Source organism: Streptomyces sp. NBC_01515 (assembly GCF_045040345.1).
GTDB lineage: Bacteria > Actinomycetota > Actinomycetes > Streptomycetales > Streptomycetaceae > Streptomyces.
On the sequence record NZ_CP109416.1, the window covers coordinates 2,162,465 to 2,219,034 of the forward strand.

A 56,570-nucleotide genomic window follows, 5' to 3' on the forward strand; every position below is an offset into this window, starting at 1 on the left:
ATTTGAGCCCGTGCCCAGCGGCCGAGGGAGTGCGGGCTGAGCGAGAGGACGGGGATGGGGAGCCACGGTGACGGGCCGTCCTGTGAATTCTCCAGGAGCAGCGGTACGTCGAACCTCAATGTGGTGCTGCCGCTGCCCGGCACTGCTTGAGTGGCTGTAGCGCCCGGAAGGTCAAGTGCACTGCGCCGCCACAGTTTCGGGGGCATTGGATCAAGTAGGGCTACTGGTGTCGACTGCGCCCATGCGCGTAGTTGCTTCCAGATTTTTTGCCGGTACCAGCCGGGGGCCGAGCAGTCGGAGATGATCAGGACCAGGCGTCTGCCCTGTGGGGAGAGTACGTGATCTGGACCGGCCACCGCCCCCTGGTGATCATGGAGGAGGGGTTGTGAGTTCTCGAAGGTCAGTCCCCAGGTACGCAGAAGCCGGAAGGCTCCCAGATGGTCCAGGATGCGTTCGAATTCTGCGATGGTTTCTTTCCACACCTGCATGGAGAGCGACTGGTCGACGATCAGCAGAAGGTCGAACCATCGTTCCGGAGCGGCTCGCAGTGCGGGGATGAGTTCACCGCTGCGTGCGTATCCGTCGATGGTGTGTTCGATGTCCAGCTCTGTGTGCAGGCCGGCTGCCCATGGTCGTTTGTAGGCTCGGAGCGCGCGTGAAAGCTCAAGAGCTTTGGGAAGGGCCCGGCCTCTGGTGACGGCAACCAAGTCGCCCGGCATGCTGCCGGGGCTGTCGGATAGCTGCTCGTGCATCGCGACGCCGTGCTCGGGTGAGTCAGCTGCTGCCCGGTCGCTGTGCGGCCGGTCGTTTTGTGTGTGATCAGCCCTCGACGGTGTCGGCCCGTACTTGCTGGTGCCTGACTGCCGAAGACCCGCTTCGCCACGGACCGTGGCGGCCAGCCAGACGGCTTCGGCCAGGGCCGTTGCGTCCAGGTCTGTCCCTGCGACACGGAGGCTGTGCAGCACGCGTGCCAAGTGGTCAGGCACGGGAGAGCTCTCGCATGAGTAGTTCGGCGACCTCCTGTCGGCCGCGCCCTTCTGGAGCGGAGTTTCCGGACATCACGTAGACGGCGTTGAGGAGTTGGTCGATGGCCAGGCTGTCGCCGCTTTCCAGTCTGGCAACGAATTCCTCGACGAGGTCTTTCAGCGGTCCTCCGACGTCGATGTCGATCTGCAGGTGAGCCAAGATCATTTGGCGGAGCAGGGGAACTGTCGGTGGCGCCATGGTGTAGCGGATGCACCGGCGCAGGAATGCGGCGGGGAAGTCCCGCTCGCCGTTGCTGGTCATCACGATGAACGGGAACTGCGTGCACCGCACGCGGCCTCGTTCGATGTCGTGATGCTCATCGCTGCCCCACTGCCGGATGGAGACGAGGTCCTCTTGGTACCGGGCGAGTTCGGGGATCTCGTATTCGCCGCGTTCCAGGACGTCGAGGAGGTCGCTGGGGAGGTCGAGGTCGCTCTTGTCCACCTCGTCAATCAGCAGTGCGCGTGGATGGTCCGACGGCAGCAGAGCCGTGCCCAGTGGTCCCAGCTGCATGAACGGTGCGATGTCATCGACCCCGCCGGCTTGGCCGATCCGCTGTGCGTGGATTCGGCCAAGGGCGTCGTACCGGTACAGCGCCTCGGTCAAGGTGCTGCGGGAGGTGATGTGCCAGCGCAGCACCGCACCGAGTTTCAGCTCGCTGGCCACCTGCTCGATGACGGTGGACTTCCCCGACCCGGCAGGACCGGTCACCAGCAGCGGCCGCCGCAGATGGAGCGCCGCGTTCACCGACTCCACCAGACCCGCTGGCGGCTTGAACTCCTTCGCCATCGCGCGACGGGGGAACGTCCGCCACGGCGGTGGGGGCGCGAGTGCCACGTCGCGGGGGATACCGTCTCCTGTGTAGTACGGATTCCAGGTCATGAAGCGCTCCCGTGTGCGGCGTCTTGGCTGTCGAACCAGCTGCAGAAATCGAGCCATTCGAGGTCGTGCCAGACCGATCTCAGGTCGGCAAGCCGGTCGGACGGGGCGGCCGAACCGCCCCGCCAGCGGCTTCGGTACGCCTCTGCCTGCTCTGTGGGCAGGCGGTCCCAGAACATGTCCAGGAGTGCCTGTTCCGTTGGTGAGAAGTTGTTGTTCGTGTCGGGCCACAGCACGACCGGCACATAGGCCAGGAGCAACTCCATCAGCTGCTTCAGGTGGGCTGGCCGGTGCGCGAACGCCACCGCGCGCGTGTATCTGCCGGACTTCAGCCGCTCTGCAAGTTCCTGTGACTGGTTCGCATCGTGCTCCGCCAGCCAGTCGACAGGGGCCTTGGCTGCGCAGACGCTCATCTGTTCCAGGCCCGCCCGGGCGTGATCATTGATCCACCACAGGTGGGCGGGTGGATTCAAACGCATGCTCCAACGCACCACCACGTCGTGATGGACGCCCAGCCGGACGCCGAAGTCGGTCTCTTCAGGCTTCCAGCGAAGCAGTAGCGAGGTGGGAACGGCAACGTCCACGTGTTTTAGCGGTGCCTGGCGCATCCGCGCGTGCTTGCGCCCCCAGGCCACGGCTTCTCCGACTTTGGCCTCGACGGCAGCCTGTGTCGGGGAGCAGGTGATCTCCGCCCGCTCGCACAATCTGCCACCGTCCAGCAGCCACAGGTCCAGTGATTCGGGCCAGTCGTCCGCCACCGTGGCATGCAAGCTGACCACCAGCCGTAACCGTCGTGCGGCCTGACCACGAACCAGGTCTTCTTGGGCATCGTTGAGTTCTATGCGGGCCCCGCAGGTATCCGCCCAGTCAGTGATCTCGGGGGCCGAGAGGTCCAGTTCGGCGTCGGCGCCGAGTGCCGCAACGAATCGGGTGAGCAAAGCTGTGCGGCTGTCTCCGACCCGCGGTGCGCGCAGGACGAGGAGCTCAAGGAGGTCTGTGAGCAGGGCGGTGCCCGTGGTAGCCGGTATCAGCGCGTAGACGTCGTTGGGTAGCGGGGGCAGTGCCTTACGCAGACCATGGGTGGTGAGTTTGGAGCCCATCCAGGAAACAAGGAAGGATTGAGTGAGAAGGCAGGTGCGCAAAGCGTCCACTACGTGGACGGCCCGGTGGACAAGGGCAATCGGGCCGATTCCCGTCCCAGTTTCCTTGATCGTCTGGATCTCGTGCCGGATTCGTTCCAGCTCATGCCGAGACCACGGCTCTGGCCAGGCCACGGCAGGACCGACGGCTTCGAGCGCCGTTCTGAGGTCCTCGGCGCCGAGCGTTCCCGGACCGGGGCGATCCGTATCTGCACAGCGCGGATTGTGCGACAGCCACAGCCCGTGGACCGCGAAGTGATCACCGTCGTGTTCCAGACTGACGATGTCCTGGCCGACGATGGTGTGGCGCAGCAACTCCCGCAGCGCGGACACTCCTGTGTGTTTTCCCGCACCCGGGACGCCCTGTCGCAGCAGTTCAGCAACGCGTTGGCTGAACACGAGACCATACGCTTCCTGATCGGCCCCGGAGGCCATGAGCAGGGACACTCGAGTACGGCCTCCGCGCACGCCTGCTACAAGGGCCTTGATATCGGGCACAGCTCCTGCGGCATGGCAGGTGTCGACCAAGGCGATCACGCCGTTGACGCCCGGATGCTCGGCCGCCTGGACGATGAGGTGGCCGACGTTCACTGCAGTGCTGAGTACGTCCGGCTGCGCGTCGGCGCCCATCAGGTACAGCTCCGAATGCCCGCTCGGAGCCGTTCCGTGGCCGAGGAAGGCCAGGACCAATGTGGCGCCCGCCTCTCCGGCCTGCCGGGCGGCCACACGCACCGCGGTCTCGATCTGTACCTGAGTCACGTCCGTGCCATACAGCAGAGCAATGCCGCCAGCCAGTGCGGGTGAACACTGGCCCAGGTCGTCCTGTTGAAGCGCCTTGCCCAGGGCGCGTGCGGCTTTCTCCAGTTCATCGAGGTGGCCCATGGCGGTGTTCTGAGGCGCCAGGATGAGCAGCAGCCGCGAAGCGGTCATGCCGAGAACCTCTCCTCGGCGCGGCTGATGGCCTCCACGATCGGGCCGGCCACGCTGGCCTGCGCCAAGTATTTGGTGGCCGTGTGAACCCACATACCGTCGGAATCCACCCGGTCGCTCACCGGCAGGCAACCATCGGCGTTTGGCAGTACGTCCCGCTCCAACCATGGACGCGGGGCGATGATGTCGTCCCGGTCCCAATAGTTCAGCCAGCCCTCCACACAATCCGGTGTGGTCGGCGGCTGGGGATGCAGCCGCGGGAGTACAACGGTGCGCATGCCAATCGGAGAGCCCACGGTCACCAGCAGCGGTACGGGTCCCCGGTGATGGTGCAGGGATTCCAGAGCGACGACGCTTCCCAGGGAATGGGCAACGACGACCGTGGGCCTGCTGTCGTCGAGAAAGCCGAGGATCCGGTCACGGATGCGCCCGTCAAGCGTAAGGCCGTCGCCGTCCGGCTCGCCCCGTGCCAGATAGCGGGTGACCTGGGCGAGGTGACCAGCCATAATCCGTCCGCTCGCCCACTGCCCCCCACGCCGGATTCCGGGCAGGGCTAACAGAGTCGTGCAGACATTCACCAGCCGCCGTACAAGATCTCCGCTGCCTTGAGCCTGCTGCGTCGCCGTCAGCTCCACGCGTGCATGCTGCAGCACACGCCGTTCGCCCTCCTCGGGGCGGGTGTCCAGCTGGGCGTCGATCATGTTTCCGAGCAGTTGTCGAAGGGCCCCGCTCTCGTCCATCCCCATACGCGGCGCCAGCCCGCCTTGGGCATCCAGGTCCACGAACAGATCCCCGTAATAGGCGAAGGCTGTGTCGGCGAACCCATTTTGGGCCAGTGCCGTTCCCTCCCGCGAATGGCCTGCCTTGCGTGCCCCCGTGGCCAGGGCCGCGAGCCAGGCGTTGCGCTCCGCCTCGGGATCCCGTGCAGCACCGATGCCATGAACAAATACCAAGGCCGCTCTCACGCCCTGGCCCCCTCCCCCGTCTGGCTCCATCCGTGCGCACGAGAGACCAACGGCGCGTCGTACAAAGGCAGTCGACGTGGTCCGCGTGCTTGGAGAAGAGTTGAGGGTAGCAAGCGAAGCTTCCCACGCGGGCCGTACGGCGCGAGGTGTGTCGGCGGCGGCTGAATCCTGGTTCTGGATCACTTTCAGTGCCGGAGCCACGGAGGGTCACCGAACCCGCGATCATGAACGGCTGTGGGTGACGTCTTCCTTGAGGACCTGTGGTTTCACCGGGTCGATGGTGTTCGGATCGAAAACGTAGTGGTGGACGGCGAGTTGGTGGTCGTCCGGGCCCGGGCAACAGTGGCGTGGGCCGGGTGTTCCTGCTGCGGGGTGAGGTCTGCGCGGGTGCACAGCCGGTATGTACGCCGCCTTGCGGACAGTGCGGTCGGGCACCGCCCGGTGGTGATCGAGTTACAGGTCCGTCGGTTCCGCTGCGGTGAGGGTGCGTGTCCGCAGACGACCTTCGCTGAGCAGGTCAGCGGGCTGACCTTCCGTTATGGCCGGCGCAGTGCCGGTCTGCAGGTGGTGTTGCAGAAGCTGGCGCTGATGCTGGCCGGCCGGGCGGGGGCCCGGCTGGTGGACACGCTCGCGGTTCCGGCGAGCCGTTCCACGCTGCTGCGCCTGATACGGGCCCTGCCCGAACCGGCACTGTCCACGCCGAGGGTGCTCGGGGTGGACGAGTTCGCTCTGCGCAAGGGGCATGTCTATGCCACCGTCCTGGTGGATATCGAGACCAGGCGTCCGGTGGATCTGCTGCCCGACCGGAGCGTGTCGACGGTGGCCAAGTGGCTGGCCGACCATCCCGGTGTCGAAGTGATCTGCCGCGACCGTTCCCTCGCCTTCGCCGAGGCCGGACGGCTCGGCGCCCCGAACGCCATCCACGTCGCGGACAGGTGGCAGTGCGCCATGAGGCGCCTTGTCGTATCCCCGGCTTCAGCCGGGAGGAATTTGGAGGGATATTCCTGGGTCTGATGGCTTACCCAATCCGGAAACGGTGATGGGGAAAACAGCATGCCAGAAAAGCGACGGCCGGGTTCAGATGTCAGAGACGGTGCGTCGCGGGACCCGCGTGATATGGCGAAAGCTGGATTGCCTGAACTCCAATCCCCAGAAGATTGAAGGTCGAATCCACCGGAAAGACATCCGAAACCGGTGCCGTGTCCTGTCTTGGGTTAGTGCCAGACCCGGGACAACCTCCGGGACGCAGAGCGATGCCCAGTGAGGGCATTCAAGGGGATGAGTGGAGCGCCTACGTCACGCTAGTACGTACGACAAGGACGAACATGGGATCGCCTAAGGGAGGAGATCTTCCTATGGCGACGGAGGCCCCGTAGTAGTCGCCGGAGTCACGACCGGCCAAGGAGGACGGGAAAGCCGTCCGCATCGGGCGAAGGGGGCCAGGTGATCGGACACCACAGAATCGGGAGGTATGCGAAATGCAGAGCGCCGAAACGGTGCTGGGTGTCCTCCGTGAACGCGGCAGGCGTGGCCTGCCGTGCAACGAACTGTATCGACAATTATTCAATCCGCAGTTGTATCTGCTGGCCTACGGGCGTCTGTACTCCAACAAGGGAGCGATGACACCTGGGGTCACCGGGGAGACCGTGGACGGCATGTCGCTGGGCAAGATCGAGCACGTCATCGACGCGCTGCGCCACGAGCGGTATCGATGGAGCCCAGCTCGGAGGGTCTACATCCCGAAGGGGCGAGGCAGCACGAAGCTGCGTCCACTCGGCCTGCCTCCATGGAGTGACAAGCTCGTCGGCGAGGTGATCCGCCTGCTGCTTGAGGCGTACTACGAGCCGACGTTCTCCGACTCCTCTCACGGTTTCCGTCCCCGCCGGGGCTGTCACACCGCACTGCGCGAGGTGGCTCACACCTGGACGGGGTCGATCTGGTTCATCGAGGGTGATATTGCCGGGTGCTTCGACCGGCTGGATCATTCGGTCATGCTCGGAACTCTGGGTGAGAAAATCCACGACAACCGATTCCTGCGGCTGGTGCGGAACATGCTCAAGGCCGGATACATGGAGGACTGGATCTGGAACGCCACGCACAGCGGGAGTCCGCAAGGCGGAGTTGTTTCGCCGATCTTGTCCAACATTTATCTGCATAAGATGGATGAGTACGTCGAGAAGGTTCTGATCCCTGAATACACCCGGGGAAGAGTCAGGAAGTCGAACCGCGCCTTTCATCGGGTGTGGGCGGCCATGGGCAGAGCCCGGAAGCGCGGTGATCGCGCCAAGGTGCGGGAGCTGCGCAAGCAACTCCACGGCATGCCCAGCATGGATACCCAGGACCCTGGGTACCGGCGGCTGAAGTATGTGCGTTACGCCGACGACACCCTGCTCGGGTTCGCCGGACCAAAGGCAGAGGCCGAGGAAATCAAGAGACGTCTGGCGCAATTCCTGCGGGATGAACTCAAGCTGGAACTGTCTCCGGAGAAGACCCTCATCACACACGCCCGTACCGGGGCGGCGAGGTTCCTCGGCTACGACATCACCGTGCACCACAACGACCGCAAGATCTCCGGCAGGCGTCGGTCTGTCAATGGGACGATCGGTCTGCGTGTCCCTCGTTCGGTGGTAGTCGCCAAGCAGGCCCAGTACATGAAGCGCGGCAAACCCGCGCGTCGGCCCGAACTGCTGAACCAGGACGACCACGTCATCATCAGCACTTACGGGTCCGAGTACCGCGGCATCGTCCAGTACTACCTGCTGGCCGGCGACGTCTTTCGACTCGCCCGGCTCCAATGGGCCATGTCGGCCTCGATGCTGATGACGTTGGCCAACAAGCACCGCTCGTCGTTCTCGAAGGTGGCGCGCAAGTACGCGGCCACTGTCGAGACGCCATACGGGCCACGCAAGTGCTTCGAGGCTCGCGTCGAACGCACCGGCAGGAAGCCACTGGTCGGACGGTTCGGCGGGATCCCGCTGCGACAGGACAAGAAGACGGTCGTCACCGACCGTCAGCTGGCCCCGGTCAACATCAAACGCAAGGAGCTGGTCACCCGGTGAGGGGCCCCGAAGTTCCCGGACAGGCACCCAATAGGGTTGTCCTGAACGAGGAAACGAGGAAGAAGTGGCGCCACCCAGTAAGTACTCGCCGGAGTTCCGCGAGGAAGCCGTCCAGATCGCGTTGAGGTCAAGCAAGACGATCTCCGAAGTCGCCCGGGAGCTTGAGCTGAACTCGGAGACGCTACGCGGCTGGGTGAAGAAGTACCAGAAGCAGCAGGAACCGGCTCCCGATGCGGAACTGACGGTGAACGAGCGGGCACGCCTGAAGGAACTCGAACGACGCAACCGCGAGCTGGAGATGGAAAATTCCTTCCTGAAAAAAAAGGTGTGCCACGAACGCGGGAGGCTGCTTGCGGTAGTTGAGTAGCTGAACGCGGTGCTGCACGAGAGATGAAGGACTTTCGGCCCTTCGGAGTCGCCCTGCGGGGGGAGGCTTCAAACCGCCACATGCTGCGGAAGCGGTGACGCGACCGTGGTGAGCGACTGTGGAAAAGGCGTCCGTGAGGCGTCAGGTGGGGATCAGAGAGACGGAGCGCAGTCCCCTTACAGGGGATCGCTGTTGACGCGTCGTTATTGATGAAATGGCATCAGAACCGGGTGTTACTTTTTGGCCCGGGATGAGTCTGGCGGAAACCCGTTTACTGGCCAGGTGGTGCTCGGCGTGGAGGCGACGTGAATCTGGTCTGCTGCTTTCGTGCGGAACGTGGGAAGACACACTTCGATGCCTCAACTCTGCGTTTTCCCGCAGTGTTGTGAAAGGGAGCCTTCCAAGCGGACAACCCGCGAGGAACTGAGTACCGATGCGAGGTGTGTTGGCGGACCGGTTCGTAGTAGCGGTGAACCTCCTGCTGGGCGCGGTGGGAGCGGAGCGAAGGGGCCGGATTGTCCGTGGTTCGTTTGTTCGGTCAACCAGGAGTTCCCTGGGAGGAGCTGCGTGGGCGAGCTGAAGTCACAGATCAAGTCGTTCGAGATATCCAAGACGGAGGTCTGGGAGGCATACCTGAAGGTCAAGGCCAATCAGGGTGCTCCGGGGGTGGACGGCTGCACGATCGAGGAGTTCGAGAAGGATCTGAAGGGGAATCTCTACAAGATCTGGAATCGGATGTCCTCGGGAAGCTACTTTCCTCCTCCGGTGAAAGGTGTGGAAATCCCGAAGTCGCATGGCGACGGGGTTCGTTTGCTCGGTGTGCCCACGGTCGCTGACAGAATCGCCCAGACGGTGGTGGCCGCTCATCTGGAGAAGCAGGTGGAACCGGTGTTCCACCCGGACTCCTACGGCTACCGGCCGGGCAGGTCGGCTCTGAACGCGATTGAGGCATGCCGGCGGCGGTGCTGGAAGAAGAAGTGGGCCGTCGATCTCGATGTCTCCAAATTCTTCGACAGCGTCCGTTGGGACCTCGTCATCAAGGCAGTGGAAACCCATACCGATGCCGCGTGGGTCGTGTTGTATGTGAAGCGGTGGCTTGCCGCTCCACTGCAACTTCCCGACGGCACCTTGCGGCAGAGGGATCGCGGAACCCCACAAGGTTCAGCGGTTTCTCCCGTGCTGGCGAACCTGTTTCTGCACTATGCGTTCGACCTGTGGCTCTCCCGGAACTTTCCGGACGTTCAGTTCGAACGCTATGCGGATGACGCAGTCGTGCACTGCGATTCCGTGCGCCGGGCCCGTGCGGTCCTGAAGGCGATCGGGGACAGGATGGAAGAGGTTGGCCTGCAACTGCACCCGGCCAAGACCCGGATCGTGTACTGCGGAAGAGACGGGCGCCACGACGGAGTCGCGGCAACGTCGTTTACCTTCCTCGGTTTCACGTTCCAGCGTCGTCCAGCACGAGGCCGGAACGGAAAGATCTTCACTTCGTTCCTTCCGGCGCCCAGCAAGGATGCCCTCAAGAAGATGAGCATGGAAGTCCGCTCCTGGCGGCTCCACATGCACATCGGCTATACCCTCGGCGAGTTCGCGCGATGGCTCAACCCCATCATCCGCGGCTGGATGCAGTACTACGGTGCGTTCTATCGCACCGAGTTGTATCCCCTCCTCAAGCGCATCAACTACTACCTGATGCGCTGGGTCCGCAAGAAATATCGGCGGCTGAAGACCTTCAAGAATTTCCACCGGCGATGGAAGCAGGTCACCAGCGCGTACCCGCTTTTCTTCGCCCACTGGAAATGGGTCCACTCGATCTGGTGATCAGGGCAATAGGAGCCCGGTGACGGGAGACTGTCACGCCGGGATCTGTGGGAGCCCGGGGGTGAAATTCCCCCGGGCCACCCGACCCGCAGCGTACTTCGCGAAGGATTCCCGGTAGCAAGCAAGTACGAGTTCATCGATGAGATGAGGCTCGACACCGAGGAGTACGCATACAGCGTCGAGTTCATGTGCGGTCGGCTCGGTGTATCCAGATCCGGCTACTACGACTGGCGCTCCCGCCCGGAATCCGCAACAGCTCAGCGGCGCGAAGAACTGAAATTGCTCATCGAGAAAGCCTTTGACGTGTCCGACAGCACCTACGGGCACCGACGCGTCCAGGCCCAGCTGGACCGCTGGGGCGTGTCCGCAGGCGTGGAGCTTGTCCGCCGCCTCATGCGCGAACAGGGCCTGCTGCCCTGCCAGCCACGCCCGAAGAGGTTCAACCTCACTCAGGCTGCGGCCGGCCAGGTGCCAGACCTCGTGGGCCGGGACTTCACCGCGGATGCGCCCGGTGAAAAGCTCGTCGGCGACATTACTTACATCGCGACCGGGGAAGGCTGGCTGTACCTCGCGACGGTCATCGACTGTTGCACGAAAGAGGTGATCGGCTACGCGATGGACGACCACTACCAGACTCCGCTGATATCCAGGGCGATCCGCAACGCGGCACGGAACAGGAACCTCTCGGCCGGCGCGATATTTCACTCCGACCGCGGAAGTAACTACATGTCAGCCGAGTTCGGGAAGACGCTCGATCGATTCGGGCTCCGCAGATCTTCCGGTCGCACTGGGATTTGTTTCGACAACGCAATGGCCGAATCATTCTTCGGCGCCCTGAAGAACGAGCGCGTATCCAGGGTGACTTACCTGACCCGCGAGGCAGCCCGGCAAGACATCACTCGCTACATCGAATTCTGGTACAATCGCAAACGCCTCCACTCGGCGGTGGGTTACCGCCCTCCGCGCGAAGTCCACGCCGAGTACGTGAAGTTGCGAATCGTCGCGTGAAATGAACGGCCAGAAGCCTGTCCGGAAAACGCGAGGCCCCTCACGGCTTCTCGCGGGACGATGCGAGGCATGCGGACGCCTTGACGAGGTGGAAGTCCACCACGTCGCCAAGCTCGCAGACCTCGGCAGACCGGCAGATCGGCCGCCGTGGGCAGATCTCATGGCCGTGCGACATCGCAAGACCCTTGTGGTCTGCGGCAGTTGTCATGCGGACATCCACGGCAGAAAACCTGTCCCAGCATTCACGGAGTAGTCACTGGAGAGCGACGTGCGGTGACAAGTCGCATGCGTCGTTCGGGCTGGGGGTCGTGGGAAAAGGGCCTGCTCAGCAGGCACCTCGCCGACGGCCCACCAGTACCATCTGGAAGAACCTCGCCAAGGCCGTGGAGAAGTCCGTCATCCGCCACCGTGCCCTGCTGCGCGAACCACAGGAGGACGGCTCTCAGACCGTCGCGGTCCCGGACATGGCAGAGCCGGCAGCGGACGCTCCGGCCGGGCCGCGTCGGTCCGGCCGTCTCTCGGACCGGGTCCGCAATCAGCACGCATCCGTCCACGACCTGCTCGGCCAGGGCATCCCACTGCGCGTTGTCGCCCGGCAGTTGGGCCTGGCCCGCAACACCGTCCGCCGCCTCGCCCACGCGGCGACCGCGGACGAACTCCTCATCGGACGGTGGACGGGCCGCACAAGCATCCTCGATCCCTACAAGCCCTACCTGCACCAACGGTGGAGCGAGGGCCTGATCTCGGCCCGCCGCCTGTTCGAGGAGCTTCGCGAGCGCGGATACGAAGGCGGCGAGAGCGTCGTCAAGGAGTACGTGCGAAAGCTCCGCGAAGCCTGCCCCCACGACGATCCGCCCCGCAGGAATCCCTCGGTGCGCGACGTGACCAGCTGGATCACCCGGCACCCCGACCGTCTCACCGACGACCAGGCCCAGCAGCTCAAAGCCGTCCTGGCCCGCTGCCCGGAGCTGGAGCAGACCGCCCAACACATCCGGGCATTCGCCGAGTTGATGAACAACCGGCAAGGCCAACACCTCGGCCAGTGGATCGACCGCGTCCAGGCCGATGACCTGCCCGCCCTGCACAGCTTCGTCAACGGTCTCGGCCAGGACTTCGACTCCGTCGTCGCCGGCCTCAGCCTGCGCTACAGCTCTGGCGCCGTCGAAGGCCACAACAACAAGATCAAGATGCTGAAGCGTCAGATGTTCGGGCGCGCCAACTTCGACCTCCTGCGCAAGCGGGTCCTCCTCGCGGCATGAGGCCGTTCATGATCGCGGGTTCGGTGACCCTCCGTGGCTCCGGCACTGAAAGTGATCCAGAACCTCTTGGGCTTCTTGCGTTCGTCGGGCAGGCCGAGTTTGACGCGCAGGCGTTCCTTGCCGCGGCGCAGGTGGTGGCCGACGGTGCGTTCGTCGATGCCGACGTACCAGGCGACCTTGGTCGTGGGGTAGCCGAGGATGTAGCGCAGCACGATCACCTCGAACTGACGGCCCGGCAGTTCGGCGATGGCCTCGTACAGGCCGCTGCTGGACTCCATCTTCTGGAGCTTGTCCCGGGCCGTGGCCAGCGCCTTGTCCATCGCCTGGACGATGGGCCCGTTGATGACGAACGCCGGCGCCCGGCCTTCGTGTTCGAGGCGGTCGTGCACGGCCCGCCGCATGATCGCCCAGGCGCCCTGTTCGAGGTTGCCCGCGCTCAGCAGTTCGGGCCAGCCCGCGTGGATCTGCAGGAACACCTCGTGGATGACCTCTTCGGCGGTCTCGCGGGTGCCGAAGTGGACTTCCGCGTAGGAGTGGAACGCCTCCTGGTGCCCGAGGTAGAAGGCCTCGAACTCCAGCGGCAGGTCCAGCGGCAGGTACAAGGACTGCGACAGTCCCCCACGCGGGGCAGGGACCTGGGCGCCCTCCAGGGCGTCGTCATAACTCACGCGGGCCTCCCGGCGGCACGGCACATGGCAGGCATTTCCTCTTCCTCGAAGGTCGGCTGGGACCGGCGCCAACTCGTGCACACCGAAGGCCCGTTGGGGCCTGAGACCCACCTAAGTGATTCCTGAGGCCGATCACTCACAGGCCCGCAAAAAAATCACTGAGCGTCCCCGCCGGACCGCACTATGCAATCTTCAACAAGCACCGCTAGTCACCCTCAGTAGCGCCCTGACCAGGCCTGACCCGAACAGGGGAACACTCGAACGCGCCTGCGCACCCTGACCGCCCCGCAGCCATGGTCGGCTGCGCTGGTGCTACAGCCAGCCGCGGCCGCGCAGCCGCCGTACGACCGTCTCGTGGACTGCTCGCAGCTTGTCCTCGTACTCCCCGCTCAGACCCCAGCTGTGCCGGTCGACGAACGCGACGGGCCCGCGGAGCTTGATGACCCGGTCGTCCGGGTCATAGTCGTCGTCCTGCTCTTCTTCGTACTCGTCGTCAGGATCGGGCGGGACAGGACCGCTCAGCTCCCAGAACATGCCGTTGGCGACCTTGTTCATCCGCCGGCCGTCCTCGCCGAAGGGCACGTAGAAGTACATGGCGACGGGATGCAGACCGCGCAGGAACTCGTTGCCGGTCTCGCCTGTGATGCTGGCGCCGATCTGGGTCCGAATGCCGTGGTGCGGCTTGGCATCGAAGCCGAGTTCGCCGTCCGGAGTGACAAGGGCGTACCTCATCGGCTGGGTGTTCCGGTCGTCAGTGTGGTGGTGCATCAGGCTCTTCCCCCTGGGACTGTGACGCTGGCCGGCGCGTCACTGTACGTGTTGCCACACGGGCACGCCGTGTTCGCGGGCGAGAGCGGCGAGCGACAGCGTCTCGTCTTCCTGAACCGCGAAAACGACGCACAGATCGAACTGCTCGCCCACCAGCCCCTCGTTGCGTCGGCGAGCGCCTTCCCTATCGTCCGCGGCCACCGCGGCGCGAGACACGAAGGCGTCGATCCGGGGCGGCCGCGTCGGATCGACGTCGGCGACGGCCGTTACCCATGCCTCCACCATCCGGTCGGCCGCTGTCTCGCTGGCATGAACGAAGCGCAGCTCGTGTTCCGGGCCGAACGCCTGCGTCACGTCGTGCCACACCTCCATGAGCGCGTTCTCCAGGACCTGTTGATCGGAGAACCCGGGCGCGGAAGCAACCAGTACCCACACCGCGCGAAGGCGGCTTTGCCCCAGACGGACGATGGACGTCTCGGGCAGAACAGCTCTCAGACGGGCGAGGACAGCGGGTGCACGATGGGCCAGCAGGTCGCGTGCCTGAGCGGATTCCGCCTCGGTGACGAGTTCCTGGCCCCAGTCCGTCAGGCTGTGCGGGCGGATCTGGTCGGCAAGATCCGCGCCGGCCAGGTCGGCCCACTGTTCGACCAGTTCGTCGGGAAGCTGCGGAGGTTCCAATACGGCGATCGCCGATGCCGGCGGCACGCCTGGAGGACGTCGCGCGTTCAGGAGGCCGACAATGCGCGGCGCCAGAAAGCGCAGGTTGGTGGACCAGGGCACGTTGGATCACAGCACGTAGAGCGTGCCGCCGGAGGAAACACCGACCGGCTGGGCATGGCGGGCTACGTCGTCTCCCGCGGCAGCGCGCCACCACTCCCCCGCCTGCTCGAACCAGCCTGGGCGTTCCATGTCCATCGTCGTGCCCCTTCAGCTCTGACGTACGGGCCGTCAGCCGTGCGGCCTCGGCCGGAGAGACACATCGTTCGAGGGGGTTCTCCCTCATGCTCAACGACGGCGGTCCTCCACCCGCAGCGCCCGACGGACTGCCTCTCCGCAACCCGATGCCCGGATACCAGTCCGTGCTTTCAGGCTCAGGGGCTGGGGGTTTCCCCCGTTCCCGAGGTCGCGGGCCCCGTCACGCTGGCGGCGGGGAGCTGACTCGGGTGTCCTTTGTCCCGATCGGCGGAAATGCCGAAAAGGAAGCTGAGCGCGGTGAGGGCCGCAAGGCCTGCACCGATGGCAACGCCGAGGTCGCCGGTCTTTGGAACGGTGATGGACGTCTGGCGAGTGTGACGGTGCACGGCATATGCCACGGCGCATGACACGAGGACGATCATCGCGGCCGGCACGTCAATGGGTACGGTCATTCTGGGCCTTCTGGCTCGCGGGCCCGCCTGTCGTGACTGGACATCCTGCGGGCGGGCCCCCACTACGACCCGCCCGCGGGTGCGGAGGGTCCCTCTGCCCCTTCGGCGGGGAGCTGGACCCTCGGACAGCAAAAAGGGGCCCAACTCTCCTGAAAGAGCAGGCCCAGCTCGCGGGGCGACTTAGACACCGTTTCTAATGGCGTGATCGCTCGTTGAGCCGTGCATGACGGATCTGGTGGAGCGGTTGGTGCCGGACGAGTTGTGGACGCTGTTTCGGCGGGTAGTCCGGCCGACGGAGGTCATGCGCCCGCAGGGCGGCGGCCGACGGCGGGCCGGAGACCGTGAATGCCTAGCGGCAATCATCTTCGTGGCCACCTCGGGGTGCACCTGGCGGCAGTTGCCGCCGGTGTTCGGTCCGGCCTGGCCGACGGTCTACCGGCGCTTCGCCCAGTGGAGCCGGGACCGGGTGTGGGCCAGGCTCCACCGAGTCATCCTCGACGAACTCGGCGCCCGGGGTGAGCTGGACTGGTCGCGGTGCGCGATCGACTCCGTCAGCGTTCGGGCCGCAAAAGGGGGCTGCTGACCGGACCGAATCCGACCGACCGCGGCAAGAGCGGATCGAAAATCCACCTGATCACCGACCGTAATGGACTTCCCTTCTCGCTGGGCATCTCCGGCGCCAACATGCACGACAGCCTCGGCCTGGAACCGCTCGTGCGAGGGATCCCGCCCATCCGCTCTCGTCGCGGACCGCGCCGCCGGCGCCCGGCCAAGCTCCACGCCGATAAGGGCTACGACTACAACCACCTGCGCCTATGGCTCCGCAAGCAAGGCATCCGGCACCGCATCGCCCGCAAGGGCATCGAGTCCTCCACCCGGCTGGGCCGCCACCGCTGGGTCGTGGAGAGAACGGTGTGCGCCACGAGGCGCTCTGTTTATATCCCCGGCTCAGCCGGGAGGAACTCGGGAGGAGGTTTCTGGGCCGAATGACTTACCTGGATCCGAAAGGTGAAGGGGACAAGAGCATGTCAGGAAACCAGTGACCGGGCCCAGTTGCCAGGGACGGTGTGCTGGGCGGCCCGCGCGATATGGCGAAGACTGGATTGTTTGAAGCCCAATCTCCAGAAGATGCAAGTTCCCATCCGCCGGAAAGACTACTGAAACCGGCGCCGCACTCTGCACGGGGTTTCATTGTTGCCCGGTGCACCTCCGGGGTGCGGAGCGATGTCCAGCGAGGACATTCAAGGAGATGAGTGGGACGCCTAAGTCGCGCTAGAACGTACAGACAGAGACGAACGTGGGATCGCCTACGGGACGCGAGTCCTATGGCGACGGAGGCCCCGTAGTAGTCGCCGGAGTCACGACCGGCCAGGGAGGACGGGAAAGCCGTCCACATCGGGCGAAGGGGGCCAGGTGATTCGGACACTCGAACCCGGGAGGTATGCGTAATGCAGAGCGCCAAAACGGTGCTGGGTGTCCTGCGTGAACGCGGCAGGCGTGGCCTGCCGTGCGAGGAACTGTACCGGCAAGTATTCAACCCGCAGTTGTATCTGCTGGCCTACGGTCGCATCTACGCCAACCATGGTGCGATGACGCCCGGGGTCACGTTGGAAACTGTGGACGGCATGTCACAGCGGAAGATCGACCGGATCATCGAGGCGATACGTCACGAGCGTTACCGCTTCAAACCGGTCCGGCGCATCCATATCCCGAAGAAGAACGGGAAGATGCGTCCGCTGGGGCTGCCGACCTGGTCGGACAAGCTCGTCGGCGAAGTGATCCGCCTACTGTTAGAGGCGTATTACGAACCGACGTTCTCCGACCACTCGCATGGCTTCCGTCCCCGTCGGGGCTGCCACACCGCATTGCGGGAGGTTGACCACACCTGGACTGGGGCATCCTGGTTCATCGAAGGGGACATCTCCGATTGCTTCGGCAGCCTGGACCATCAGGTCCTGCTCTCGATTCTCGGCGAGAAGATCCATGACCAGCGGTTTCTACGGCTGGTGCGCAACATGCTCACAGCCGGATACCTGGAGGACTGGAAGTGGGGTGCCACGCTCTCCGGAGCGCCGCAAGGCGGAGTGGCCACGCCCCCAACGCAATGGGCAACTTCTGCTTCGAGGTGACGCTCGGCTACCGGCGCTTGGAACTCCTTCCTCGCGCGGAAGGTAAGGAGCGTCACAATGGGTAGTAGGTTTGTGACATGGTGCGTGGTGATCGTGTCGATAGCGTCGAGTACGCCCGGCGGGTCAACGCCGCCGCGGATCTGGCCGGGGCGGGGTTGCCCGCGGCCGCAGCCGCCCGCACGTTGGCGAGCAGGTACGGGGTGTCGGTGCGTCAGGCACGCCGGTATCTGGAGCAGGCCATGGCTGCTGGACGGGTCGAAGTCCCCGAGTCGAGCGTGGTGTTCACCGTCAAGCTGCCCGGCTCGCTGGCCGGGCAGATCCGTGCTTGTGCTCACGAGAGCGACCGGGCGATCTCCGCGGTGGTGGCCCAGGCCCTGGCAGAGTTCCTTGAGCGGGGTGCCCCGGAGGGCCGGCCTCGTAGGTGAGCGGCCGGCTGGTGGAGACGGAGGCGGTCTTCGACCGTCATGCGGCGGCGGACTTGTCCGCGGCCTACGCGGTGTTGGTGCCGCAGCGGCGGGCCCGGGTGCGGGCCGGCCCCGATCAGGCAGGAGCAGCCGGTGACCAGTGCGGCGATTTACGCCCGGGTGTCCTCGGCCCGGCAGAAGAAGGACCAGACGATCGGCTCGCAGACGGCGGCCCTGCGCGCGCACGCCGGCGAACAGCGTCTTGAGCTGCCCGAGGAGTGGGTGTTCGAGGACGAGGGCCATTCCGGGGCGACGTTGGTGCGGCCCGCGTTGGAGCGGCTGCGGGACCTGGTCGCCCAGGTCGGCGTGGATGTGGTGCTGTGTTACGCGCCGGACCGCCTCGCCCGCAAGTTCGCCTATCAGGCCCTGCTGATCGAGGAGTTCGCCCGGGCGGGCACCCGGGTGGAGTTCGTACGGGGCCCGCGCGGCGACAGCCCCGAGGACCAGCTGATGGTCCAGTTCCAGGGCATGTTCGCCGAGTACGAGAAGGCCCAGCTGATGGAGCGCTACCGGCGGGGGAAGACCTACCGGGCACGCTCGGGGTCCATCAACGTGCTGGGCGGTGCCCCGTTCGGTTACCGCTACCTGCGCAAGACCCCTGAATGCGGGGCCACTTACGAAATCGTCGAGTCCGAGGCGGCGCTGGTGGTGGAGCTGTTCCGCCGCTACACCGACGACGGAGCCTCCATCGCGGACCTGACCCGCTGGCTCACCAGCAGCAACATCCCCACCCGCACCGGCAAGACCCGCTGGGACCGAAGCGTGGTCTGGGGCATGCTCCGCAACCCCGCCTACGCAGGCCAGGCCGCCTTCGGCAAGACCCAGACCCTCCACGAGTCCCCGGGCCTCAACCGCCGGGCCCGTCTGGAGGGCCGCAGCACCCCCCGCGCAGTCAAGGCCGCCGACCGACCCCACGAGGAGTGGATCACCATTCCCGTTCCCGCGCTCATCACCCCGGCGACCTTCGAACGCGCCGCCCAGCGGCTCGCCGACAACAAACGCTTCGCCTCGCGCAACAGCAAGATCCCTTCCCTCCTTCAGGGCCTGTCGGCCTGTGTGAGCTGCGGATATGGCTACTACCGGACCTCGACCACCACATCGTCCGGCAAGAAGATCTACTACTACCGGTGCCTGGGCTCGGACGACTACCGCTACGAGGGTGGCCGGGTCTGCACCAACAAGCCCGTCCGCGCCGACTACCTCGACACCGTCGTCTGGGACCACATCATCGGCATGATCGCCGACCCGCACCTGATCCGGACCGAGATCGACAAACGGCTGGAGAGGGCCCGCACCTCCGATCCCGCCACGCGGCAGCGCGGCCGGCTCGAACTGGCTCTGGCCAAGGCCACCACAGCGATCACCCGCATGATCGAAGCGTTCCAGGAACAGCTGGTCACCCTCGACGAGCTCCGCTCCCGGATGCCCGATCTGCGCGCCCGTGAGAGCAACCTGCGCGGCCAGCTCGCCGCTCTGGACGCATCGATCGCCGACCGGGACGCCTACCTCAAGCTCGCCGACGACCTCGAGGGCTTCCTCGCCCAGCTCCGCGACAACGCCGAAAGCGCCGAGGTTCCCGAACGTCAGCGCGTCCTGCGACTTCTCGTCAAGGACGTGCTCATCGGCCCCGAGAAGATCACCATCCGGCACCGCATCCCCGTCCGCGAACACGCCACCGACGACGGCCAACATCAAGATCAAGACACTACGGAGGGTGACTCACGTCTGAGTTACCCATTGCGTTGGGGGCGTGGTCTCCCCGATCCTGTCCAACATCTACCTGCACAAGCTGGACGAATTCGTCGAGACAGTTCTGATTCCGGAGTACACCCGAGGGAAGCGCCGGGCGCGAAACCCGGCCTATCTGGAGTTGCAGAATCTGCTGGCGAAATCCCGTCGACACGGCGACCGGGTTCAGGCCCGTGCGTTGCGTCAGCGGATGGTCAGTCTGCCAAGCGCGGATCCAAACGATCCGGCATACCGCAGGCTGCGCTACATACGCTATGCGGACGATCATCTCCTTGGTTTCACCGGACCAAAAGCTGAGGCCGATCAGATCAAACAACGCCTGGCCCAGTTCCTACGTGACAAACTCAAGCTGGAATTGTCCCAGGAAAAGACGCTGATCACTCATGCCCGCACCGGGGCAGCGAGGTTCCTCGGTTACGAGATCACGACTCAGCACAACGACACGAAGAAGACAGGCCGTTACCGTCGAGTCAACGGCCAGATCGCTCTCCGTGTCCCGCGGGATGTGATAAAAGCCAAGTGCGCCCCCTATCTCGCCCGCGGAAACCCCGCGAAGAGAACAGCCCTGATCAACAGCAGCGATCATGCGATCGTGGCGACGTTCGGGACCGTTTACCGGGGCGTTGTTCAGTACTACCTGCTCGCCGGAGATGTCTTCCGACTGCACCGGCTGCAATGGGTCATGGAGACATCCATGCTCAAGACCCTTGCCGCCAAGCACCGTTCGTCAGTTTCGAAGGTGGCCGCTAAGCACAAGGTCAGAATCGATACCCCCAATGGGCCCCGAGTCTGCTTCGAGGCCCGAATCGAGCGGAAGAGCAGGAAGCCACTGGTGGCACGGTTCGGCGGGATTCCCCTCCAACGGCAACGAGCGGCGGAACTCGCTGATCGTGAGCCAGTCCGGGTGGACTATCCGCAGAAGGAACTCATCGCGAGACTCCTGGCGGATACTTGCGAGATCTGCGGAAGCAAGGGCAACGTGCAAGTGCACCACGTCCGCGCTCTCGCCGACCTCGCACATGCCGGATGGCAGCCTTCCGACTGGGCGCGCGTCATGCTCCACCGGCGCCGCAAAACAGTCGTGGCCTGCGACACCTGCCACGACCGAATCCATTCGGAAAGGCCGGCCAGACCACTCACGCAGTAGTCATTGGAGAGCCGGATGACAGGGAAACCGTCACGTCCGGTTCGGCGGGAGGCCGCGCGGAGCAGGACCTGTCACAGCAGGCACCTCGCCGCGCGGCCGACCCAACGTCCTGGCTCGCCGGCTGCCGCCGCCTGCACCGTCGCTACGAACGCAAAGCCGAGCACTTCCTGGCCTTCGTAGGCATAGCCGCGGCATTGATCAGCCACCGCAGGCTGGCACGTTCGTCGGCTGGCTAGGCGAGGGCTCTGGCCAGGCGGCGATAGCCCAACTCCTGCGCGCCCAGAACCTGACGAAGCGCGGCAAGACCGCCAGTCTCCATCCCTCGCTGAGCGTCGATCTGGCAGGCTCGCTCATATGCCAGAAGACTGCCGGTAGGGTCAATTTCAAGGTCGATCGAACCCGGCCACAGGGCCGCCGTGTCTCCGGCCAGAGAGTGGATCTCCTGCAATCCGAAATGCTCATCGGATTGCTCCAGCGCCTGGAGGATTCGCCCGATCAGCGCGAAGCCGGCCTGGGTGAATGCGGCGGCACGATCTATCGAGTAGCTGCTCTGGGCAGCACGCAGACCGGACTGGGCATGCTGCAGGACGTCCTGATTGAGCGTCCGACCGGCTGTGGCCCGCAGACCGGCTCGTAGACCCGCATCGGCGAGGTAGTACGACTCGGCGAGTCCGGCCCGCTCGGCGAGGATGTACAGGGCCCCTCCGATCCGTAGTCCGGTCGAGCACGCCAGCGCAAGCGCTGACGTGCTGTCCAAATCTCCGTGCATGATCGGGCCAACCTCGCAGGCGCAGTGGATCAGGGAGGTCCCACCGTACTGCCGCCCCGGCCCCGCTCCCTGGCAATGGCTCCTGCCAAAAGAAACGACGTCTTAAAAAGGTAGCCCCATAAGTACCCCTAGCCGCACAGGTGTTATCTGCCCGTGACCAACCGACCGCGGCACGCCGGTCATCGCGGTCTCATGGACGCCGTGAAGCCCGGACACCGTGCGGCGCCCGGGCTTCACGGTTGATCGGTTACCGGATGAGGTGTACCGGGACCGTGAACCGGTCCTCCATGTCCTTCCAGAGGGTGTCACCGGTGACCAGCGGGCGGTCCAGCCGCTCGGCGAGGGCGATGCACAGGGCATCGCCCAGGGCCAACGTCCGGCCGTCGTACTGCTGCCGGTCCCGGTGGGACCCGTGGATGAGCTGCCCAGCCCGTACCGCCTCATCGGCAGTGGTGGGCTCGACCGCGAGGCCCAGGGCCGCGAGGTCCTGGTGCAGTTCCTGCGGCGGGCGGGTGTACCCGCGGCGCAGGCAGACGTAGGTGACCTCGGCGAGGTTGGCGGCCGTCGTGGCGGCCGAGGACAGCAGCTCGTCGACGGCGTCGGCTCCCTTCTCCTTGAAGACCCAGGCCAGGACGGCGCTGGTGTCGAGAACGACGGGGGGTTCGGACTTCACTTGTGGTACTCCTCAACGGCTGATCTCAGGGAGGTGGATCAACCCCGGAAACGGGTTGATCTCGGTCTGTGAGGTGCGGGGGGGTGTTGAGGTGATCGGGTCGGCCGTCTTCGGTGTCGCGCAGTGCGCGAACCTCTGCGGCGGCGTCGAGCGATCCGGGGTCCACGGTGCCAGGGATACCGGCACGGATGCGGTCCTTGATCGCCTGCGGCGTCTCCACGATGACGACGCCGGGGCCTACGGCCCTGATGATCACTTCGTCCCCCTCTGCGAGGCCGACGGCCCGCTGCAGGGCGACGGGAACCGTCACCCGACCGCGGGGGCCGACCTTGGAGCGAGTGGGCTGAAGCATGTGAGGTGAGTTCCTTCGCTCGACGAGAGAGGGCGGGCTCACAAGACGACTCCAAGAGTCGCGATCCGGGAGCCACGCCGGGCAGCTAAGGGCGTACGGCCAGAACGGCCAGGAGCCTGCCGCGTGATGGGAGTTCCCCCGACGTCCCGGAAACGGGCCACTGATTTCGGACCGGGACGTGGACACGCGGGGGACTGTTCCCTTCTTTGCTCTGCTCTTTTGGTGGGTCCGGGCAGGGTAATACCCCATACGGCCCCCGGATGGTGAGCCCGGGGGACAAGGCCCCCACTGGGAGGCCTGTGCGCCCCACGGTACACCAGGCCTGCGTTTGTGACACGAATCTGACTATCGCCCACAACTTCTAGAAAGTGGGCAAGTGGCCTGTTTGCCCATACCGCGCACAAGTCGGCAAACACGAAGGGTAGTGTCCAAGCACGTTCTGTGACGGCTTGAGAGGGGAGTGTCGGATGATCGTACTTATCGACACCGCAGCCCACGACGCGTGGAGTCTCCGCTGGGAAGCAGCCGTTGCCATCGGCACCATCCTGCTCACCTTCGTGACTGGAGGGCTCGCCTGGAGCACCCGGCAACTCGCCCAGGAGACCGCGGCGGACCTTCAGGCCCAGTGGCGGCCGCTGCTGCTGCCCGTCGGCGAGTGGGAAGAGCGGAGCGGGAGAATGATCACGTACCCCCTCGGAATCCGGTACAGCGGCAACACCCTCCGTGTCCGGATCCGGAACAGCGGCCGCGGGCCTGCACTTCGAGTGCAGGCGAAGCTGGAATATGAGGGGCGGCGGGCCTTCGGCCCGGCTGACTGGTCCAGCGGAGCGCTGGAAGACGGGAACATCAAATGGCTTCGGTTCGAGAACGCCTTGTTCGAAGATGAGGCAACTCTCCGGATCACCTACGACGACCTGGCAGGCCGTCCTCATTCCACGGAGAGCATCATCAAACGGCGTGCCGCCGCTGTGCTGCTGTGTGACGTGCAGGTCATCGACGGCTTGCCCAGCAGAACCACGAAGATCGGCATCCGGATCATCGAAAAAAAGTTCGTGCGGCGCGGGCAGTTCGAGAAACTGGCCCGTACGACGGATGCGCTGACCAAGACGGTCAACGGCCTCAACGAGCGCGAGACGGACGGGACGGATACGTGAACGAAGAGGAGATGGCTCGGGCGGTGGCCCGTGGCCTGGCCCGAAACGAGGCCCGGCACGCGAACGCGCAGGCCCGGCAGCTGCTCGGCTGCCTGCTGGTGTTCGCCGTCTTCGGCGTCGGCTTCATCCTGCTCGTCACGTACGGAAGCTGACGGAGCGGATTGTCGCGCAGGCCGGCGACACCAGCCCGGTGGCGGCCTGGCGGGCCTGGCGGGAGGTGCTAGCTAAACGCAGAAGCTTCCCACAACAACCCCAACCGCTCTCAATACAACCCACACAATCCCAGGTCACAACCACCTCACCACACCAGGGTCGGCCGGACCGGCGGGAGCCGCGGCTGCGGTGACCTCCAGCAGCCACCGCGCAGTGTGGGAGTGAGTGAGACCTTTCAGCGGGGCTGCTCCAGGGTGAGGGCGTCTGCGGGAGTTGACGACACTCGATTCGTGCTGCACATGCTCTTCGGACGATGCGCCGGGACCTCGGACGGGCTGCGCCTGCCCCGCTCTACCGGAGCTCGCGTTGCGGAGAGCTCGCGGTTGACCATGCGCCCGGCCTGTGATCTTGACAGTGTCTCAGTTAACGACCGCTGTGCCGTGAACTTCCGGCAGGGAGCCGCGAGGAGCGTCATTGATGGCCATTGGAAGAGCGGCCAGGTGCCGTTTGGCGGCGTTCTGGGCATGACTGACGTCGGGGCGGCGCTAGCGCGTTGGGGGACGGCGCGGCTGCTGCGGCAGAGGACCGGGGGGCGGTCGATGACGGTCGAGGAGCTCGTGGCGGCAGTGGTCGCCTTGGCGATCGTGTCTGCGAAGAGGCTGGGTGCCGGTCTGGCGAATCGCGCGATGGAGGGTGTGGAGCAGTCGGTGGCCGACCGGCTTGGGCGGCTGTACCGGTGGGTCGCCGGACGGCTGCCAGGTGAGGAGGGAGCGGCTCTGATCGATGAGGCGGGTCGTTCTCCGGCTGCACAGGCTCTGCTGCGACGGCGGCTGGTACTGGCTCTGGGCGGGGATCCAGCAGGCGTTGAGGAGCTGCGGGTGCTGCTGTCGCCGCACGCGCCGGTCCTCGCCCATGTCGATTCCCTTCTTCCGGAATCGTCCGGCATCCCGCGTCAGCTGCCGCTGGCAGTGGCGGATTTCACCGGTCGCGGCCGGGAGTTGGCGCGGCTGGTGGAGGCTGCTGAGCGTGCGGGCGGGGGCAAGGTGTGCCTGGTGCACGGTCCGGGCGGGATCGGCAAGACGGCTGTCGTGGTGCAGGCTGCTCGTCGGCTGATGCCGTCTTTCCCCGACGGCCAGCTCTTCGTCGACCTGAACGGGGCGGAGGAACATCCTGCCGCCGTGGGCGAGGTCCTGGCTGACTTCCTGGTGGCTCTGGGAGTACCCCGCGGACGAATCCCCGATGAAGAGGCCGGACGGACACGGCAGTTCCGTACGGAGTCGGCCGACCGCCGTGTCCTGATCGTCCTGGACAACGCGGCCAGTGAACAGCAGGTGAGTGCGCTGATGCCGGGTGGGTCTTCGTGCAGTGTCCTGATCACCAGCCGCCAGGGCCTTGCCACGCTGGCCGTGGATGAGCGCGTCGCACTGCCGGGGCTGGATGAGGGCAGCGCCTGGGATCTGTTGAGACGGATCGGCGGCGGGGACCGGGTGGACGAGGACCCCGAAGCAGGTCGTGACGTGGTCCGTCTGTGCGGCGGGCTGCCGCTGGCCCTGCGTATCGCGGGAGCGCGGCTGGCCACGTTTCCCGCCCGTACGGTGGGCTCCTTCGCCCGCGATCTCGCTGACGACTATCGGCGGCTGGATGTGCTGAGCCTGGGCGAGCGCAGCGTGCGCGCGGTCTTCCGCGCCGGATATCAGGCGCTCCCGTCGTTGCAGCAGCGTGCGTTCAGACTGTTGTCGGCCCTGGACACTCCCGACCTGCCGGCCTGGGCGCTGTCGCCTTTGCTGGACGTGGACGCCGATGCGGCAGACGCGTGCCTGGAGGGACTGCTGCTGGCGCATCTCGTGCAGGCCCGCCGCGGCGGGGCAGACAGCCAGCGCATCGTGCTGCACGATCTCGCGCGCGGGTTCTCCAAGGAGCGAGCGGCCGAGCAGCCGGCGGACAAGTCCGACAGCGCCGTGAGGCGTCTGCTGGGTGCCCTCCTCAGTGCCGCCGACGCAGCCGACGCGCAGTTACGGCCGGCCGGTGTCCGGCACAGCGGCCGTGGCGGAGCGGTCCGCCGTCCGCCGCCGTACGACGCTGTGGCGGGTGATGTGTGGCAGGCCGTCGAGTGGTTCGAAGCCGAGCGTGTGGTGCTGGTGGCAGCTGTCGCCCATGCTCACGCTCGCGGTTGGTGGGAGCTGTGCTGGGAGATCACCGACGCGATGAGTATCGCTCTTGAGCATCAGTGGCGCTGGAACATCAGCAGCCAGGTCCATGAGCTTGCTCTGGACGCAGCCGACCGCCTGGGGGATGGCGGGGCCCGCGCCGCGCTGCTGCGCAACCTCGGCGAAGCCCTGCGCGACGGCAGTGACGTGGGCAGGGCCGCAGAGTGCTTCAGCGAAGCGATCGCGCTCTTCCACAGCTCGGGCGACGCACACGGCGAAAGCGACGCCCTGGGCAACCTGGGAATCCTGCAACGCCAGCAGGGCGAGCTGCAGGAAGCGGAGCGAACGCTCACCGCGGCCGAGAGCCTCTTCAGAGCCCTGCCGCTGGAACGCGGACTCGCCTGGACCCTGCGGGAAAGGGCGGTAATCAGCCGGCACCATGCTCACTACACCGAAGCCCTCGCTCAACTCGACGAAGCACAGGACCTGTTCGCCGCCAACGAGGAAACCCGCGGTGTCGGCTGGATCCTGCGCACCCGCGCCGACACCGAGAAGGAGAGCACGGTGGGCGGCTGCCCGCTCCCTCGCCGCTGGTACACAGGTCCCTGGCCCGGGTGCGACGTCACAAGCCGTCCCGCACAGGATCCGCGGTGGGCGGCGGCCCGCACCCACTACGAGCACGCTGCCCAGACCCTGCACGCTGTCCGGGACCACCGCGGGCACGCCTGGGCCACCCTAGGGCTGGCCGACATGGCGCTCTACGAGGGCGACCCCACCGCCGCCGAACTGATCAGCCGCGCGCTTCAGGAGACCGACGCCTGCGGCGACCATCGAGGCCACAGCAGAGCACTGACCGTGCAAGCCATGCTGCACGCCCAGGCAAACCACCTCAGCGAGGCCATCACACTGGCAGAACAAGCCCTCGCCGGCCCCCGCGACCACGTCGGCGCCGCGCAGGCCAACTTCCGCCTTGCCCGCCTCTACGGCGCCGCCGGCCGGCATCACGACGTCCTCCACACCCTCCGGCAGTCCCGAACCCATCACCACGCCGCCGGCATGCCCTTCCCCGACCTTGCCGACACCGAGCTCTGCAGGACACTCAACCGCCCCGTGCCCCGCGCCCATCGCTTCCGCCGCCATCAGTGATTCCTGCGGCTTGACAGATCGCATTAGGAATCACTGCGCCCAGTCCCAGGAGGTGACGCGAGGCTGAGCGCCGATCTCGGACATGAACGAGTCGGTGCCGTCCGGCGGAACTGGGTTTTGCTTGGAGGCCAGCTCGGGCGCGCACACCTGCCAGTACAGGGTCCGGGTCCCGTATGGGGCGATGCCCGCGTCCTGAGCGAGCATCTTGACCGGACCGTTCACTTCGTCGGGGTACTCGCCGTCGGCGTGCTTGGGCGTGTACAAGGTCTGGAACTTCTGGGTGATGGAGATTACTGCGGTGTCGGAGCGGTTCTCGTAGACGGTCATGACGTTCACGCACTTGTTCGTCGCGTCGCCGTCGTGCCATTCGGTCAGGGCGACCGATCCCTGCGGAGTGCGGGTCGGGGCTGGCGCGGGCGCCGAGGAGACGGCCGGTGTGGGGGTGGCCGAAGTACGGTTGGCTACAGGCGTCGGTGTCGGTGCGGGTGTGGGCGCAATGGTCTGAGTGACCGTGACCGTGGGGGCTGCCGCAACGGGCTGCGGGTCTCGGCCACTACAGCCGACGGCGAGGAGTGCAGCCGCGCAGGCGGCTATGGCAGGAAGGAACCGGCGGGGCATGGCTGCCTTTCACATTCAGCAAGATGACTGCGCCAGGCGCTGCTCGGCCGGTTCCTGTGGGGGACGAAAGCGGGGGTCGCCACCTGACTTTCGGTACGACGCGGATCATAGCGACGGGAGCGGTTGCTCGACCGCCGCCGTTTGATCAGCCCTCGGGTACGGCTCTGGGCTGGGGGATCGGCTCAGGGGGCCGGTGCGGTCGGTATGGGCGAAGCATGACAGGGACAGTGAGGGCTGGTTGCCGTTGTGGCGGCACATGGAGGACAGCGCCGCGGTGGCGGGGCTGTTGTGGGACCGGTGGCTGCCCGCGAACGTACGGGCTCTGATATCCGGGGCGTTACCGGGTGGTGAGCGGGATGGCCAGCGGCTGGCGGTGTGGCTGGCGGGTGTACACGACGTGGGCAAGGCGACGCCGGCGTTCGCGTGTCAGGTCGACCAGCTCGCCGATGTGATGCGTGCGCAGGGTCTGGAAATACGGACGCCACGGCAGTTCGGGCTGCCCAGTACCGCTGTTTGTATCTGCCGCCGGTCCGCGCCCGATACCCCTCCACCGCGCAACGCCGCACCCCGCCCGGATCGCTTCATCTCACCGTGCCAGCGGCCCCACTCCCCCTCCAGCCCACCGGAGCGAGCGGCCCCGACTACTTGTAGCGATAGAGCTGTTGGAGGTGCAGGGCGTCGGTCTGCCACTGCGAGATGGCCGCCTCCGTGTCATCGGGCACCGTCCTGCCGAGCTGGTTCGCCACCCGCTGAAAGACGGCCGCCGAGTGGATGTCGGTGGCCGCCACGAGTGCGGTGAGGAGGGGTTCGTCAGCCGGCGTGTGGGCGTCGACCCGGACGAGAACGGCGACCTGGTCGTCGGGGTGAAGGTGGTGGGGCAGGGCTGAGCCGAGCTGGCGGCGCAGCCGCGACCAGGACGTGGTGGAACGTTCCCGAGCGGCCTTCTTCAGCGCGCCGCGTACCGCGGCCGCCACCTCGGTGACCTTCTCCTCGGTCAGCCGCTCCCGCTCCCGTTCCTCGTGCCGGGTTCTGCCGCTTCTTTGTCCGTCGGCCCCGGCTTCGCGTCTGCGGCCGGGAACCTGCTGCCCAGGTGTGCCGGATGCGCGCCGCTGGGGCGACTGCTCGTCCAGCCGCGCGATCCACGCATGGGCTGCCCGGCGCTGTGCCGGCGTCGCTTCATCCCCAACGTCCGCGAGATCTTGCCGCAACGCTTTGATGAGCCACCGGGTTTCGCGGGTGAGTGGCTGGCCGGCATGCGGAAGACGGCGCAGATCCCGAAGCCGCGCCTGAACGCGCCGCTGGGCGGCCTGGGCCTGGCTGGGGTGCGCGTCCCGTTCCGATGCTGCGCGGTACTGCTCGTGGGAGCCCGTGACCCAGGAGTCGACCTCCTCGCGCTGCAGTGCGGTGACGCGGTCATCGGCCTCGGCTGCGCTCTTCTCCAACTGCCGGATCATCCGCCTGACCTCACGCTCGGGCAGGCGTCCGGCCAGGCGCCGCAGATCGCTGAGCAGGTCCCGCATCCGACGGTGCGCGGCCGCGGCCGGATCCGGCGGTGCGGAGGATGTTGCCGCAACGCGCAGACGGGCCGGGGAGTGGATGCGGGAGAACTTCGGACCGCGGACAGGGGGCGCCTGGTCCCGGCGGGCCCAGCCCGCGTTGCGTTTCTGGTACTCCAGGAAGGTGCCGGCCGTGCGGATGGCTTCGTCCTCGTCCTTCGACCGGTCATGGCCCACCACGGTCTCGACCCGGACCAGCAGCGAGCGCACCTTCACCGAGCTGCGCTCGGCAACGGCCTGCCGCAGCTGCTGAACCAGGTCCCCGCGGAGCGTGCGCTGCCGGTCAAGAAAGACGCGTGCGTCGGACAGTGCAGCGGCCAACTCCCCTTCTTCCTTGTCTGGTTCGGCGCCGAACTGCTGGCACAGAGCGGTGACAGCGGGCACCGAGCCCGCGCGCAGCGCGTCGCGCAGGCGCCGGACCCGGTCGTCCTGCCCCACCACCACACCCGGGTCGGCGACCGGGGTGTGGGTGAAAGCGATCTGGCGGGGCGGGGGTGTGCGTCGTGAGCGGACGATCCTCTCCACGGCCGGGGTCCGCAGACCGTCGTCGGTCATCTCGCAGTCGTCCAGCCCGAACCATTCCGTGGGCCGGGCGAAGGCCTCCGTGCCGATGTGGACCCGGCGGCTGGTGCCCTGGCTCTCGAACCGCAGCCGGTGCACATACCAGCGCCGGATCAAGGTGTCCTCGTCGACGGGCACCGACAACCCCAGCACCGGCTCGACCCTTTCGTCGCTCCATACCGGTGTGACCCCCGGATCCAGATGCACCCGCAGTCCGCGGCCGCCTCGTTCGAAGGCGATGTCCAGCAGCGACCCGACAGGCAGGCCGTCCGGCTGTGTAAAGGTGAAACGGGCGTGCTCGCCGCGGCCGGCCAGCCATTCCCGCGCCGCCGCCTTGAGATAGAGGTGATCCGCGCTGGAGACATCGCGCGCGCGGCGCCCGCACACGTGCGGCAGACCGTCCGGGTCGGGGTGGTGCGCAAAGTGACAGACCCTGTCGGTGTACAGCTTCGTCGTCAGCTGCCCACCGCAGCCGCCCAGCAGCAGCCCGCACCAGAAGGTGTCCCCCGCGTGCTCCCGCCGGAAGGCGTCCACCTCGATCGCCTCCAGCGGCAGCAGCAGCGGCACCTCCGAGGCCGCATCCCCGAGCACCGCCGTCTGAATCCGCCGCCTGTCCTCCAACAGAGCCCCCGCCCGCTACGCCTCAACCCATCGTGCCACCAGCCCAGTTGACGCTCCAGAGCCCCGGCACATGCATCCCGCCGAACCCTGTCCGTACCCGGAGGTCGGGTCTGCGGCACATCGCCTGCCGCGCGAGCTCGAAGCGCCCTTCGAGGGAAGGAGCGGCATGGGCCGCACAAGTGACCGTCACTGTTTCGGCACCAGACAGCGACGGCGGAGCCGACGGCCCTGTTGCGGGACGGCCACTGGGTGGGAGGGCCGGCGGTCACGTGTGAGGGCGGAACCCGCTGCAACTGCTCCGCCAAGCCGCGCTTGAAGTGACAGAGCTGCGATGTCAGTGCGTCCCCATATCTTGTCCCGATGATTCGGAACGTGGTCGACGAGCGGGTCTTCGAGGCGGCAGTAGTTGACTCCCAGCGGGCGGTGGCGGAGTTCGACGGGGCTCGCCAGTGGCTGGCCTCTGCCAGGCAGGGGCCGATGGAGCCGCTTGCGGCCGAGGTCTGGGTATTCGACGAGGATCTGGCCCGGGTGGTGTTGGTGAAGCACCGTTGGCGGGGCTGGGTTCCGCCGGGCGGGAAGGTCGAGGCCGGAGAGACACCGCGAGAGGGTGCGAGTCGGGAACTTTTCGAAGAGGCGGGGCTTCAGCCGAAGTTGCTGTCTGAGCCGGCGTCAGTCGCAGTTCGTTCGTTTCACCCGGACTGGCCGGTCACGTTGGGGCTGTCGTATGCCTCGGTCGTTGATGTGGCGACGCCGTTCGTCGCGGAGGCCGGGCAGCCGGTGGCCTGGATGCGCTTGGACGAGGGCTGGGAGAGCTGCTTTCCCGATGACGTGGCCCGAATCCGTAAGCACGCGGCTTGGATAGCTGGTCAAATGGGCCGTCACTGACGTCCTCGGCGTCGCCCGGCTGCGCAACCTGGCCCTCGTCGGGTAGCCCCACTTTGCCGGCAGCACTCCAGTCTTCTCCAACATCCGCTTACAGGACGTCATTTAGTGTCCCGGACTTGGCGTCGTCGGCAGCGGAGATCAGGGGGCCGAGGACCGCGAGGCCGATGACGCTGAGGCAGTCCGAGGCGGGTCTGTGACCGTCGGGTCCCGCCGCAGCGCCCCACGTGTCTGGACCGGTTGGGACTTGGTCTGTGTCAGGAACAGCTCATCGCGGGGGCGAAGGTGCGTCACAGTCCAGACCTGAGAGACAGGCATTCTGATAGGAGGAGTCGTAAATGCGTTCACCGGCGGTCTTCGCGCTGGTCAGGGCCGCGCAAATGACGAGGACCATGAAAAGTTGGGTGACGGCAACCACAGGTACCCGGCGGACTCCGGCTACGACAGCTGCAACCAGGGCGGCTGCGGCCACGAACAGAGCCTTCTGCAGGTAGGGACCCGGCGGTGCGCCGTAGGCCTGGTCGCCAAAGGACGACCAGTAGGACGCAATCCAGAAGAACCAGATCAGGCCTAGGGCTAACAGCTCGAGAACAGCCAGGCCCACGGATATGGCCACGGCCCGACCAGTACTTTCAGGATCTGCACTCACCCGGTCAGAATCCATCCGGCAGGTACGCGGTGTCATGAGTATCCGTACTCTCTTTCCGCGGTCCTGACCTCGATTCCGGGTGTCGCGGTCAGGACCGCCGCAGTGGTGCTGGTCACCGTCGGCGACGGCACCAGCTTCCCCACCGCCGCCCACCTCGCCTCCTACGCCGGCCTCGCCCCCACGACGAAGTCGTCGGGCACCTCGATCCACGGCGAACACGCGCCACGAGGCGGCAACCGGCAGCTCAAACGCGCGATGTTCCTCTCCGCGTTCGCCGCCCTGCACGATCACGCCTCCCGCACCTACTACGACAAATGCCGGGCCCGAGGGAAAACCCACACACAGGCACTTCTCCGCCTGGCCCGACAACGGATCAACATGCTGGTCGCGATGCTCCGAGACGGCACCTTTTACGAACCCCGAACCCCCGAAGCAAACCCCGCATGACCAGCTTGGGCTTGACGAAGGACATAGAGGCACCCCCCGTGGCTCAACGCCCCCGAATCCGAAAGGTTCTGGTCACGCCGGGATGTCCACCGTGCCGTCCTCGACTCCCGCCACCACACCCTCGATCACCTGCGCCAGCTGCCCGCAGATGAGATCCTCACGCGCAACGAACCCCATCTCGCCATACCTCACCTGCTCGCCCTCTGCGCAACCCGGCCGGAACGATGGAGGGCCCTGCTCAAGGCCCTCGACTACGGCTCCACGGACGAAAAGATCCCTTTTGGGGAACTGCTCGAAGGCATCCAAGATCCCGCCCCCGCCAGGGGAGCCTCTTCACTGCACGCGGGAACAACTCAGGATGGTTGACCGTTCACTCATATGTGGTTGTGGAGGGGACAGTGTCCCCGGGCCTCACCTATAGCCCATGGGGACGATCGTTCGGCTGAAGCCCCATGGAGCCCTCCGCCGAGAGGCGACCGTCCTCCGCACGCCACCGCTCACGGCCCCGGCTGGTCTCCCCCGTCCAGCCGGGGCTTTCGGCTGTACACGACCGCCGTGGGCCTGTAGTCGGGTGTCCGGGTTCGCAGCAACTCCCTCAGCCGAGGCCGAGCCGGCTCAGTGCGGTGGTCCAGTCGGTGACGATCGCCTTCTGCGCGGCCGCGAGGGCGACCCGGCCCTTGCAGACCGCAGTGTGCAGCTTCGTCTCCACCGGATCCTTCTTGTTGTTGACCCCGGCGCCCTTCTTGTGGCCGGGGTCGGCGGGCTCCACCCACAGGTTGCGGTAGTCGTTGGGGTCCCCGCCCAGCTGCAGGCTGATCAGGTGGTCGTACTCGGCATCGCCCATGCGGCCGGTGAAGCCGTAGGAGGCGGCGTTCAGCTTCTTCTCCTTGCCGGTGACGGACGTGGAGGGGCGGATGTCGGAGGTGTAGCCGCCCTTGCGGCAGATCGTCGACTTCAGATTCGCCTGCGTCACCGCCGGGGAGACCGCGCCCGGCGTGCACTGCGGGTCCTCGATCGGCTCGCCCTTGAGATACCGGTAGTGGCAGGTGCCCGCGGCCGGCTGCTGTTGCACCGTGTACGTCTTCTGCGGACCGGCCCCCACCGCGATCGCCCGCCCGGCCCCGCCGGCACCCGACGGAGGCGCCGCAGCACTCGCGCTCCCGGACGCCGTAGAGCCCCCCCAGCGAAGTAGGAGAGCAGCCCGCGAGCATCAGGCAGGTGAACAGGGCGGATGAAGCGGCACGGCGGGTGGAACGCATGACGACCCCTCACAGGCAGGCGATGGCTGAGCAGATGCTGCCCTAACCGACTGCCGTCCTACCGCGTGGGGTGCCGTGCGAAGGCGCACGCCTGCCGTGCGGTGCAGCGTAAACGCGCCCCCCATCCCGCAGTTGTACGAGGCAGACCCGTACAAGCGGGGCGGCGGCGAAGGCGTTGTGCGTGGCCCGGGCGAGGTCTGGCATTAACGCTCCGAAGCGTCGGAGCGTTAATGCCAGAGGTCGAAGCGACGGTCGCGTTCGACGCGGTCGGCGGCCTCGTGCAGGGTGAAGGTGACGTCGACGATCCGGTCGGCGAGCGCCAGGACGCGCACATCGTCGGTCAGCAGTTGGAGCTCGGTCAGGGCCTCGCCCGCGACGGTGCGCGCCTCCAGCGCGGCCGTGCGGCCTCCTGCTCCGCCTCGGACGCGCCATCCTCCTGGGCCGTGGATGGGCTTTGCGGCCGTGCCTCGTCTGTCAGGTGTCGTCGGGACTGCCCGCGAGTGATCCGCCTATCCAGAAGGGCAGCGCCTTTTGGTCTTTGCTCAGTGAGCGTCGTATGGCGTTGACCAACCGCACCTGCGCCTGGGCGGGCGCCCTGTTGGCTCGGGCGAACTCCTCCTTGGTCAACGGGGCACGCGTCGGGTCGCGTGCCGGGTCACGGGCCGCCTGGTCGAGGAACTCCCCGATGGCCTTGCCGAAGTTGTCGATCTCCACCGCGACAGCTGCGGGGGCGACGAGACTGGCACGGGTCAGGGCCGCGCTCCACTCGCTCCAGTCGTAGTCCCAGCCCCGGCGGTCGGCGTGGGCTCGGCTGATGACCATCGTGAACTTCGCGTAGTGGCTGATCAGTTCCTGGTAGGCGAGCAACTGCTTGTCCCGCAGCCACTGACGGTCCTGGGCCCGGTGCGTGACGATGCCCCCGACCAGGACGCCGATTGTGGCGGACAGCGCCCCGGCGCCCGTTGTCACCAGTGTGTCCAGCAGTGCCACCCCGGGCCCCGTATTCCCCGTCGCTCGAACATCGGCGGCTCGAAGCTACTGGTGACCAACCTTCGGTGACAATGCTCAACTCCAAAAAGCGCATTTCGTCGGTTCATCTCCCCGCGGGACAGGCGCCCTTGTACGGAACCCTGACCCAAGGGCCGAGCCGTGCGTCACCCAACGGGTCCGATACGGAGGACGGCGGCGGTGTCGAGGATGTCGACGACCTTCAGGCTCATGGCGTTGTTGATGGTCGCGGCGGGTCCCTCTCCGCAGTTGAGACTGACGCCGCCGCTGCCCTCCGAGGACACGCCGCCGCCACCGGAACAGCCCGAAACGCTGAAGCCCGACCCCGTCAGCGGCGCGACCATCTCGACCTCGCTGCCGGTGATCGCCGTCACCTTGATCGGCCCGAGGCCGTACTTTTCCGGCACTGTCACGACGTCCCCCACGGCGACCTTGATCTCACAAGTCCCGTCAGCGCACGGCCCGGTCGGCGAGGGCGACGTCGTGGCCGTCTCCGTGGGAGTCGGCCTGGGGTCCGGTGCCGGTGTCCCGGAATCGGACCCACTGGGCCGCCCCTCAGCGGGGGACCGGCCCGAGGAATCCGAAGAACACGATGTGAGAGCGGCGAACACGACAGTGACGACAACGGCGACGGCGGTGGATGACGTTCTACGCATCATGGCCGCCATTGAACCGCGCGGTGGCCGACCTCCGACAGCTCCTCACGCAGCCCCCGCTCGAGGCATTCTGTTGCGCTCTCCCGTCCATTTCCCGATCTCAACCATCGCGCGAATCCGGGCAGCAACGAGGCAGGGACGAAGCCTCGCAGCTCGTATTGCTGATCCGCGCCCGTTCGGGGCTCCCCCTAACTCAGGACGGAGGACGGCGGGGGCCGAAGACGACCGGTGCGTCACCGGTGTCGTCGCTCATCCAGTAGCCCTGCGCGCTGAGGATCCTGCGGAGCGCGGTGTGCATCGCGTCCTGCTGCATGCGCCACACCTCGCCCAGCACGTCGACGGAGCGGTGCTGGCGCCAGATGACCCGCACGGCAGCGCCCGCCGGCCCGGGACCCAGCGCGAGCATGACGCCGGTCGCCGCCTCGCCCTCGCCTTCATGCGGGTCGCGGAGGGGCAGCCCCACCCTCAGCAGCGCCGCCACCAAAGCCTCCATGAACGGCCGCATGTGCTCGGGGACTTCCACCGGTCCGATGACGCACTGGTCCAGGATGTGTGCCGCCCGCTGCGCCACCGCGTCCGGGGCGGGATCCTGCTTGGCCATGTTGCGCTCCTGACGTGCCTGTTCTCGTCGTCCAGCTTGCCAGGCAACTCGTCGGACAGCCCTGTCGACAGGCGGTCCCTCGTCGACCGCGTCGTGCTCGGCAACGACGGGGGACAGAGGTCCGGCCCGCCGCAACGGGGGAATGCGGCGGGCCGACACTGGTCGTCACCCTGCCACAGCCGTGCACCTGTTGCACGGGTATGGGGTGAAACGCTTTCGGGCTTCTGTCCGGCAATGGTGCCGGGCGCGATCGGTGCGGTACGGGGCCTCCCCGCACCGCACCGGATGAGGGGTTACCGCAGGCGGTACTCCATCAGCATGAAGGCCAGGCCGATGACTCCGGTGCCGATGCCGTAACAGGCCCCGCGCAGGACCTGGGTGAGCGCGGTGCGCCGTCGGCGGGCGATCCAGGCGGCGGCAGCAGTACGCCGGTTTGTGCCCGCGCGCGGCGGGCGGAGGATACGGTTCATGGATGACGTGCCTTTCCGTTGGCGTCGTGGGGAGTCCGTCCGGCTGTGGCCTCGGAACCGGTGGCCGGGACAGGACTCCCCCTCTTTTTCTGTCTTCTTGTGTTTCTCCTGCGGGGGCCGGTCTTCAGCGGCCGGCGGTGAACTCCTGCAGCTCGTCGACGAGTCGGCGGTCGGGCCGGGCGACGATGACGGAGGAATCGGGGGTGCGGGCGGCGAGACGGTCGACCTCGTGTTCCAGGCGGCAGGTGGGGGCCAGCGCGGTGGAGCCGTTGGTGCGGACGTATCCGGCGAACAGCTCCAGTCCTTCGAGGAAGGCGGCGTCCGGCGGGGCGGTGTCGGCCATGGAGTGGGTGAGCTGGTGGAACCAGTGCCACGACCGCTTGGACTCGCCGAGCGAGAGGTGGTGCAGGTGGAGGCAGTAGGCGGCGGCGCGGCTGCCGGCTCCGGCGGCCAGCTGCCACCAGAACTGGGCGGACTCGGGGTGGCGGGTGAGGTAGAGCAGGCAGCCGAAGACGAGGGCGCCGTCGACGTCCATGTGCTCCTCCGTCAGCGGGGCGTTGCCGGGCTCTTCGGCGATCTTGGCGACGTGGTCGGCGGCGGCCGGTTCGTTGAGGACCCACCGGCACACCACGCTCAGGCGGTGGCCGGCCTGGGCGGCGCGGGCGATCTCCGGGGTGGGGGTCAGGCGCCGGGCGTCGGCGGCGAGCCGGCGCAGGCCCGCGGCGACGTCGAAACGGCGCGGGGCGGTGACCGGCAGGCGGGCACCGGCCAGCAGGGCGTCAAGGGTGGTGGCGGTCACGGCTGTTGTCCCCTCTTGGGCTTCTTGCGTTCGTCGGGCAGACCGAGTTTGACGCGCAGGCGTTCCTTGCCGCGGCGCAGGTGGTGGCCGACGGTGCGTTCGTCGATGCCGACGTACCAGGCGACCTTGGTCGTGGGGTAGCCGAGGATGTAGCGCAGCACGATCACCTCGAACTGACGGCCCGGCAGTTCCGCGATCGCCTCGTACAGGCCGCTGCTGGACTCCAACTTCTGGAGCTTGTCCCGGGCCGTGGCCAACGCCTTGTCCATCGCCTGGACGATGGGCCCGTTGATGACGAACGCCGGCGCCCGGCCTTCGTGTTCGAGGCGGTCGTGCACGGCCCGCCGCATGATCGCCCAGGCACCCTGCTCGAGGTTGCCCGCGCTCAGCAGTTCGGGCCAGCCCGCGTGGATCTGCAGGAACACCTCGTGGATGACCTCTTCGGCCGTCTCGCGGGTACCGAAGTGAACTTCCGCGTAGGAGTGGAACGCCTCCTGGTGCCCGAGGTAGAAGGCCTCGAACTCCAGCGGCAGGTCCAGCGGCAGGTACAAGGACTGCGACAGTCCCCCACGCGGGGCAGGGACCTGGGCGCCCTCCAGGGCGTCGTCATAACTCACGCGGGCCTCCCGGCGGCACGGCACATGGCAGGCATTTCCTCTTCCTCGAAGGTCGGCTGGGACCGGCGCCAACTCGTGCACACCGAAGGCCCGTTGGGGCCTGAGACCCACCTAAGTGATTCCTGAGGCCGATCACTCACAGGCCCGCAAAAAAATCACTGAGCGTCCCCGCCGGACCGCACTATGCAATCTTCAACAAGCACCGCTAGTCACCCTCAGTAGCGCCCTGACCAGGCCTGACCCGAACGAGGGACCACTCGAACACGCCTGCGCACCCTGACCGTGTTCTGCATCACACCAGGTCCACCACCCGGCGCACACCAGGCGCGCAACGGCGCGCACACCTCCCAGGCGCGCCCCATAGCTTCACCCAGAGTGACTTTCCGAGTGGCCGCCGGGAACTCTCGAGACGTCGCGGCTCCGCCGTTTCACGCCGAACCGTGAAGGGTTGGGCAGATGGGTGGGCCCGGCCGACTTGCGCGGCCTGTTCACCGGGAGCGGGCTCGCGCCGGCGTTCAATGGCGCGGGTCTGCCGTGGAGGTTCCGGTTCGCACGGCGTCGGCGGCCGTAGCTCGGCGCCCTCCGGCCGGCCGCCGTTCATACTGATCATGGAGGTATTGGCCGGTACATGACTGCTGTACCTCATGTTCCACATCTACGTTCTCGTGTCACTACCGCCCGACTGATGGGCAGTTGGGATGTAGACCAGAGGAAGACTGTTTCGTGCGTCTAAGAACCATTGCGAGTGCGTTCGCTGTCAGCGCGGCCCTGGTCACCGCCAGTACCCACACGGCGCTGGCGGATCCGCCGCCGAATCCGGAACCGTCTGAGATCACGGTCACCACGCTGGACGCGTCCCCTGCGGTTGACACGAGCTGCACTTTCAACGCGTTGAAGCCCAACCACAGCGGCTCCAAGATGACGGGTACCGGGGGCATCAAGACGTGCTCGGGTGGGCCCGTGGCCTGTACCAGCGAGTCGGACCTTGAGTTCTACAACGACTTCTCGAACATGTGGCTGACGGCGGCGACCTCGCGCCAGACCAAGTGCGCGCCACCGCTGAGGTCATCGACCGCATCGGCAACGTGCGTGAACCATCCCGGCGATCCGAACGTCGCCTGGCGTACCACGACTGTAGGGACCCTCGTGAGCTCCAGCGGTGCCGCGGGCGGCGGCACCGCGAACAGCCCCGTTCTGTACGTGCCCTGCGCGTAGTGGGATGTTGGAGGGCCTGGCGGCCGGACCGTTCCTCATCCTCCAGGCCCTCCACTCCCCACAGAGAGGACTGACCGTGACCTCGGACCGCGACATGCTGTGGCATCGCTGTGCGCACCTGGGCCGGGTTCTGCTGCCGCTGGTGGACCAGGAGCCATGGCGGCGGGATCGTCGCCACGAGAACCTGCAGACGTGGGGCATCGACACGGTGGAAGGCGAGCGGCTGATCGAGGTCTTCGCGGCTCTGGCGGCCCACGCCGTTGCGGCCGATGCTTCCGTGTCCGCCGCAGAATTCGATGCTCTGCGCGTCAGCGCCGTGGCTGACGCGGCGACCGGCAAGCGCGACATCGAACTGCTCGCGGGACTGCCGGACACCTTCGCCGACAGTCGTGACGTACAGGCCGTCGGCGTCTTCCGCTTGTACGCCTACAAGGGCGGGCAGTCCAGCCGCCGGCTTTTCCAGCTGAGCAGGGAAGTACGCCACGCGCTGGCCGTCCTCGGCGAACAGACACCGATGCCGTCCCTCACATGCGGCGATGTCTTCCGCCGGGCGGCCGAGGCCGGCCTGCCGCAGTGATCGCGGAACCCGTTCGAGCTGTGGCTGCGTCAGCATCCTGTGGTCAGCGCGCGGTGTGACTCACCGTCCGTGCGAGTGACGCACAGAAGGATCGACGGGCATGGCGGGTGCCACCCCGCTACGAAGATCACAACGGTTTGTGATCTTCGAGAGGGATTCCTGCCGATCACCGTCACTCCCGCCCGCTGAGCACGACTCCGGCCCGCCGCTACGGGGGGAAGCGGCGGGCCGGAGTCGTGCTCAGCGGGCGGGAGGGCGCGAACTGCCCGTGCTTCACGGCCAGTTCGGCAACCGGGCATGGGCCGGGGCGTCTGTCACAGAGGCTGCCACTCGATGACACCGTCGCGGGTGACGATGATCCTGTCGCTGCGATGCCAGTCGTGGAGCATCTCGATCACGGCCGGCTCGTCAGGCAGGAGGTCGTACTCCTCCCCGGTCTGTTCAGCGTCGGCTGCCATGTCCTTGTTCCAGTCGTCCATGTACTCGCGCAGCGTCCATGCGTGTCCGTCCGCGTGTGCGGAGTCGACCACCCGGAACCGCTCCTGGCGCAGCAGCATCTCCAACTGCACGTCGGCCTTCCGCAGTTCTCCCCCGTACTGGGAGAGGAGTTCGCCGGCCCGAGCCGTGCCCAGGGAAGTCGTTCACAGCCACCAGGAGGCGCAGGACTTCGGCATCTCCACCGAGCGGCCCTGCCTGGTGATCGAGCAGGTCTTCTACGACGCCGAGGACGACGTCCTCCAGCACACGGTGACCGTCAACTACAGCGGCCATCCCCACACGGTCAGGTACCAGCCCACGCCCGAGGACCTTGCACAGCGCGAGTAGCCGGCATCCAGCACGGGCTGGGCGCGAGAATCCGCAGACAGGCCGAACGGGCTTCTCGACTGATGCTTCCCGGTCGTAGTGGTCCCCGAGTTCCGGCCCTATCCGGGTTCGGCGGTGCGTCCGAGGGTGCAGGCCCGCAGGGTGAGGGCGGTTCTGCTCCACCCCAACCCGCGGGCCTCCTCCCACCTAACTAAAGGAAATGTCCGTTTCCTGCCGAAAATGAAACAAATATAGCCGAGCCTAAGCTCGACTCCAAGGAAAAGAATTACGCAAATTTACTTACCCCTTCTGTCGCCTCCAGCGGTTTCTTGAGTTCCGTAATTCTGCACAATATTATTTATGGTGTTGTATGTGATGTTGTTCGTGCTGGAATTCGTTACCTGATTCCCTGTCCTGTTCGTATCGCAATTCACCTCAGGTCCGGAGTGTCCGGTGAATCCAATGATACTCAGAATGGTGATTGCCGATGCCACCATGGAAAGCCAATTGGCCCTCTTGCTTGTACGTGCTGATTCAAGTTCGGCGTCCGCGAGGAGTTGAGGCTTCAAGGGCTGTTGCCATAGCATCGAACCTTCATCGATGATGGGGCTTACGTGCAGGTCAGAGGTTGTTTCACTCCAGGTAGCGTGGTCGTTCTTGGTGCTCATTTAATTTCTCCAGATTTGTTAGTGTTTGAAATTTCATAACCATCCCCTTCGGGTACAGGAAAACCCGGTTCGGGCCTTAGTGGCTCGTTCCGGGCGTGATGTGCTCGGGATGTGTGACTAGCGCTAGGTTTCGTGCTTCATCATTGGCCTATCTTACCATTTGGGACGTCGAATGGTCAAACAGCGCGAGCTGTCGAGGTGGTACGCGTAATTTCGTGTCCGAGGCGGGCCCGGTGCTCTTATTGTGAGAGTTTTTTTACACCCGCCCCGGCCTTCTGTCAAATGGCTTGCCGTGACCAGGTCTTTTCTCCCTGCTATGGATCCAGACGTCTCCGGAATTTCCCGTCCCGGGCTTTCTGTACGTACTCGGTGAGTCCTTCGAGGTCGTCTCGGAGCACACCAGCCTGGTTGGGGTCCGCACCGCGCTCCAGGACGCCGGGATCGACTGCGACGCCAACGTCGTCCGGTAGGACCCGTGGGGCACCACAGGGCGGAGACTGACGTTTCGCAAGCACCTTGCTGCTGATCGACCGACGGCCCTGCTTGAGCGCGGGACTCATCGGCTTCCCAGAATTCACCCCGGAGAACAGTCCCGCTCACCACACTGGTGACTACACCGTGGGGCAAGCGGATCCACGGCCGATCGGGGGGTGCGCATCATGGATGTCCTAGTGGGCCTGACGCCGGACGACGCGGCAGACGCAGAGGAAAGCGAGAGGCTGACGCGTCGGCTCGTTGCCGAGCTGCGCAACCTCGACCTCTACACGTTGCAGGTGCTTTCCGACGGCGCCCCGCCCGAAAACTCCAAAGGCGACCTGGTCACCGCCGACGCCGTTGCCCTTGCCCTGAGCGCTCCCGGAGGCGTCCTCACCTCGCTGGTCGGGTTGTTGCAGGACTGGCTCGGTCGGCAGTCTGCCCGCCACCGCGTCTCGGTCACCATCAACGGCGACACGATAGAGCTGGAACAGGCGACTCCTGAGGAACGGCGGCAGCTGATCGACGCGTTCGTACGACGCAACGGTGCGGGTGGGGAGTAGTCGTGGGACGCCGACTGGCCCTGCTGATCGCCACATACGTATACGAGGACGAGGGACTGCGGCAGCTGACCGCGCCCGGCCACGACGCCGAAGCGCTGGCCGAGGTGCTGCGGGACCCGGACATCGCCGGGTTCGAGGTGACGGTTCTCGTCAACGAATCCCACCACCGGGTCGGCACGGCCCTCGGCGAGTTCTTCCGCAACCGTCGCCACGACGACCTCGCCCTGCTGTACTTCACCGGACACGGCCTCAAGGACGAGGAAGGCCGGCTCCACCTGGCAGCGACTGACACTCGCCGCACCAACCTCATGTTCACCTCTCTGTCCGCGGAACAGATCGACCGGGCCATGAGCGCCTGCATGTCGCGGCAGCAGGTGCTGATCCTCGACTGCTGCTACAGCGGCGCCTTCCCAGCGGGCCTGCTCGCCAAGAACGACGCCGAAGTACACGCTCTCAAGCAGTTTCAGGGCCACGGCCGTACCGTGCTAACCGCCTCCGACGCCGCCCAGTACTCCTTCGAGGGCGACCAATTGCACGGCAGCGCTCCCCAGTCGGTCTTCACCAGGCATCTGGTGCAGGGGCTGCGCGACGGCAGCGCCGACCTCGACCGCGACGGCGACATCACCCTCGACGAGCTCTACACCTATGTCCACGGCAAGGTCATCACCGAGCTGCCGCAACAACGGCCCCAGAAACAGGAGAACGTAGAGGGCCGCATCGTCATCGCCCAGAACGTCAACTGGTCCCTTCCCCTGCAGGTGCAAAACGCTCTGCACAGCCCCCTCGCCACGGACCGGCTCGGCGGCGCGCAGCAACTCGCCCACCTGTACCGCACCGGCAACGAGAGGGTCCGTGCCCTTGCGGCGGAGCAACTCCGGCTGCTGATGGACGACGACAGCCGCAGCGTCTCCGCCGCGGCAGCCTCAATCCGGGAGGTCGCCGAACACCTCCCCACGGCCGGTCTGGGGCTGGCAGACATTGACAGCCTGCTCGAACAAGCGAATGAAGAGCGTGACGGAGGTGCACTCGAACAGGCCGAGGACCACTACTGGTCGGCTCTCGACCTCGCGATACAGCACCGCGCCAGACGGCAGGAAGGCTGGGCTTGGGACGGCCTCGGCTCCTGTCGCTGGCGAGCCAGGGACTTCGAGATGGCTATGAGGTTCTTCACCCGCGCCGATCGCCTCGCCGACGAGACAGACGACGCACGTCTGAAGGCCTGGTGCCTGTACAACTTCGGCGTGTACCAGCATGAACACCATGACCTATCGGCGGCCAAGGACTTCTTCGAGCAATCCCTGGCGGTATCGGACATCCATCAGTGCTACTCGACCGCAGGCTGGACCCACCACCAAATGGCCGAGTTGGCACACGACGAGGGAAACGCCCACCAGGAACGGGAGCACTACGCAGCCGCCGTGCAGGCTGGCCTGGCTTCTCACAACGACCATCTGGTTGGCTGGAGCCTGGTTCACATCGCCGAGTGCACAGAGCGCTCCGGCGATACCTCACAGGCCAGCGAGCACTACACGCGCGCCTTGGCGACCGGCACCCGAATCCACCATCAGGCCATGGTCCAGGAAGCGGAGGAGGGATTGGCGCGGATCGCCGATCCCAACTAGTGGCTCGTCTCGGATCCTTGGCCGGGTATCTCTGTAGGCTGCCGATTTGCCGTGATCACCGTGCGGCTTGCTGCTGTCGGAAGGGTTTGGCGGGTGGCGGAGAAGGCCGTGCAGAACTCAGTGTCGCTGGGTGTGTTTCTGGCTGTGGCAGCTCACCCCGGGGTGCCGTTCGGCATCATCGAACTGGCGGGTCGCGGTATCACCGCGGATGCGGCCGCGAGCCGTTGGGTGCTTGAGGTCGGGAAGCCTTCTCTGGACGGTTTCGCACTCGCCGACAAGTTGATCGACTTTGGCGAGCGGGAGGATCAGCTCGTCGGACTGTGGCAGGAATACAGAGCTGGCGAGGTCGGTGTGGTGGCCTTCGAGTGCCGGCTGGCGGAGATCGTGGCGGCCATGGAAACGTGGGCGCCGGTCCTGGAGGGGCCTGTGGAGGACTTCTCAGGCCGGCTTCGCCGGGTACTGGGTCCAGGCACGGATGGGTGACTCGGGGGCGAACGCCGTTTTCGGCTCGGCTCGGGCGTTGCGCCAGCGTATGTAGGCGGCGATTTTCTGCAGTGCCGGTTGAGAGGCATGTGAAGTTCCGCGCGTTGTACTTCCGGGGGAACAGGTTAGCGGGATACAGCTCGGGATCGGGCGAGCGGTCGTAACGGCCCTCCTGAGTGCCGCGGATCCATTTCCCAGGTTGCCTTTGTCGGCGTCGTCTGAACGGTGACCCTCTGACGGCGGATCAAAACTGACTCACTTCGTGGCATCCATACCAACCTGATCTTGATTGGAGATCGGGAGGAGAGGGTGATCCAAGTGGAGGACTGGGCAGAGATCCGCAGGCTGCACCGGGCCGAGGAGATGCCGATCAGGGCGATCGCAAGGCATCTGGGCATCTCGAAGAACACGGTGAAACGGGCGCTGGCCACGGACCGGCCGCCGGTGTACTCCCGGCCGCTGAAGGGCTCGGCGGTCGACGCGGTCGAACCGCAGATCCGTGAGCTGCTGAAACAGACCCCGACGATGCCGGCGACGGTGATCGCGGAGCGGATCGGCTGGGACCGCGGGATGACGATTCTCAAGGACCGCGTCCGCGAGCTGCGGCCCGCCTACCTCCCTGTGGATCCGGTCTCGCGCACGACGTATCAGCCCGGCGAACTGGCTCAGTGCGACCTGTGGTTCCCGCCGGTGGACATCCCGCTCGGCTATGGCCAGTCCGGGCGGCCACCGGTGCTGGTGATGGTCTCGGGCTACTCGAGGATCATCGCTGCACGGATGCTGCCGAGCCGGATGACAGGCGATCTGATCGACGGTCACTGGCAGCTGCTGACCGGCTGGAATGCGGTGCCGAAAATGCTGGTCTGGGACAACGAGGCCGGTATCGGCCAGGGCAGGGTCACCGTCGACTTCGCCGCCTTCGCCGGACTCCTCGCGGTCAAGATCTTCCTCTGCCGGCCCCGTGATCCAGAAGCGAAGGGGCTGGTCGAGAGGGCCAATGGCTACCTCGAGACGAGCTTTCTGCCCGGCCGCACCTTCAGCGGACCCGGCGACTTCAACACCCAGCTCGAACAGTGGCTGCACGTCGCCAACCGGCGCATCCACCGCACCCTGGACACCCGTCCCATCGAGCGGTGGGAGGCCGACCGGGCCGGCATGCTCGCCCTCCCGCCCGTCGATCCGCCCCGCTGGTCGCGCTTCTTCACCCGCATCGGACGCGACCACTACATCCGCGTCGACACCTGCGACTACTCCGTGCACCCCCTGGCGATCGGCAAGAAAGTCCAGGTCACCACCAGCATCGAGGAGGTCATCGCCATCCTCACTCCCGGCGGGGCCGTCGTGGCCCGCCATGCCCGCTGCTGGGCCAAGCACCAGACCATCACCGATCCCGATCACGCCCGCACCGCCGCTGCCCTGCGCGGTGAGTACCGCCACCACACCGCGGCCCAGGCGGCCCGACTCCGCGCCACGGCCGCCGCCGACCGCCTGGTCGACGTCGAGCAACGCGAACTGACCGACTACGACCGGGTGTTCACCCTCATCGAGGGCGACGCCGGCCGCGACGAGACCGGGGACGGGGTGTCCTGAATGGCCCGCACCGCCATCAAACCGGTCACTACGAAGACGGGCAGCGGCCGGACCGGCGAGCAGACCGCGTCCGACCTGGCCTTCTACTCCCGCGCGATGAAGGCCCCGGCCCTGCTGGACGCCGCCGAGCGCCTCGCCGAGCGGGCCCGCACCGAATCCTGGACCCACGCCGAGTTCCTGGTCGCCTGCCTGCAGCGCGAAGTCGCCGCCCGTGAGAGCCACGGCGGCGAGGCCCGCATCCGCGGCGCCCGTTTCCCCGCGATCAAGACGATCGAGGAACTCGACGTCACCCATCTGCGCGGCATAACGCGCCAACAGCTCGCGCATCTGGGCACGTTGGACTTCATCACCGGCAAGGAGAACGCCGTTTTTCTGGGACCGCCCGGGACCGGGAAGACACACCTGGCGATCGGACTCGCGGTCCGCGCCTGCCAGGCCGGCCACCGGGTCGCGTTCGCCACCGCCGCCGAATGGGTCGACCGCCTGGCCGCCGCCCACCACGCCGGACACCTCCAGGCCGAGCTCACCAAACTGTCCCGCTATCCGCTGATCGTCGTCGACGAGGTCGGCTACATCCCCTTCGAATCCGAGGCCGCGAACCTGTTCTTCCAGCTCATCTCGAACCGATACGAACGCGCGTCCGTGATCGTCACGAGCAACAAGCCCTTCGGACGCTGGGGAGAGGTCTTCGGCGACGAGACCGTGGCCGCCGCCATGATCGACCGCCTCGTCCACCACGCCGAGGTCCATTCCCTCAAAGGCGATTCCTACCGGATGCGCGGACGGCAACTCGGACGCGTCCCCACCGCCACAACAGAAACCGACTGAACACCACCAACCACAAGCCACACGGGTCACGATTCAACCGACCAGAGTGGGTCCGCGTTCAACCGCCGCCGACAGCCTTCGGGGCGGAATCCATCGCAGCCGCTGCGCGGAGTTCCTCCGGGCAGTGGTGCCGCGTGTCGTCTACCGGTACCAGTACTTGACGCCCCGGTGGTGCGAGCACGTTCCGCGGGCGTGGGCACTGTAGGAGTACGAGCCGTCCTTGCACTTCGCGGTAGAGCCGCGCGGATGCGGTGAGTTCGCCTTGCAGACGCCCGTCGTGTGCCGCGCGCAGGACGCGGCTGCCGCATCGGTCGCCACGGCCACGGGCACCAGGAGCGCCCCCGTCATCACCGCCGCCGTAACCGTGCCCCGGACTTTCGTCAGCATGATTCCCCCTTTGGTGGTTCGGAGAGGCAGCATGCGTCCTCCGGCTGCGGCACCATGGCAGACCGGGCGGCCATGAAGCGGTATCTCACCAGGTCACACTGGCAGATCCCGGGCAGTCCCACTGTCCTTTCCCGCAGGTCACGGGAGACCGTCGGCGCCGGTCACCTGCTGCACAGTCTTCCGTGACCTCTCCCCCGGTTCGCGGTCCCCAACGGAGCGGGCGAGCACGCGAGATGGTCAGTTCAGCCGTCGTCCTCGGCATCTTCCTCTACGTACGGTTCGGCCAGACGCAGGCCGAGGCTGTCCTGCCAGGCCCGGACCCAGGCGCGCAGCTCGGTGATGCGGTCGGGGCTCATGCCGTACGCGATGTACTCCTGGTCGGAGGTGAAGTCGACCGCTTCGAGGCGGCCGTGCAGTTCCGCCAGGTCGAACTCCTCGTCGTGCTGGGCGCCGAGACGCTCGTGTAGGTTCTCGGCGCTCGTGTCGGACGCCGCCTTCATGACCTGCGGCTTCGTCCGCAGTCTCACGACGTTTCGGACGCTGGAGTCTCACGCCCGTGTCGTCTCCTCGACGGTCGGCGCCAGGCGGCTCGGGCCGTCGGTTCTTCGACCTGGGCGGTCTCACGGCCGGTGTCGCATCCGCCATCGATCCGACATTGGCCGTGAGATTCCGACGCGGGATTTGAGACCCCACAGCTCGAGTTCACCGATCGTGTAGAGCCCGCGGGCGCTGAAGACATCGATGACGTCGCGGGGGAAGCCACGGTCGTGCAGGGCACGGACCTTCAGTCCAACGGCGTCGTCCCGCGACAGTGTGGGGCCGGCGGCCGTCTGAGTGGGAGGCCGGTGGAAAATCTCTTTCAGAATGTCGAGCTCACAGGCTTCGCCGGTTGCCGCGTCGGTGGCAAGGAGACGAGCCATCCGCGGGGCGACCTCGACAACGTGGATCACCCAGCCCTTGCTCTCCAGGCCGGTGGCGACGACGCCGGTGATCTCGTTCATGGAGTCTGCCGCGTCGGTGGCCAAATCCAGGTCCTGGCTGGTGCGGCTAACAAGATCGTGGGCCTGGATCGCGTAACCGCCGGCCAGCACCAGCCGGTAGGCATGGCCGCTGTCCAGAGCATCGCTCAACAGGCGTCTGTGCAGTTCCGGGAGCCTCATGCCGCGACGGCGGCCACCAGCTCGGGAAAACGCTGCTCCCAGCATGTGCGTACGGGCTTGCCCAGGGCGATCCGCAGCCGCGGCCAGTGCGTCACGAGCAGGTCGGTGTTGAGGTAGCCGATCAGGTCGTCGCGCAGGCCGTTCGTAAGCACGATGCGGTACAGGCCCAGCAGCAGCTTCTCGTCACTGACCTCGAAGCGCCTGAGCCCCGACCACGCCAGATGGAGGGGAAGCTCCACCGCCCCGGTCGCCGGGCCGGACAGGTCCTCAAGATGCGCGGGCAGACGCTCGGCCACATGAGCCCAGCGGGAAGCGTCGAGTCGGTCCACGGTCACCGCTTCAGTATGGCCCCTGGCGGCGGGGCTCATCGCACGAAGTCCGCGAGCAGATCGCGGCCGTCGCCTGCGGCGAGACGGCTGGGAAGCCAGGCGCTTGACTCCGGTGAGCGGACAGCCCCTGGACGGTCACCGCCGTCGCCGGTCCGGGCGCGGCAGCGGCCACCGCAGAATGCGGCGGCGCGCGAGAAGCAGCCCGAGACGTCCCTTTCCGTTGGCGTCGTGGGGAGTCCGTCCGGCTGTGGCCTCGGAACCGGTGGCCGGGACGTGACTCCCCCCTTTTTTTTCTGTCTTCATTCTGTTTCTCCCGCCGGGCGTCGGTCTTCAGCGGCCGGCGGTGAACTCCTGTAGCTCGTCGACGAGTTGGCGGTCGGGCCGGGCGACGATGACGGAGGAATCGGGGGTGCGGGCGGCGAGACGGTCGACCTCGTGTTCCAGGCGGCAGGTGGGGGCCAGCGCGGTGGAGCCGTTGGTGCGGACGTATCCGGCGAACAGCTCCAGTCCCTTGAGGAAGGCGGCGTCCGGCGGGGCGGTGTCGGCCATGGAGTGGGTGGTGCGGGTGGCCGGGCGCAGGTGGACCGTCGAGGAGACGTTCCAGGCCGCCAAGGGCCTGGCCGGGCTGGACGAGCACCAGGTCAGACGCTGGACGTCCTGGCATTGCTGGGTCACCCTCGCGATGCTCGCCCATGCTTTCCTGGCCGCAACCTCGGAGGGGTGAGTTGTGGAGTCGGAAGGGGACGTCACACGAGAGAGGGACGTGCAGGCCGGGGCGAGAGTTCCGCGCTGCGAGAGGAGCTGACAGCTACGGCTCAAACCTCCAGGCCGCTCGGCATGGTCACTCCCTGATGGAGTATCCCAGCCCCGTCCGTGTCCACTGCCTCGCACCTGTGCGCGGGGCGATCGGCGCGTCCTCGATCGCCACCCACCGCTCGTCCTCCTCGACCACAGAGGCCAGGATGCGGTGGACCGTGAACGTCACCCCATGAACCGGATCGGGAACGCCACGCCAGTATTTCACTGGCCGTCGGTGCACCTGCTCGCTTTGGTATAGAACCTCACTCACAAGGCTATAGATCTATTAGAGTAGGCCCGTCGCGGGCTGGGCTACATTTTGGGCGCTCCGTGCCAAGTCGAAATAAAAGATATTTTTTATGGAGGTCGCCATGCCTAAATGGATAATCACTGCAGCGATGCTCGACGCATCGCCCCCCACGCTGCGCACTATCGAAAATTTTGAAGGGGATGAGAGTGAGGCGCTCACAAAATTCCGCGACATCATAAGTTCGTACGATCGCGACGTAACCAAGGTTACCCGTCGCGAGGTATACAGATATTCCGAACGTCAGTATTTGGTGCGCATCCTCGGCCGCATGAAGCAGGTCGAATACATCATGCAGTTGGCCGAGTTGGTTGTCGATACCGGTGACCCCAGCCTGCCGAACTCGCTCGAATGACCTTCTTCGGTTTGGCCAGAATGACGCCAACGTCGATTCTCATCGTACATAAAGGCCTGCGGATCAGGAAGAAATAAATAGACCAGACACCGGAGGGGGCGGAAGACTGAGTCTTCCGCCCCCTCCGTGAGGCAGTGGGAACGGCTCGCTTGGTTAAGCAGGACCCTTATGCGCTAGCGGCGGCTATCATTTCCACCACGTCCTAAACGTTCTCGCTACTCTGTAGTATCCGTATCCGACTCCCGTAAATCCACCCCACTTGATTGCCGTGAATACGTACCGGTTGCAGGCGCTCCAGCCAGCGCGCTTGTAGGCGCAATATCCCGCGCCGACACCTCCGCCGATGAAGCCTCCGATACTCGGCCACCTACGGCCGATTTCTATACCTGCGCGGATACGACCTCTGTAGATACCCCTCTTCTGCCAGCCCCGCTTGCCTGCTTGTCATCCCCTTTTGATCCAACTCCAGCGACTCTTGCCGTTGAGGTCGTAGGCGTTGATGGGGTCGGAGGGGTAGACGTAGGCGTTGGCGTTGCCGCCGGGGACGGGGTCGGTGCTGAGGAAGCGTCCGGTGGTGGGGTTGTAGAGGCGGACGCGGCGAGACCTTGCTGTCCGCCCATCCGCGGGCGGTCGGCCGTGGCGTCCGCGTCCCAAGTGGAGAGGTTCAACGGGACGCTGGCCCGCGAGTGGGCCTATGTCCGCGACTACACGTCCGAGTAGGACCGACGCGCGTCGCTCGCCGACTTCCTCAACTACTACAACCACGAGCGCCCCCACGCCGCGCTCGGCGGCCGGCCGCCGATAAGTCGGACGTCCGGCAGCGACTACCGCGTCGTGTTCGACGAGCCGCCCGAGCCGGTCGAGACCGGCCCACAGCAGCTCACATTCGACGACGCCGTGGCACCAACGTCATGAGACACCACAACTAGCGGTCACCGGACAGCCGGGCAAGTACATCCGCAGCGAGCTCTGCTGAAGCGTGGTCGAGACCTGCCGTCGCCGTTCCATCCAGACCTTCGGACATGTAACCGGCCATCGCAAACACTGCATCAGCAGAGGCCACGGGGGCGAGCCACCTAAGCCACTCGCAGACCATGCGCATTCGAAAATCCCTGAGAATTTCTACGCGGTCCAAAGGATCTGACTCCGAGGCCAGCTTGATTACCTTGAACGAGGCGGCAAGGCGATTGTGCGGCATATCGTGAGCCGACAGAATCAGTCCGAGTTCATCAGACTTACCGAGATTGAAATTATCGGCTACTACAAACTGGGGCAGAGGGTAACCGTCCACGCTTGTCAGTGCTTGCCCGTCGCGTCCGGAATCGATAACTACGTCGACTCGGGAAGCAATCCCGGGGTCATCGACAGCGACTCGGATGTGATGCACGCCAGGATCCCCGACGTTCTGTACGAAACGTGACACGCCGAGGATGTCGCCGACTCCGATGGCCCCGTCGTCGAGCACCAGGTCTCCGTCGAACAGGACGCTGCCCTCGGCCGGGCCAGCCCTGTTCCACAGCCTGACCCGGACCAGCCCCACCTGCGCACGTGCGGCGATCTGGACGTGACTCCTAGACGCCACCAATGGCGCACCGGCCAGCGCCAGAACCTCCTCCGGCGGGGCTGTCGATCCAATACGGATCACGCGATGGTTCAAGTAGAGCTCGGCACTACCAATGAGCATTTCTCCGCCAACTACCCGATCTAAGTTTGATGGTGCGCCCGGTCAGCGCCATCGCCAACCGGGCGCATCCTGACCCTACTACCGCGTATGGCCTGGCAGTAGCTCCGCTAGCTTCTCAGCTGCACTCGGAATCCCTGGCAGCCCCGCAAACGTGGGATCGTGATAGCCGTGATTGCGCAGCATCTGCTGGGCTTTCGATACAGCAACCGCCTGAGTATCACTGCACGTTTCACAGTGAGGAAACAGGCTGCGCAGAAGGCTAGTCGGTCCAATTCCAGTAGACGGCTGGTGGTCACCCGTCATAGTCGGACTGCTCCCACCGCAGGAGTGGCATGGCCTTCCCTGCATGGCCGCACTCTGCTCCAAGGTGACGACCGGCCCGGTTGCAGGCACCGACTCATCGGCATGAGGACCGACGCGCAGCGTATTCGCCTCCCCTTGACTCAGCGAGACGTTGCAGTTGTGAACCAGGATTGGCGTGGCGCCCGCTAGCACATAGGCCGAAGCCGGTGACCTTCTCGCTTTGGGATGGGCATTCGGTTCGAATTGGGCGAGTTGACAGGCGTCGCAGGGAGGCCTTCTCAGACGAGGCGTATCGCCGAGCTGTCCGGGCTGCTCCACGACGACGAGGTTGCCCGCGCGTGGTGGGTGAAGGTACCCGAAGCCGGGGACCAGGACGCCGCCGACCACCTCCGAAAACTGTTCTTTGAACAGCGAAAGCAGGGCCCGGGGGCTGGACGAGACAGGGAAGCCATCCAGCATGGATGCCGGAAAGGTCTACTTGATGCTCTGCCGATTATTTTAGCGAGGGGCTGAGGCTCTCAGGTTTGTGGTTTCATACCTATACAACAGATACAGAAGGCGGGACTTTACAGATGGCTCAGAAGACGGTCGTTCTCCTCACCGATGACATCAGCGGCGGGGACGCCGACCAGACCTTGATCTTCGGGCTCGACGGCAAGTCGTTCGAGATCGATCTGAACGACAAGAACGCCGAGAAGCTACGCAAGGCCCTGAAGCCGTACATCGAGGCCGGCCGCAAGACGGGCGGGAGGACGTCGCCCCGCGGGCGAGGCGCTGGGGCCACGAGCAGCGGAGAGGACACTGCGGCTATCCGATCCTGGGCCAAGGAGAACGGTCACGAGATCAACGACCGGGGCCGTGTTCCCGCGAACATTCGTGAGGCGTACGCGAAGGCCAACGGCTGAACTCGGAAACACACAAGTACCCCCTGACCGAAGCCGGGAAGGCATTCGTTTCTTCCTCTTCTCAGATGGAAGAGTGCACCTTGCCTCGATCGCGCATAAGCCCTCGTCGGACGTTGACGGGGGCTTTTTGCTTGCCGGATGTCGGGTTGTCCTGGGGATGGGCAGGCCAGTGGCCAGCTTGTCGTGTTGGGCGGCCACCGGGTTCCATGTGGCCGGAGGCATTCGGCGGTGACCGGGGCGCCGGTGGTGTTGGTCCACACCAGCTCCGCCGCTATACGTCCTGGTCCCGCTGGGTCACCCTTGCCATGCTCGCCCACGCCTTCCTGGCCGTCGTCCGCGCCGACGAGCACCATCTCCGCCCAGGCCCCGACGACCTGATCCCGCTGACCTGCAACGAAATCCAGCGACTCTTCATCGCCCTGGTCGGCCGACCTGTTCACGAGGCAGACCATTGGCTCCGCTGGTCCCACTGGCGGCGGCGTCATCAAGCCCGTTCCCGGGCCAGCCACTACAGCCGTCAAGCCGCGAGCAAAGCATGATCGTTATCTACAGCTGGAGTACTAAGAGGATGTCTCACGTGGTGTGTTGTGCGTGCGGCATGATGCCGGTCGTGGGTGTCGATCTGTCGCAGCGGCTGGTTCCTGATGAACTGTGGGAGCTGGTCGTCCCGTTGCTGCCGTCGTTCGCTGCTCGTCCGCAGGGTGGTGGGACTGCTCCGTGTGATGAGCGGGCCGTGTTCACCGCGGTGGTGTATGTGCTGAGCAGCGGTTGTGCCTGGCGGCATCTGCCGCCGACGTTCGGTACGTCTCCCGCTACGGCGCATCGCCGGTTCGCGGTGTGGACCGAGGCGGGCCTGTGGCGTCGGCTGCACCGGGCGGTACTGGACGAACTCGGCGCCAGGGGCGAGGTGGACTGGACCTCGGCGATCGTCGACGCGGCGTCCGTCCGGGCGAAAAGGGGGGCACGCTGACCGGGCCGAATCCGGTCGATCGCGGCAAGAAGGGCAGCAAACTGCACGTCCTGTCCGACGCTCAGGGCATCCCGCTGGCTGTTGCGGTGTCCGGGGCGAACCTGCACGACAGCCAGGCGTTCAAGCCGCTGATCCTGGCGATACCCGCCATCCGCTCCAGACGCGGACCGCGACGACGGCGACCGGTCAAAATCCGGGCGGACAAGGCGTATTACTCTGCCGACCACCTGGCCTGGCTCCGCGGCCGCGGCCTGATCCCGCGGATCGCGCGTCCGGGAATCGAGTCCGGCGAACGGCTCGGCCGCCACCGCTGGAAGATCGAGCGGTCGATCTCCTGGCTGTTCGGCTACCGCCGGCTCACGGTCCGATACGAACGCAAGGGCAGCCACTTCCTCGCCTTCCTCGGCCTCGCGGCAGCCCTGACCTGCTACAAGAAGCTCGCAAAACTCACCACGTGAGACATCCTCTCAGTGGGGCCGAAATAATTTCGCATACAAGTAGAAATCTACGCCTCGCCTGACGAGAACGAAACGCTGTCAGCCCATTCCCAAAAAGCACGAGATGCAGCCTCTTCTCGTTCGAGGAGGTCGATAAGGCTAACGATGTCGGCGCCAATTGGAACGTCGATTGCGGCGTGCCTATCGCCGCTCCACTCGCTCAACAGGCCGAGCCGCGAAATCTCAAAATCAAACTCCCTCGCCACGCTTGCAGCGCCAGGTGTTTCCAACAGGAAAACCCGCAGGGCTCTCCGCCCTGACTTGCGGACCAATCGGGCGACCGTGGTGCCGTCCGGGGAAAGAGTGACGATATCTCCGAGAGAAATACCGTAAACCCGGAAAGGGATGCAGCATAGCTCAAGCGAACCGTCTTCAAGCTTCTTGAGCCAAAGCTGTTCTACCTCTCCCTCCAAGCCGAACGGCGCGAGATCGGCCCGTGCGATGTAGTCGCTGTCGCCCCGGCGAACTGGGCTCTCATGGACAATGAACTTCATAGGACGCTCCAGGTCAAAGCCGGATGGAAGGTGGCTGCAGCCCCACGCAGTCTAGGCGGTCGGGCGACGCGACCACGCACTCCCCGCCCAGCGAGGTGGCCCGCGACGGCTGCTCTTCCTCCCAGCCGTCGCGGGCCACCTCTCACCTACACGTTCCTAGGGCGGTGTCATTCTCGAAGGCCACCACGGCGGCGGCCAGGAGCCAGTGTAATTCGGTGGGGGATTCAATGGAGCCAATCGATCCCTCTTCGAACTATTACAGAATGTGCAAGCCGGTGTAGTGTTTGCGTCGGTTAGGTCACCGCCACCAATCCTAGGCTCGACGTGGTCAATCGCCGTGGCTGGATTCGTCCGGCAATACGAACACAACGGGGCGGTAGTCCCAGGATCCGCGTTCTTCCCGACATCATAATCCTTGAGGAGGCTTGGCGGAATCCTCTTCCCAGCACCAGCGCCACCACTTGAACCAGCTGGTATATCGTAAATCGGCTCACCATTCACGCCACAACCAATCGGAGAATTGGTGTTGTGAACGAGTACCGGCGTGTCGCCCGCGAGCACATAGTACGTGTGCAGTTCCTCGACCGTGAGGTTGTACATGTCGCGGTCGCCGGGGCGTGGAGTGACGGCGGTGACGTGGACGTGACGGTTGCTGACCGTGTTGAGTGCGTGGCCTGCGGGGAGTTGGCCGGCGGGTACCCAGGTGTGGAGGGTGTCGTCCCAGAAGGGGTGTTTGAACGTGGTGTGGAGGGTTTCCGTCTTGCCGCTATCCAGTTGGATCTTGAGATCGACCAGATCGTAGTCGTGGTTGATGTGCGTGGCCGTAACCGTACGGGGGCCCTTGTGTTTGCCGTTGGCGGGGTTCGCGGCCTCGACTTGGTCGCCGGACTTGATGTCACCGATGGGTTTGCTCTTGCCATCGGCCATCAGGACAGGGGTGGAGGGAGTGAAACTCAACTTGCACGCTGTCGCCCTGCTGGCACCAACTTCGCCCTCGGCTTCGGCGCCGGCGCCTCGTGTTCCCAGAAGGAGGGCTATGTCGAAGATCAGCTTTCCGGTACCTTCAGCGCTCTTTCCGTCCGCGTAGTCGCCGTATATCTCCTTGCCGCGCGATGTCACCGCTGCCGCGCCGGCGAGGGCCGGATTGGAGCTCATGAGCAGTTGGGTGAGCATGTCCGCGCAGCCGTCTCCCCGGCAGTGCGCTCCAAAACCCCAAAGAGCCTGACGACCCGCCAAGAGCAGAACCGGTCCGCTGATGTTGCCGTCAAGATGGCTTGAATTCTCTCCCGAATACACTCGGGAGAGAATTTCCGAATTACATCGGAATTACTGTGCCGTGACTGGACGCAAGCTCATTTCGACTGGGATCCATAACCATCAGAGTTGGTACGGGTAAAGCCGAACGACAGAGACCCTCAGTGAGACGACATTCCCAGGAGTGATTTCCCATTTCCGATCCGGCGCTTCGATCAGAATAATGTCAGACCCAAGCCTGACCCCCACAATAGGGTCATCTCCCTCGCCGATATCAACGACAGTTCCCGTAATGGAGACGCTAGGATCCCCCTCGATGCCCCCCGCAATCGAACCGGGAGCGGGGGCGTTGAGGACGGTCCACTGAGTGATGTCCTCTGGGATTTCGAGCTCGACGTCAAACTTTCCAAGCCGAGCAGG

The 56,570-nt window shown here is 65.8% G+C and carries 54 protein-coding genes and 13 pseudogenes (1 of these 67 cut by a window edge); 33 read left to right on the plus strand and 34 right to left on the minus strand.

Annotated features, from left to right (window positions below):
• From OG407_RS09505 to OG407_RS09520, 4 genes and pseudogenes are all read right to left on the minus strand, one after another.
• Positions 1-986, minus strand: a pseudogene (locus OG407_RS09505) (SAV_2336 N-terminal domain-related protein) (its annotated part extends 391 nt beyond the left edge of the window); the annotation flags it as partial.
• On the minus strand, positions 979-1,908 hold the full coding sequence (locus OG407_RS09510) for an AAA family ATPase (protein WP_405856863.1): 930 nt from the start codon (positions 1,906-1,908) through the stop codon (positions 979-981). The pseudogene OG407_RS09505 and the gene OG407_RS09510, both read right to left, overlap by 8 nt.
• Positions 1,905-3,974 (minus strand): hypothetical protein, encoded by a 2,070-nt coding sequence (locus tag OG407_RS09515; RefSeq protein ID WP_405856865.1) that lies wholly within the window; start codon positions 3,972-3,974, stop codon positions 1,905-1,907. The genes OG407_RS09510 and OG407_RS09515 overlap by 4 nt, the downstream gene beginning before the upstream one ends.
• Positions 3,971-4,939, minus strand: a complete 969-nt coding sequence (locus OG407_RS09520) for an alpha/beta hydrolase (RefSeq protein ID WP_405856867.1) — start codon at positions 4,937-4,939, stop codon at positions 3,971-3,973. Before OG407_RS09520 ends, OG407_RS09515 begins: the two co-directional genes overlap by 4 nt.
• A gap of 234 nt (positions 4,940-5,173) precedes the next feature.
• Here OG407_RS09520 and OG407_RS09525 point away from each other — a divergent pair, with 234 nt between their 5' ends.
• The 7 genes and pseudogenes from OG407_RS09525 (at position 5,174) to OG407_RS09555 (ending at position 12,453) form a co-directional block, all read left to right on the plus strand.
• A complete protein-coding gene (locus OG407_RS09525) occupies positions 5,174-5,953 on the plus strand; it encodes an ISL3 family transposase (RefSeq protein WP_405856869.1) in 780 nt (259 codons plus the stop codon).
• Positions 5,954-6,417: 464 nt separating this feature from the next.
• A pseudogene (locus tag OG407_RS09530) lies at positions 6,418-7,995 on the plus strand (reverse transcriptase domain-containing protein); the annotation flags it as partial.
• 67 nt (positions 7,996-8,062) lie between these two features.
• The gene (locus tag OG407_RS09535) at positions 8,063-8,365 is read left to right on the plus strand and encodes a transposase (RefSeq protein ID WP_405856871.1); all 303 of its coding nucleotides are present in this window, start codon (positions 8,063-8,065) and stop codon (positions 8,363-8,365) included.
• Between the two features lie 567 nt (positions 8,366-8,932).
• Entirely contained in the window at positions 8,933-10,186 is a 1,254-nt protein-coding gene (gene ltrA / locus OG407_RS09540) for a group II intron reverse transcriptase/maturase (RefSeq protein WP_405853811.1), read from the plus strand.
• 66 nt (positions 10,187-10,252) lie between these two features.
• A complete protein-coding gene (locus OG407_RS09545; RefSeq protein ID WP_405868343.1) occupies positions 10,253-11,194 on the plus strand; it encodes an IS3 family transposase in 942 nt (313 codons plus the stop codon).
• Position 11,195: 1 nt separating this feature from the next.
• Positions 11,196-11,447, plus strand: a complete 252-nt coding sequence (locus tag OG407_RS09550) for a hypothetical protein (protein ID WP_405856873.1) — start codon at positions 11,196-11,198, stop codon at positions 11,445-11,447.
• 130 nt (positions 11,448-11,577) lie between these two features.
• A complete protein-coding gene (locus tag OG407_RS09555) occupies positions 11,578-12,453 on the plus strand; it encodes a transposase (RefSeq protein WP_405856875.1) in 876 nt (291 codons plus the stop codon).
• Here the strand turns inward: OG407_RS09555 and OG407_RS09560 are convergent.
• The 5 genes from OG407_RS09560 to OG407_RS09580 form a co-directional block, all read right to left on the minus strand.
• The gene (locus OG407_RS09560; protein ID WP_405856877.1) at positions 12,393-13,121 is read right to left on the minus strand and encodes an RNA polymerase sigma factor; all 729 of its coding nucleotides are present in this window, start codon (positions 13,119-13,121) and stop codon (positions 12,393-12,395) included. The genes OG407_RS09555 and OG407_RS09560 overlap by 61 nt on opposite strands.
• A 312-nt stretch (positions 13,122-13,433) precedes the next feature.
• Positions 13,434-13,889: a hypothetical protein gene (locus OG407_RS09565; RefSeq protein ID WP_405856879.1), complete on the minus strand. Its 456-nt coding sequence runs from the start codon at positions 13,887-13,889 to the stop codon at positions 13,434-13,436.
• 39 nt (positions 13,890-13,928) lie between these two features.
• The gene (locus tag OG407_RS09570) at positions 13,929-14,669 is read right to left on the minus strand and encodes a DciA family protein (protein WP_405856881.1); all 741 of its coding nucleotides are present in this window, start codon (positions 14,667-14,669) and stop codon (positions 13,929-13,931) included.
• Positions 14,670-14,675: 6 nt separating this feature from the next.
• Complete coding sequence (locus tag OG407_RS09575) at positions 14,676-14,804, minus strand: hypothetical protein (RefSeq protein ID WP_405856883.1); 129 nt, start codon at positions 14,802-14,804, stop codon at positions 14,676-14,678.
• A gap of 176 nt (positions 14,805-14,980) precedes the next feature.
• Positions 14,981-15,256, minus strand: coding sequence for a hypothetical protein (locus OG407_RS09580; protein ID WP_405856885.1), 276 nt, complete (start codon positions 15,254-15,256; stop codon positions 14,981-14,983).
• Positions 15,257-15,479: 223 nt separating this feature from the next.
• On the opposite strand from OG407_RS09580, the pseudogene OG407_RS09585 reads away from it, so the two are divergent.
• From OG407_RS09585 to OG407_RS09610, 6 genes and pseudogenes are all read left to right on the plus strand, one after another.
• Positions 15,480-16,171 (plus strand): annotated as a pseudogene (locus OG407_RS09585) (IS5 family transposase); the annotation flags it as partial.
• 533 nt (positions 16,172-16,704) lie between these two features.
• Positions 16,705-17,352, plus strand: a pseudogene (locus tag OG407_RS09590) (reverse transcriptase domain-containing protein); the annotation flags it as partial.
• Between the two features lie 110 nt (positions 17,353-17,462).
• Positions 17,463-17,810 (plus strand): hypothetical protein, encoded by a 348-nt coding sequence (locus OG407_RS09595; RefSeq protein ID WP_405856887.1) that lies wholly within the window; start codon positions 17,463-17,465, stop codon positions 17,808-17,810.
• A 39-nt stretch (positions 17,811-17,849) separates the two neighbouring features.
• Positions 17,850-19,064, plus strand: a pseudogene (locus OG407_RS09600) (recombinase family protein); the annotation flags it as partial.
• A 529-nt stretch (positions 19,065-19,593) separates the two neighbouring features.
• Positions 19,594-20,745: pseudogene (locus tag OG407_RS09605) on the plus strand (group II intron reverse transcriptase/maturase); the annotation flags it as partial.
• A gap of 107 nt (positions 20,746-20,852) precedes the next feature.
• Positions 20,853-20,981: pseudogene (locus tag OG407_RS09610) on the plus strand (IS5/IS1182 family transposase); the annotation flags it as partial.
• Here OG407_RS09610 and OG407_RS09615 read toward each other — a convergent pair.
• The 3 genes from OG407_RS09615 to OG407_RS09625 form a co-directional block, all read right to left on the minus strand.
• Positions 20,978-21,514 carry a hypothetical protein gene (locus OG407_RS09615; protein WP_405856888.1) on the minus strand — a complete coding sequence of 179 codons (537 nt, stop codon included), beginning with the start codon at positions 21,512-21,514 and terminating at the stop codon, positions 20,978-20,980. The pseudogene OG407_RS09610 and the gene OG407_RS09615 sit on opposite strands and share 4 nt — an antisense overlap.
• Positions 21,515-21,761: 247 nt before the next feature.
• Entirely contained in the window at positions 21,762-22,187 is a 426-nt protein-coding gene (locus OG407_RS09620; RefSeq protein ID WP_405856890.1) for a PIN domain-containing protein, read from the minus strand.
• Between the two features lie 25 nt (positions 22,188-22,212).
• The gene (locus OG407_RS09625) at positions 22,213-22,539 is read right to left on the minus strand and encodes an AbrB/MazE/SpoVT family DNA-binding domain-containing protein (RefSeq protein ID WP_405856892.1); all 327 of its coding nucleotides are present in this window, start codon (positions 22,537-22,539) and stop codon (positions 22,213-22,215) included.
• 467 nt (positions 22,540-23,006) lie between these two features.
• Between OG407_RS09625 and OG407_RS09630 the strand changes: the two genes are divergently transcribed.
• From OG407_RS09630 to OG407_RS09640, 3 genes are all read left to right on the plus strand, one after another.
• Positions 23,007-23,693, plus strand: coding sequence for a hypothetical protein (locus OG407_RS09630; RefSeq protein ID WP_405856894.1), 687 nt, complete (start codon positions 23,007-23,009; stop codon positions 23,691-23,693).
• Entirely contained in the window at positions 23,690-23,845 is a 156-nt protein-coding gene (locus tag OG407_RS09635) for a hypothetical protein (RefSeq protein ID WP_405856896.1), read from the plus strand. The genes OG407_RS09630 and OG407_RS09635 overlap by 4 nt, the downstream gene beginning before the upstream one ends.
• A 600-nt stretch (positions 23,846-24,445) precedes the next feature.
• On the plus strand, positions 24,446-27,139 hold the full coding sequence (locus OG407_RS09640) for a tetratricopeptide repeat protein (RefSeq protein WP_405856898.1): 2,694 nt from the start codon (positions 24,446-24,448) through the stop codon (positions 27,137-27,139).
• 30 nt (positions 27,140-27,169) lie between these two features.
• On the opposite strand, the gene OG407_RS09645 is transcribed toward OG407_RS09640, so the two are convergent.
• On the minus strand, positions 27,170-27,475 hold the full coding sequence (locus OG407_RS09645; RefSeq protein WP_405856900.1) for a hypothetical protein: 306 nt from the start codon (positions 27,473-27,475) through the stop codon (positions 27,170-27,172).
• 475 nt (positions 27,476-27,950) lie between these two features.
• Between OG407_RS09645 and OG407_RS09650 the strand changes: the two are divergent.
• Positions 27,951-28,253, plus strand: a pseudogene (locus OG407_RS09650) (HD domain-containing protein); the annotation flags it as partial.
• A 145-nt stretch (positions 28,254-28,398) separates the two neighbouring features.
• Here the strand turns inward: OG407_RS09650 and OG407_RS09655 are convergent.
• Positions 28,399-30,465, minus strand: a complete 2,067-nt coding sequence (locus OG407_RS09655; protein ID WP_405856902.1) for a hypothetical protein — start codon at positions 30,463-30,465, stop codon at positions 28,399-28,401.
• 390 nt (positions 30,466-30,855) lie between these two features.
• Between OG407_RS09655 and OG407_RS09660 the strand changes: the two genes are divergently transcribed.
• Positions 30,856-31,380 carry an NUDIX domain-containing protein gene (locus tag OG407_RS09660; protein ID WP_405856904.1) on the plus strand — a complete coding sequence of 175 codons (525 nt, stop codon included), beginning with the start codon at positions 30,856-30,858 and terminating at the stop codon, positions 31,378-31,380.
• Positions 31,381-31,645: 265 nt separating this feature from the next.
• Here the strand turns inward: OG407_RS09660 and OG407_RS09665 are convergent, their stop codons facing one another.
• A complete protein-coding gene (locus OG407_RS09665) occupies positions 31,646-31,993 on the minus strand; it encodes a DUF6234 family protein (protein WP_405856906.1) in 348 nt (115 codons plus the stop codon).
• A gap of 78 nt (positions 31,994-32,071) precedes the next feature.
• Here OG407_RS09665 and OG407_RS09670 point away from each other — a divergent pair.
• Positions 32,072-32,473: pseudogene (locus tag OG407_RS09670) on the plus strand (transposase); the annotation flags it as partial.
• 595 nt (positions 32,474-33,068) lie between these two features.
• Here the strand turns inward: OG407_RS09670 and OG407_RS09675 are convergent.
• The 7 genes from OG407_RS09675 to OG407_RS09705 form a co-directional block, all read right to left on the minus strand.
• Entirely contained in the window at positions 33,069-33,545 is a 477-nt protein-coding gene (locus OG407_RS09675; protein WP_405856908.1) for a hypothetical protein, read from the minus strand.
• A 661-nt stretch (positions 33,546-34,206) separates the two neighbouring features.
• Positions 34,207-34,722, minus strand: coding sequence for a hypothetical protein (locus OG407_RS09680; protein WP_405856910.1), 516 nt, complete (start codon positions 34,720-34,722; stop codon positions 34,207-34,209).
• 164 nt (positions 34,723-34,886) lie between these two features.
• Positions 34,887-35,153, minus strand: a complete 267-nt coding sequence (locus OG407_RS09685) for a hypothetical protein (protein WP_405856912.1) — start codon at positions 35,151-35,153, stop codon at positions 34,887-34,889.
• Between the two features lie 436 nt (positions 35,154-35,589).
• Positions 35,590-35,997, minus strand: coding sequence for a hypothetical protein (locus OG407_RS09690; protein ID WP_405856914.1), 408 nt, complete (start codon positions 35,995-35,997; stop codon positions 35,590-35,592).
• A 293-nt stretch (positions 35,998-36,290) separates the two neighbouring features.
• Complete coding sequence (locus OG407_RS09695) at positions 36,291-36,467, minus strand: hypothetical protein (protein ID WP_405856916.1); 177 nt, start codon at positions 36,465-36,467, stop codon at positions 36,291-36,293.
• A 124-nt stretch (positions 36,468-36,591) separates the two neighbouring features.
• Entirely contained in the window at positions 36,592-37,266 is a 675-nt protein-coding gene (locus tag OG407_RS09700) for a hypothetical protein (RefSeq protein ID WP_405856918.1), read from the minus strand.
• On the minus strand, positions 37,263-37,883 hold the full coding sequence (locus OG407_RS09705) for an RNA polymerase sigma factor (RefSeq protein ID WP_405856920.1): 621 nt from the start codon (positions 37,881-37,883) through the stop codon (positions 37,263-37,265). Before OG407_RS09705 ends, OG407_RS09700 begins: the two co-directional genes overlap by 4 nt.
• 1,291 nt (positions 37,884-39,174) lie before the next feature.
• Between OG407_RS09705 and OG407_RS09710 the strand changes: the two genes are divergently transcribed.
• Positions 39,175-39,675, plus strand: coding sequence for a hypothetical protein (locus OG407_RS09710; protein ID WP_405856922.1), 501 nt, complete (start codon positions 39,175-39,177; stop codon positions 39,673-39,675).
• A 314-nt stretch (positions 39,676-39,989) separates the two neighbouring features.
• Here OG407_RS09710 and OG407_RS09715 read toward each other — a convergent pair whose 3' ends face one another.
• The gene (locus OG407_RS09715) at positions 39,990-40,244 is read right to left on the minus strand and encodes a hypothetical protein (RefSeq protein WP_405856923.1); all 255 of its coding nucleotides are present in this window, start codon (positions 40,242-40,244) and stop codon (positions 39,990-39,992) included.
• 55 nt (positions 40,245-40,299) lie between these two features.
• Between OG407_RS09715 and OG407_RS09720 the strand changes: the two genes are divergently transcribed.
• Entirely contained in the window at positions 40,300-40,500 is a 201-nt protein-coding gene (locus tag OG407_RS09720; RefSeq protein WP_405856925.1) for a hypothetical protein, read from the plus strand.
• A gap of 275 nt (positions 40,501-40,775) precedes the next feature.
• Here the strand turns inward: OG407_RS09720 and OG407_RS09725 are convergent, their stop codons facing one another.
• The gene (locus OG407_RS09725) at positions 40,776-41,147 is read right to left on the minus strand and encodes a hypothetical protein (RefSeq protein WP_405856927.1); all 372 of its coding nucleotides are present in this window, start codon (positions 41,145-41,147) and stop codon (positions 40,776-40,778) included.
• Between the two features lie 365 nt (positions 41,148-41,512).
• Between OG407_RS09725 and OG407_RS09730 the strand changes: the two are divergent.
• The 6 genes and pseudogenes from OG407_RS09730 to istB all read left to right on the plus strand — a co-directional run.
• Positions 41,513-41,602 (plus strand): annotated as a pseudogene (locus OG407_RS09730) (YebC/PmpR family DNA-binding transcriptional regulator); the annotation flags it as partial.
• Positions 41,603-41,806: 204 nt separating this feature from the next.
• Positions 41,807-42,184, plus strand: a complete 378-nt coding sequence (locus tag OG407_RS09735) for an effector-associated constant component EACC1 (protein ID WP_405856929.1) — start codon at positions 41,807-41,809, stop codon at positions 42,182-42,184.
• Positions 42,185-42,186: 2 nt separating this feature from the next.
• Positions 42,187-43,806, plus strand: a complete 1,620-nt coding sequence (locus OG407_RS09740) for a caspase, EACC1-associated type (RefSeq protein ID WP_405856931.1) — start codon at positions 42,187-42,189, stop codon at positions 43,804-43,806.
• Between the two features lie 93 nt (positions 43,807-43,899).
• A complete protein-coding gene (locus OG407_RS09745; protein WP_405856933.1) occupies positions 43,900-44,289 on the plus strand; it encodes a hypothetical protein in 390 nt (129 codons plus the stop codon).
• A gap of 309 nt (positions 44,290-44,598) precedes the next feature.
• A complete protein-coding gene (gene istA, locus OG407_RS09750; protein ID WP_405856857.1) occupies positions 44,599-45,879 on the plus strand; it encodes an IS21 family transposase in 1,281 nt (426 codons plus the stop codon).
• A complete protein-coding gene (gene istB / locus OG407_RS09755) occupies positions 45,880-46,707 on the plus strand; it encodes an IS21-like element helper ATPase IstB (protein WP_405856855.1) in 828 nt (275 codons plus the stop codon).
• 141 nt (positions 46,708-46,848) lie between these two features.
• Here the strand turns inward: istB and OG407_RS09760 are convergent, their stop codons facing one another.
• The 5 genes from OG407_RS09760 to OG407_RS09780 form a co-directional block, all read right to left on the minus strand.
• Complete coding sequence (locus OG407_RS09760) at positions 46,849-47,094, minus strand: DUF3761 domain-containing protein (RefSeq protein ID WP_405856935.1); 246 nt, start codon at positions 47,092-47,094, stop codon at positions 46,849-46,851.
• A 242-nt stretch (positions 47,095-47,336) separates the two neighbouring features.
• Complete coding sequence (locus tag OG407_RS09765) at positions 47,337-47,621, minus strand: hypothetical protein (RefSeq protein WP_405856937.1); 285 nt, start codon at positions 47,619-47,621, stop codon at positions 47,337-47,339.
• Between the two features lie 93 nt (positions 47,622-47,714).
• The gene (locus tag OG407_RS09770) at positions 47,715-48,224 is read right to left on the minus strand and encodes a nucleotidyl transferase AbiEii/AbiGii toxin family protein (RefSeq protein WP_405856939.1); all 510 of its coding nucleotides are present in this window, start codon (positions 48,222-48,224) and stop codon (positions 47,715-47,717) included.
• A 26-nt stretch (positions 48,225-48,250) separates the two neighbouring features.
• Positions 48,251-48,589 (minus strand): hypothetical protein, encoded by a 339-nt coding sequence (locus OG407_RS09775; protein WP_405856941.1) that lies wholly within the window; start codon positions 48,587-48,589, stop codon positions 48,251-48,253.
• A 324-nt stretch (positions 48,590-48,913) separates the two neighbouring features.
• Positions 48,914-49,132 (minus strand): hypothetical protein, encoded by a 219-nt coding sequence (locus tag OG407_RS09780; RefSeq protein ID WP_405856943.1) that lies wholly within the window; start codon positions 49,130-49,132, stop codon positions 48,914-48,916.
• A gap of 7 nt (positions 49,133-49,139) precedes the next feature.
• On the opposite strand from OG407_RS09780, the pseudogene OG407_RS09785 reads away from it, so the two are divergent.
• Positions 49,140-49,289: pseudogene (locus tag OG407_RS09785) on the plus strand (IS701 family transposase); the annotation flags it as partial.
• Between the two features lie 135 nt (positions 49,290-49,424).
• Here OG407_RS09785 and OG407_RS09790 read toward each other — a convergent pair.
• Positions 49,425-49,568, minus strand: coding sequence for a DUF6192 family protein (locus OG407_RS09790; protein WP_405856945.1), 144 nt, complete (start codon positions 49,566-49,568; stop codon positions 49,425-49,427).
• Positions 49,569-49,740: 172 nt separating this feature from the next.
• Here OG407_RS09790 and OG407_RS09795 point away from each other — a divergent pair, with 172 nt between their 5' ends.
• Positions 49,741-50,043 carry a hypothetical protein gene (locus OG407_RS09795; protein ID WP_405856947.1) on the plus strand — a complete coding sequence of 101 codons (303 nt, stop codon included), beginning with the start codon at positions 49,741-49,743 and terminating at the stop codon, positions 50,041-50,043.
• Positions 50,044-50,487: 444 nt separating this feature from the next.
• Here OG407_RS09795 and OG407_RS09800 read toward each other — a convergent pair whose 3' ends face one another.
• Positions 50,488-50,697: an RHS repeat-associated core domain-containing protein gene (locus OG407_RS09800; RefSeq protein ID WP_405856949.1), complete on the minus strand. Its 210-nt coding sequence runs from the start codon at positions 50,695-50,697 to the stop codon at positions 50,488-50,490.
• A gap of 81 nt (positions 50,698-50,778) precedes the next feature.
• Between OG407_RS09800 and OG407_RS09805 the strand changes: the two are divergent.
• A pseudogene (locus tag OG407_RS09805) lies at positions 50,779-50,958 on the plus strand (integrase core domain-containing protein); the annotation flags it as partial.
• Positions 50,959-50,968: 10 nt separating this feature from the next.
• Here the strand turns inward: OG407_RS09805 and OG407_RS09810 are convergent.
• Positions 50,969-51,727, minus strand: coding sequence for a hypothetical protein (locus OG407_RS09810; protein WP_405856951.1), 759 nt, complete (start codon positions 51,725-51,727; stop codon positions 50,969-50,971).
• 875 nt (positions 51,728-52,602) lie between these two features.
• Between OG407_RS09810 and OG407_RS09815 the strand changes: the two genes are divergently transcribed.
• From OG407_RS09815 to OG407_RS09825, 3 genes and pseudogenes are all read left to right on the plus strand, one after another.
• The gene (locus OG407_RS09815; RefSeq protein ID WP_405856953.1) at positions 52,603-52,935 is read left to right on the plus strand and encodes an Lsr2 family protein; all 333 of its coding nucleotides are present in this window, start codon (positions 52,603-52,605) and stop codon (positions 52,933-52,935) included.
• Positions 52,936-53,108: 173 nt separating this feature from the next.
• Positions 53,109-53,474 (plus strand): annotated as a pseudogene (locus OG407_RS09820) (IS701 family transposase); the annotation flags it as partial.
• 62 nt (positions 53,475-53,536) lie between these two features.
• Positions 53,537-54,363 (plus strand): IS5 family transposase gene (locus OG407_RS09825; protein WP_405868345.1). Its coding sequence is split into 2 segments (ribosomal slippage): positions 53,537-53,888 and positions 53,888-54,363, totalling 828 coding nucleotides; the frame shifts between segments, so codons are not numbered across the junction.
• 47 nt (positions 54,364-54,410) lie between these two features.
• Here OG407_RS09825 and OG407_RS09830 read toward each other — a convergent pair.
• Together OG407_RS09830 and OG407_RS09835 are read right to left on the minus strand one after the other, a co-directional pair.
• Positions 54,411-54,896: a DUF4265 domain-containing protein gene (locus OG407_RS09830; RefSeq protein ID WP_405856955.1), complete on the minus strand. Its 486-nt coding sequence runs from the start codon at positions 54,894-54,896 to the stop codon at positions 54,411-54,413.
• A 156-nt stretch (positions 54,897-55,052) separates the two neighbouring features.
• Positions 55,053-56,069: a polymorphic toxin-type HINT domain-containing protein gene (locus OG407_RS09835; protein WP_405856957.1), complete on the minus strand. Its 1,017-nt coding sequence runs from the start codon at positions 56,067-56,069 to the stop codon at positions 55,053-55,055.
• Positions 56,070-56,570 lie beyond the last annotated feature (501 nt).

Coding starts and splice junctions, on each gene's coding strand:
- OG407_RS09510 (WP_405856863.1), bottom strand. CDS start 1,908: ATGACCTGGAATCCGTACTACACAGGAGACGGTATCCCCCGCGACGTG.
- OG407_RS09515 (WP_405856865.1), bottom strand. CDS start 3,974: ATGACCGCTTCGCGGCTGCTGCTCATCCTGGCGCCTCAGAACACCGCC.
- OG407_RS09550 (WP_405856873.1), top strand. CDS start 11,196: ATGAACGGCCAGAAGCCTGTCCGGAAAACGCGAGGCCCCTCACGGCTT.
- OG407_RS09565 (WP_405856879.1), bottom strand. CDS start 13,889: ATGCACCACCACACTGACGACCGGAACACCCAGCCGATGAGGTACGCC.
- OG407_RS09575 (WP_405856883.1), bottom strand. CDS start 14,804: ATGGACATGGAACGCCCAGGCTGGTTCGAGCAGGCGGGGGAGTGGTGG.
- OG407_RS09580 (WP_405856885.1), bottom strand. CDS start 15,256: ATGACCGTACCCATTGACGTGCCGGCCGCGATGATCGTCCTCGTGTCA.
- OG407_RS09595 (WP_405856887.1), top strand. CDS start 17,463: ATGGTGCGTGGTGATCGTGTCGATAGCGTCGAGTACGCCCGGCGGGTC.
- OG407_RS09615 (WP_405856888.1), bottom strand. CDS start 21,514: ATGCACGGAGATTTGGACAGCACGTCAGCGCTTGCGCTGGCGTGCTCG.
- OG407_RS09625 (WP_405856892.1), bottom strand. CDS start 22,539: ATGCTTCAGCCCACTCGCTCCAAGGTCGGCCCCCGCGGTCGGGTGACG.
- OG407_RS09630 (WP_405856894.1), top strand. CDS start 23,007: ATGATCGTACTTATCGACACCGCAGCCCACGACGCGTGGAGTCTCCGC.
- OG407_RS09640 (WP_405856898.1), top strand. CDS start 24,446: ATGACGGTCGAGGAGCTCGTGGCGGCAGTGGTCGCCTTGGCGATCGTG.
- OG407_RS09660 (WP_405856904.1), top strand. CDS start 30,856: ATGATTCGGAACGTGGTCGACGAGCGGGTCTTCGAGGCGGCAGTAGTT.
- OG407_RS09690 (WP_405856914.1), bottom strand. CDS start 35,997: ATGGCCAAGCAGGATCCCGCCCCGGACGCGGTGGCGCAGCGGGCGGCA.
- OG407_RS09695 (WP_405856916.1), bottom strand. CDS start 36,467: ATGAACCGTATCCTCCGCCCGCCGCGCGCGGGCACAAACCGGCGTACT.
- OG407_RS09725 (WP_405856927.1), bottom strand. CDS start 41,147: ATGAGCACCAAGAACGACCACGCTACCTGGAGTGAAACAACCTCTGAC.
- OG407_RS09735 (WP_405856929.1), top strand. CDS start 41,807: ATGGATGTCCTAGTGGGCCTGACGCCGGACGACGCGGCAGACGCAGAG.
- istB (WP_405856855.1), top strand. CDS start 45,880: ATGGCCCGCACCGCCATCAAACCGGTCACTACGAAGACGGGCAGCGGC.
- OG407_RS09760 (WP_405856935.1), bottom strand. CDS start 47,094: ATGCTGACGAAAGTCCGGGGCACGGTTACGGCGGCGGTGATGACGGGG.
- OG407_RS09780 (WP_405856943.1), bottom strand. CDS start 49,132: ATGGCCGACACCGCCCCGCCGGACGCCGCCTTCCTCAAGGGACTGGAG.
- OG407_RS09795 (WP_405856947.1), top strand. CDS start 49,741: ATGGAGGTCGCCATGCCTAAATGGATAATCACTGCAGCGATGCTCGAC.
- OG407_RS09810 (WP_405856951.1), bottom strand. CDS start 51,727: ATGCTCATTGGTAGTGCCGAGCTCTACTTGAACCATCGCGTGATCCGT.
- OG407_RS09815 (WP_405856953.1), top strand. CDS start 52,603: ATGGCTCAGAAGACGGTCGTTCTCCTCACCGATGACATCAGCGGCGGG.
- OG407_RS09830 (WP_405856955.1), bottom strand. CDS start 54,896: ATGAAGTTCATTGTCCATGAGAGCCCAGTTCGCCGGGGCGACAGCGAC.
- OG407_RS09835 (WP_405856957.1), bottom strand. CDS start 56,069: ATGCTCACCCAACTGCTCATGAGCTCCAATCCGGCCCTCGCCGGCGCG.